Source organism: Kitasatospora sp. NPDC096077, assembly GCF_040303245.1.
In the GTDB taxonomy this organism is placed as follows: domain Bacteria; phylum Actinomycetota; class Actinomycetes; order Streptomycetales; family Streptomycetaceae; genus Kitasatospora.
Map to the genome: position 1 here is coordinate 1 of NZ_JBEOSV010000051.1, position 56,470 is coordinate 56,470.

Sequence of the window (56,470 nt, forward strand, 5' to 3'; positions counted from 1 at the left end):
GCATGTGGGGGGGCCCCAATCCCTCCGCCGAGTGGTCGTCGCCGCGCTGGCCAGGCCGGCGCGGCGACGGAGTGATGAGAGCGATGTGGCGCGTGGCTCCGGCAGGAAACCACCCCTGGCCCGACCGGGGCGACGACGGAGTGACGGGGGCGAGGCGGCGCAGGTAGCCGCGGCCGGGGTGGGTCAGCCGCGTTGGAGGAGGCGGCTGGCGCCGGTGAGGACGGTGGAGGCGAGGAGCCAGCCGACGACGACGAGGCCGGCGGAGATCCACTGGGAGGCCCCGCCGGGGTTCCAGGCGCCCTGGTTGAGGTCGACGATCGGCAGCAGTTTGTCGAGGGTGAAGAGCACCGCGTTCCAGTGCGGGCGCTCGTCGGGCTTGAGCGGTTCCGGCTGGTGGGTGGCGAACCAGATGCTGCCGAGCGCCCAGGCGAGCAGCAGCCACAGGCCGGCCCGGCCGGGGCGGTAGCCGTAACCGACGGTGACGTCCTGGACCTGGCCCCAGAGCCGGGCGGGCAGGGGCAGGGTCTCCTGGCGGCGGCGCTGCTTGGCGTACAGCACCTGCCGGGCGTCGTCGTCGGCGCCGTCGCGGCGCAGGGCGGCGGCGAGCTGTTCGTAGGACTCCGGCTGGAACTCGACCGCGGAGCCCTCCAGCCAGTCGATCCGCTGCTGGACGGTGAACTGGCCGACCGGGCGGAGGTTCTCGTAGACGAAGCCGGTCAGCCGCAGGTGCCGGCCGAGCGGCCAGGCCTCCGGGGTGTCGACCAGGTTGCCGACCCGGGCGCGGGACAGCGAGACCATGCCGGTGGGCCGGATCTTGCAGGTGAAGCGGAGTTCGGGGGTGTGGATGCGGCGCAGGGAGAGCTCGTCGTCGCCCTCCAGGTGGAATTCGCCGGAGATCAGGCAGGCGGCCTCGAAGCGGGCGTCGGAGAGCCGCACCTGGCCGTGGGCGCGGAAGGGGGTGCTGGGGGCGTCGGGCGGGGGGCTCTGGCCGTAGCCGGAGCCGTAGTAGCTGCGGGAGCCGTACCAGCCGACGTCGGCGGAGCTGGTCAGGTAGAGGGTGTGGCCGACGTTGAGCCGGACCGCGTTGAGGCAGACCCGGTTCTGCGGGTCGGCGTGCAGTTGGGCGCCGCGGAGCGAGAGCCGGCCGCCTATCCGGGCCGTGCGGACGCTCAACTCGCCGTGCGTCTCCAGGCGTTCGGCCTCGAAGTCCTGGTGGACGGTCATCCCGTCGGCGGACACCGCGCGGCCGAAGCGGTCGCCGCCGATGACGGCCAGGTTGAGCAGCAGGTCGGTGCCGATCCTGGCGTCGGTGAGCCGGACACCCTCGGGGATCCGGCAGCGGGCCAGGTGGAGGTCGCCGGTGGTGGCGAGCCGGGAGGCCTCCAGCCGGGGGATCAGGCAGTCGACCATGCGCAGGGTGGTGGCCGAGGCCTCCGAGATGAGGATCTTGTGCTCGAAGCGGCAGCCGCGCAGTTCGACGTAGCGCTCGATGTGGCCGCCGGCCAGGTTGAGCGCCCCGGTGACGGTCACCCCGCTCATCCGCAGCGAGGCGACCCGCCCGGCGGTGGGCTGGGGGCCGGCCAGCAGCAGGTGGGCGAGGACCTCGGCGCTGACCGTCCGCTCCGGCCCCCACGGGACGTCCCCGAAGGGGTCGTCGATGTCGTTCCGGCCACATCGGCGGTCGAAGACCTCCCCCTCCCGGAAGGCCTCCCAGAGCCCCTGTTCGGTGTCGGACCAGCCCGCTGGAGCGCTTTCCGCCATGCTTTTCCCCGTCCCCCCGGTCGTCTCGCCTTTCGTATCACGGACTGAAATGTGGGACCACCCGTTCCGGCCACTCCTTACACTGGGTGGCGTGATCTCTCGAATCGACCTCCGCGGCTCGCTGGACGACCCGCGTGACCTGCTGCCCCGTGCCGAGTTCGACGTGGCGGCCGCCCTGGAGAAGGTGCGGCCGATCGCCGAGGACGTACGCCATCGCGGGGTCGCGGCGCTGATCGAGATCACCGAGCGCTTCGACGGCGTCCGGCTGGAGTCGACCAGGGTCCCGGCCGAGCAGTTCACCGAGGCGCTGGAGACGCTGGACCCGAAGGTGCGGGCCGCGCTGGAGGAGTCGATCCGCCGGGCCCGGACCGTGCACGCGGACCAGCGCCGGACCGGGCACACCACCCAGGTGGTGCCGGGCGGCACGGTCACCCAGCGCTGGGTGCCGGTCGAGCGGGTCGGGCTGTACGTGCCGGGCGGGCTGGCGGTCTACCCGTCCTCCGTGGTGATGAACGTGGTGCCGGCCCAGGAGGCGGGCGTGACGGGCATCGCGGTGACGTCGCCGCCGCAGAAGGCCCCTTTCAACAGTAAGTGGGGCGGCGGCCGGGTCCACCCGACCATCCTGGCGGCCTGCGCGCTGCTCGGCGTGGACGAGGTCTACTCCGTCGGCGGCGCCCAGGCGGTGGCGATGTTCGCCCTCGGCACCGAGGAGTGCGCGCCGGTCAACATGGTCACCGGCCCGGGCAACATCTACGTGGCCGCCGCCAAGCGGCTGTTCGCCGGCCGGATCGGCATCGACTCCGAGGCCGGCCCGACCGAGATCGCCGTCCTCGCCGACGACAGCGCGCTGCCGAGCGACGTGGCCGCCGACCTGATCAGCCAGGCCGAGCACGGCCCGACCTCCGGCTCGGTGCTGGTCACCGACTCCGTGGCGCTGGCCGACGCGGTCGAGGTGGAGCTGATCGCCCAGGTCGGCCGGACCAAGCACAGCGAGCGGGTCGCCGAGGCGCTCGGCGGCCGGCAGTCCGGCATCATCCTGGTCGACGACCTGACCCAGGGCCTCGCCGTGGTCAACGCCTACGCGGCCGAGCACCTGGAGATCCAGACCCGCGACCCGCACGCGGTGGCGGCGAAGGTCGTCAACGCCGGTGCGATCTTCATCGGCCGCTGGACCCCGGTCTCGCTGGGCGACTACGCGGCCGGCTCCAACCACGTGCTGCCGACCGGCGGCTGCGCCTGCCACTCCTCCGGGCTGTCGGTGCAGACCTTCCTGCGCGGCGTCCAGGTCGTCGAGTACGACCGGGAGGCGCTGGCGGACGTCGCCGCGCACGTGGTGAACCTGGCGAACGCCGAGGACCTGCCCGGACACGGCGACGCGATCAAGGCCCGCTTCGACTGGACGGTACCCGGCTCGTGAGCACTCCTGAGAACCGCACTGAGAACCGCGCCACCCGCATCGACGACCTGCCCGTCCGGGACGAGCTGCGCGGCCAGTCCCCGTACGGCGCGCCGCAGCTGGACGTGCCCGTCCAGCTGAACACCAACGAGAACCCGTACCCGCTGCCCGAGGAGCTGGTGGCCCGGATCGCGGAGCGGGTCGCCGAGGCCGCCCGCGGCCTCAACCGCTACCCGGACCGGGACGCCGTCGAACTGCGCGAGGGCCTGGCCGGCTACCTGACCCGCACCACCGGCTTCCCGGTGGGCCGCGCCCAGGTGTGGGCCGCCAACGGCTCCAACGAGGTGCTCCAGCAGCTGCTGCAGACCTTCGGCGGCCCCGGCCGCAGCGCGCTCGGCTTCGAGCCCTCCTACTCGATGCACGCGCTGATCTCCCGGGGCACCGGCACCGCCTGGATCTCCGGCCCGCGGCGCGACGACTTCACCATCGACGTGGACGCCGCGGTCGAGGTCATCGCCGAGCAGCGGCCGAACGTGGTCTTCGTCTGCTCGCCGAACAACCCCACCGGGACGGCCGTCACGGCCGACACCGTGCTGCGGCTGTACGAGGCCGCGCAGGCCGCCCGGCCCAGCCTGGTGGTGGTGGACGAGGCGTACGTCGAGTTCTCGCACCGCGCCTCGCTGCTGCCGCTGATCGAGGGCCGCCCCAACCTGGTGGTCAGCCGCACCATGTCCAAGGCCTTCGGCGCCGCCGGACTGCGGCTGGGCTACCTGGCCGCCGACGCGGCCGTGGTGGACGCCGTCCAGCTGGTGCGCCTGCCGTACCACCTGTCGGCCGTCACCCAGGCCACCGCGCTGGCCTGCCTGGAGCACACCGACACCCTGCTGGGGTACGTCGGACGGCTCAAGGAGGAGCGCGACCGGCTGGTCGACGCGCTGCGCGCGATGGGCCTGGAGGTGACCGACTCGGACGCCAACTTCGTCCAGTTCGGCCGCTTCGCCGACACCCACGCCGTCTGGCAGGCCATCCTCGACCAGGGTGTCCTGGTCCGTGACAACGGCGTCCCCGGGTGGCTGCGCGTCACCGCCGGCACGCCCGCCGAGAACGACGCCTTCCTGGACGCCGTCCGCAGAGTGATCAAGGAGCTGTAACCCCTCATGTCCCGCATCGGACGCGTCGAGCGCACCACCAAGGAGACCTCCGTCCTGGTCGAGATAGACCTCGACGGCACGGGCCGGACCGACATCTCCACCGGCGTCGGCTTCTACGACCACATGCTCGACCAGCTCGGCCGCCACGGTCTGTTCGACCTCACCGTCAAGACCGACGGCGACCTGCACATCGACACCCACCACACCATCGAGGACACCGCCCTCGCGCTCGGCGCCGCCTTCAAGCAGGCGCTCGGCGACAAGGTCGGCATCTACCGCTTCGGCAACTGCACGGTGCCGCTGGACGAGTCGCTCGCCCAGGTCACCGTCGACCTCTCCGGCCGGCCCTACCTGGTGCACACCGAGCCCGAGAACATGGCGCCGATGATCGGCAGCTACGACACCACGATGACCCGGCACATCCTGGAGTCCTTCGTCGCCCAGGCCCAGATCGCGCTGCACGTGCACGTCCCGTACGGCCGCAACGCCCACCACATCGTGGAGTGCCAGTTCAAGGCGCTGGCCCGGGCGCTGCGCTACGCCGCCGAGCACGACCCGCGCGCGGCCGGCATCCTCCCGTCGACCAAGGGCGCGCTGTGAACAAGACCGCGACGATCCTCCTCTTCGTCGGCCTCTTCCTGGCCGGCGGAGTGATCTCCTTCTGGAAGCAGAAGCTGCCGAAGGGCGTCATCCTGGTGCTGGCCATCGGTGCCGTGATGTGCCTGGGCTCCGGCCTCATGCGCCTCTAGACCCGCCGTAGAGAGACTGGACACCTGAACATGGGCAAGAACGTCGTCGTCCTCGACTACGGCTCCGGCAACCTGCGCTCCGCGCAGCGCGCCCTGGAGCGGACCGGGGCGAACGTCACGGTCAGCTCCGACTACGACACCGCGATGGCCGCGGACGGCCTGCTCGTCCCCGGCGTGGGCGCCTTCGAGGCCTGCATGCGCGGGCTGAAGTCCGTCCGCGGGGACTGGATCATCGGCCGCCGGCTCTCCGGGGGCCGCCCGGTCATGGGCATCTGCGTCGGCATGCAGATCCTCTTCGAGAAGGGGGTCGAGCACGGCGTCGAGACCGCCGGCTGCGACGAGTGGCCGGGCACCGTGGAGCCGCTGGACGCCCCGGTCGTCCCGCACATGGGCTGGAACACGGTGGACGTGCCCGAGGGCAGTCGGATGTTCGCCGGCCTGGACCCGCAGACCCGCTTCTACTTCGTGCACTCCTACGGGGTGCGGCACTGGGAGCTGGAGACCCACAGCGCGCGGATCGATCCGCCGCTGGTCACCTGGGCCACGCACGGGCAGCCGTTCGTCGCCGCCATCGAGAACGGCCCGCTGTGGGCCACCCAGTTCCACCCCGAGAAGTCCGGCGACGCCGGCGCCGCCCTGCTGACCAACTGGGTCAACACCCTCTGACCGTCTGAGAGTTGTTTCTGATGAGCCTTGAGCTGCTGCCTGCCGTCGACGTCCGGGACGGCCAGGCCGTCCGCCTGGTCAAGGGTGCCTCCGGCACCGAGACCTCCTTCGGCGAGCCGCTGGCCGCCGCCCTCGCCTGGCAGAACGCCGGCGCCGAGTGGCTGCACCTGGTCGACCTGGACGCCGCCTTCGGGACCGGCAGCAACTACGAGCTGCTGCGCGAGGTCACCGGACAGCTGGACATCAAGGTCGAGCTGTCCGGCGGCATCCGCGACGACGAGTCGCTCGCCCGCGCGCTCGCCACCGGCTGCACCCGGGTCAACCTCGGCACCGCCGCCCTGGAGGCCCCCGAGTGGGTCGCCAAGGCCATCGCCGAGCACGGCGACAAGATCGCCGTCGGCCTGGACGTGGTCGGCACCACCCTGCGCGGCCGCGGCTGGACCCGCGACGGCGGCCAGCTCTTCGACGTGCTGGCCCGGCTGGACGCGGAGGGCTGCGCCCGCTACGTCGTCACCGACGTCAACCGGGACGGCACCCTGACCGGCCCCAACCTGCAGCTGCTGCGCGACGTCTGCGCCGCCACCGACCGCCCGGTGGTCGCCTCCGGCGGCGTCTCCTCGCTGGACGACCTGCGCGCCATCGCCTCGCTGACCGGCGAGGGTGTCGAGGGCGCCATCGTGGGCAAGGCCCTCTACGAGCAGAAGTTCACCCTCGAAGAGGCCCTGGAGGCGGTTTCAGGATGACGGAACGTCAGGTCGTACGCGGTCGGGTCACCGGATTCTCGCACTGGGAGGACGCGATCGGCTCGGCACAGGCGGTCGCCGCCGGTGACCACGTGCACGTGGCGGGCGCCCGCCCGCTGGTGGACGGCGTCCTCCACGGCGAGGGCGACCCCTACGAGCAGACCGTCGCCGCCTTCGGCAACGCGCTGGCGGCACTGGCCGCGTACGGACTGACGGCGGACGACGTGGTCCGCACCCGGATGTTCCTCATTCACGCCCGCGACGTGGACGCGGTGGGCCGCGCCCACCGCGAACTCTTCGACACCGTGAGGCCGGTGGTCACCCTGGTGGTGGTCGACGGGCTGATCGACTCCCGGATGATGGTCGAGGTCGAGATCGACGCGTACCGCACCGGGCTGGCAAAGACCCTGGAAGGCAAGCAGCCGTGACCCTCGCAGTACGTGTCATCCCCTGCCTGGACGTGGACGCCGGGCGGGTGGTCAAGGGCGTCAACTTCCAGAACCTGCGCGACGCCGGCGACCCGGTCGAGATGGCCAAGCTCTACGACGCCGAGGGCGCCGACGAGCTGACCTTCCTCGACATCACCGCCTCCTCCGGCGACCGCGAGACCACCTACGACGTGGTCCGCCGCACCGCCGAGCAGGTGTTCATCCCGCTCACCGTCGGCGGCGGCATCCGGGCCGTCGAGGACGTCGACAAGCTGCTGCGGGCCGGCGCCGACAAGGTCGGCGTCAACACCGCGGCCATCGCCCGGCCGGAGCTGGTCCGGGAGATCGCCCAGCGGTTCGGGCGCCAGGTGCTGGTGCTGTCGGTGGACGCCCGGCGCTGCCCGGACGGCGTGGAGACGGCCTCCGGGTACGAGGTCACCACCCACGGCGGGCGGCAGGGCACCGGCCTGGACGCGGTCGAATGGGCGGGCCGCGCGGCCGAGTTGGGGGCGGGCGAGATCCTGCTCAACTCGATGGACGCGGACGGCACCAAGGACGGCTACGACCTGGAGATGATCCGGGCGGTGCGCAAGGCCGTCTCGGTGCCGGTGATCGCCTCCGGCGGGGCGGGTCGGCTCGCGGACTTCGCGCCGGCCGTCGAGGCGGGCGCGGACGCGGTGCTGGCGGCCAGCGTGTTCCACTTCGGGGACCTGCGGATCGGCGAGGTCAAGAACGCGCTGCGGGAGGCCGGGCACCCGGTGCGGTGAATCCGTCCCGCGAGGAGGGCCCGCCGCTCGATCGAGCGGCGGGCCCTCCTGCTGCATGCTCGGGGGTCCTGTCGGTGTGTTGGTGTTCAGGACTCCCGGGGCTCGCCCTTGATCAGCGCGAAGGGGGCGCCGTTCGGGTCCGCCAGCCAGGCGATCCGGCCGACGTTCGCCACGTCCGCGGCCGGCATCAGCACCGTGCCGCCGGCCGCCGTCGCCTTGGTCACCAGCGCGTCCACGTCGGCGGCGGCGAAGTACGGCGTCCAGGCGGAGGGCTGGTCCTCCTGCATGGTCGGAGCGATGCCGCCGAAGGCGGTCTGCTGCTGGTCGCCGTCGGCGGTCGAGATCACCCGGTAGTTCATGCCCGGGGACGGCTCGAAGTTCTCCACCCGCCAGCCGAACAGGGCGTGGTAGAAGGAGAATCCGCCGTCCTGGTCCGAGGTGTGCAGCTCGGCCCAGACCAGGGTGTCGTCCTCGGAGACGGCGTCCAGCCCGGTGGTGTCGCCGGCCTGCCAGATCGCGAACCGGGCGCCCTGCGGGTCGGCGACCTGGGCGAACCGGCCCTCCCGCATCACGTCCGCGGGCGGGACCAGGACCTTGCCGCCGGCCTTCTCGGCGGCCTGGGCGGTGGCGTCCACGTTCGCGGTGCGGAAGTACGTCGTCCAGGAGGACCGGTCGCCCGGGTCGAGCGGGCCGACCGCGCCGACGGTCTTGCCGTTCAGCTGCAGGAAGCCGTAGCCCATCGCCTCCGGGATCTCCTGGAAGGTCCAGCCGAAGACCTTGCCGTAGAACGCCGCGGTGGCGGGGATGTCCGGGCTGCCCAGGTCGATCCAGCAGGGCGAGCCGAGGGGGAAGTCGGTGGTGATCATGAGGTGGTGCCCCTTTGACGGGAGGTGGTGCCCCTTGACGGAGAGTGACCGGGACGGTTCCGTCGGGCGCGCACACGCCCCTGCCCGGCCCTCTGCGAGTCTGCACCCGGGTGCGGACATCCGCAGCCGGGGCGCGCCGGGGTGCGGCCGGGCGGTGCGTGACCGAGGGTGACCGGGTGGGCGGGGGTGCGGTGGCTGCCTAGGTCCAAGGACCGATGGCCCCGGGCGCCGCCCCGGGATGGAATGGGCGGATGGATCATGAGAAGGCGCACGAAGGGCTGACCCCGGCGGTACGGGCGGCGTACCTGGAGCGGATCGGGGTGGCGGACCCCGGGGCGCCCACCGAGGCGAACCTGGCGCGGCTGCAGTGGGCCCACCTGCGGGCGGTGCCGTTCGAGAACCTGAGCATCCACCTCGGGGAGCCGGTCGTGCTGGACCCGGCGGCCCTGGTGGCGAAGGTGGTGGACCGCCGGCGGGGCGGCTTCTGCTACGAACTCAACGGCGCCTTCGCGGAGTTGCTGCGCTCGCTGGGGTACCGGGTGAGCCTGCTGGCGGCCCGGGTCTTCGACCGGGAGCGGCTCGGCCCGCCCTTCGACCACCTCGCCCTGCGGGTCGACCTGGCGGAACCCTGGCTGGTCGACGTGGGCTTCGGACGGTTCAGCCACCAGCCGCTGCGGCTGGACGAGCGCGGCGAACAGGCCGATCCGCAGGGCGTGTTCACGATCGTCCCGGGCGGCCCGTACTGGGAGCTGGACGTGCTGATGGACGGCGCGCCGCAGTACCGGCTCGACCCGCGCCCGTACCCGCTGGCCGACTTCGGCCCGACCTGCTGGTGGCAGAGCACCTCGCCGCAGTCCCCCTTCGCCAAGGGGGCCACCTGCACCCTGCCCACCGGGGACGGCGGCCGGATCACCCTCAGCGGCCACCGGCTCATCCGCACCGCGCCCGACGGGACCCGCGACGAGCGGCGGCTCACCGACGCGGAGGCGCTGGCGGCGTACCGGGAGCACTTCGGGATCGTGCTCGACCGGCTGCCGGCCCAGCCGACCGTGCCCGCGCAGGCCGGGGAGGCCGTTGCGGTGGTCTGACGGCGCTCTGACGGCGCTCCGACGGCGGGTAGGGTAGCCGGGCGCGCGGCCGTCCGGGGCCGGAACGGCGCAATCGTCCGGGCGGTGCCGCCGCTGTCCTACGCTCTTCCCGAGCGGCTCCGGCCGCACACCAACTCGACTATCCGGCAAGGTGGTTCACCGGTGATGGAGCAGTGCGCCGACGACGGCGAGGTCACCTACCAGCAGGTGACGGTGGTCTCCCTCGCGGCCTGCGCCCCGGTCGGCCCGGCGCGGACCGCGGTCCGGGTCGTCCGCGAGGGCATGACGGTCAAACGGGTCGCGGGCTACTGGGTGCGCTGGGACGAGCGCCGGGCGGGCGAGGAGCTCCGCCACCACGCGCGCTGGGTCCCCGAGGAGGAGTACGTCCGGCCCGGCACCGGCAGCCTGGACGGCACGCTCGCCGTCACGGTGGCCGCCTACTGGTCGGACCCGGACGGCGTCTTCCACGGCCGCCCCGGCACCGAGACCACGGTGACCTTCCGCCCCGGCGGGACGACGCACGAACTGGTGCTGGAGCAGCCCGCCCCGCACCGCCCGTCCGCCCTGTCGGTGCAGCTCACGGACGCCCGCTGGCTGGGCGACGGCGACGGCGGGCCGATCCACTACGGCTTCGCGGGCGCCACCGAGGCGGAGCCGGGCGGCGAGGGCGAGTGGCTGGTCCGTCACCCGGAATACGGGGCCGGCCCGGCCGACCGGCGCTGACGCCCGTCCCCTCGGGCCCCGGGGGCGGGCGGTGCCGCCGATGGAAGGCCGGGAGCCGTCCGCCCGGGCGAATCCGGGCGATCGGGCATCGGTGCGGGAGCGGGTCGCGGGAAGGTCGTTGAGCGCCTCTCGCACCCCACCGGAAGGAACCGGGACCCGTCCATGCGCATCCGCTCTCCGAAACGTGCCCACCTCGCCGCCGCGGCCACGGCGGCCTTGGCCCTCACCCTGGCCGTCCCGCCGGGCGCCGCCCAGGCCGTCGCCCCGTCGTCGATCCCCGCCGGCAATCCGCAGCACTTCATCAATTTCGACTTCGGCCTGCCGGGGAACTTCACCGAGTACGTCTACTCGATCAAGGTCGAGACCGCGGCCGCCACCGACGACATCTACTACGCGCACTACCTGTTCGGGAAGGAGGGCGGCACGGGCTACTACTCCGGGCTGCAACCCCACCCGAACGGCCTGGCGGGCGTGCGGTTCTCCTTCTTCGGCAAGGGCGCGACGCCCCTGGACCCCAGCTGCGCGTCCGGCGCGGACGGCGGGAACGGGGTGACCTGCGGGATCGACGACCTGGCGTACCAGGTCGGCCGCAAGTACACCATCGCGACCCGGAAGACGGTCGACCCCGAGGGAGTGTCGTACACCGGGACGATCAAGGACGACGCGACCGGAACGGTCCGGACGATCGGGGCGTGGCGCGTCCCGGCGGGCTACCCGGGATTCCAGGACACCGCGAACGCGTTCATCGAGAAGTTCTCCGGCATCAAGACCTGCGCGGACATCCCGGCGGTGAAGGTCTCGTACAGCGGCGTCCGGGCCGACGGGAAGCCGGTGGCGTTCAAGCCGATCTCGCACAAGGCCACCGACCAGCCGGGCAGCGGGATCTACACCTGTGGCGACGTGTCGGACTACACCGTCTCCGCGGCGAGCACCCCGGGCGGCTACTCCGTCGTCTCGTCGGGCGCGACCGGGTAGCCCCGCGGGCCCGTCTCCGGCCCCTCCTCGTCCCGAGCCCGAGGAGGGGCCGTCGCCGTGCCTACCGGGCGGGCAGCGGCAGGGCGTGCCGCAGGGCCTCGACGGCGTCCGCGGCGCCGTCGACCGTCAGCGCGGTACGGGCCCCGCGGCCGTACGCGAACAGGACCAGCTCGCCCGGCTCGCCGGTGATCCGCACCGTCGGGGCGCCGGCCGGGCCGACCGTCAGCGACTGCCCGTCCGGGCGGGTCAGCACCAGCCGCACCGGGGAGCGGCGGCCCGCCTCGAAGCGGGCGATCATCGGCAGCCGCCGCCACAGCGCCTCGGCCCGCCCGGGCGGCACCGGCTGCGCCGTCCACTCCTCGCCCGCCCGCGCGACGTCCTCCGCGTGCACGAAGTACTCCACGGTGTTCGCGACCTCGTCCGCCCCGGGCAGCGCGAACAGCGACAGCACCGGCGGCCCGGCCCGGAACAGCCGCACCAACTCCTCGTACGGGCGCTGCGCGTAGCCGTCCTGCACCCGCTTCGTCCACCCGGCCAGCGCCCCGACCCGGATCCCGGGCGCCGCGTCGGCGCGCCGCTCCCGCACCACCAGGTGCGCGGCCAGATCCCGGGTCGTCCACCCGGCACACAGGGTCGGCGCCTCCGGTCCCGCATCGACGAGCAGCTGGGCGAGACGGTGCCGTTCGGCGAGCGCATGGTTCGACATGCCACCAGCCTAGGGCCCGGGGCGGGGGCTCAGGGGCGGAGCGGGGTGGGGAGCTTGGGGGAGCCCTGCTTGTTGCCGGCGGTGAGGGTGCAGGTGTAGTCGCGCCAGCCGTCCTTGTAGTTGGCCAGGGCGGGGCCGAACTCGCGGGGGTAGTAGGACTTGCCGTCGGTCTGGTGGGCCTTGGCGGTGGTCTCGGCGTCCTTGCAGCCGTCGCGCATGGCGACGGCGATGGGGAGTTCGCTGCTGAGGTTGTCCGGGAGCCTGAGGTTGGCGACGACCTCGCCGTCGTGGTCGCCCGTGCAGGGGCGCTGTTCGGCCTTGGTGATGACGGGGCTCAGCTGGGGGTGGTCGAAGCAGGTGCCCACCGGGAAGTAGGCGTACGGGGGTGGGGACTTGGTGGGGGTGGGCGTGGGGGTCGGCGGGGGCGGGGCGGCGGCGGGCTTGGCGGCGTCCTCCGGCCAGAGCACCACGGTGGCCACCACCGCGAGCAGCACGGCCAGGACGGCGGCGACGGTGATCACCAGGCCCCGGGACGGACGGGAGGCGGCGGCTTCGGGCGGCTGCTGCTCGGAGGTCATGGCCATGAGGATGGCCCAGGGCGGCCCCGCGCGGCAGGCGGTTGACGGAAGTGACCCCGAACGGACCCTCCGGCCGGGCTGACACAATGGCCCCATGTCCACCACACCCGCCGCCCCCGGCACCACCTCGCTCGACCCGGCGATCGCCGCCCGCCTCAAGCGCACCGAGGACGGCCTGGTCCCGGCCGTCGCGCAGCAGTACGACACCGGTGAGGTGCTGATGCTGGGCTGGATGGACGACGAGGCGCTGCACCGCACGCTCACCACCGGCCGCTGCACCTACTGGAGCCGCAGCCGCAACGAGTACTGGGTGAAGGGCGACACCTCCGGCCACGTCCAGGCGGTCAAGTCGGTGGCGCTCGACTGCGACGGCGACACCCTGCTGGTGAAGGTCGACCAGAGCGGCGCCGCCTGCCACACCGGCGACCGGACCTGCTTCGACGCAGACGTGCTGTTCCAGACCTCCTGACACCCCGCCCACAACTCCAGAAGGTGCCGCCCCGCATGGACCTCGAAGCCTTCCGCAAGCTCGCCGTCGACACCCGGGTCATCCCCGTCACCCGCAGGCTCCTCGCGGACGGCCTCACCCCGATCGGCCTGTACCGCAGCCTCGCCGAGGAGCGGCCCGGCACCTTCCTGCTGGAGTCCGCCGAGCAGGGCAGCTGGTCGCGCTACTCCTTCGTGGGCGTGCGCAGCGCCGCCGTGCTGACCGCCGGCCCGGACGGCGACGCCCGCTGGCTGGGCACGCCGCCGGTCGGCATCCCGACCGGCGGCGACCCGCTGGAGGTGCTGCGCGCCGCCCTGGAGGCGCTGCACACCCCGCGGCACGCCGACGACGGCCTGCCGCCGCTGACCGGCGGCCTGGTCGGCTACCTCGGGTACGACGTCGTCCGGCGGCTGGAGAAGCTGCCCGACCTCAACCCGGACGACCTCGGCCTGCCCGAGCTGACCATGCTGCTGGCCACCGACCTCGCGGTGCTCGACCACTCCGACGGCACGGTGCTGCTGATCGCCAACGCCGTCAACCACAACGACCTGGCCAGCGGCGTGGACGAGGCCTACGCGGACGCGGTGGCCCGGCTGGACGTGATGGAGGCCGACCTGCTGAAGCCGGTCGACCCGGGCCTGGCGACCTTCACCCCGGCCGGCCCCGGCGAGGTGCACTCGCCGTTCGGCGGGGCGCCGTACCGGGCCGCGGTGGAGGAGGTCAAGGAGCGGATCCGGGCCGGCGAGGCCTTCCAGGTGGTGCCCTCGCAGCGCTTCGAGGCGCCCTGCCCGGCCTCCGCGCTGGACGTCTACCGCGTCCTGCGCACCACCAACCCCAGCCCGTACATGTACCTGTTCCGCTTCCCCGGCCCGGACGGCGGCGCCGAGGGCGGCTTCGACGTGGTCGGCTCCAGCCCGGAGGCGCTGGTCAAGGTCACCGACGGCGAGGCGATGCTGCACCCGATCGCGGGCACCCGGCACCGCGGCGCCACCCCGCACGAGGACGCGGCGCTGGCCGCCGAGCTGCTCGCCGACCCCAAGGAGCGGGCCGAGCACCTGATGCTGGTCGACCTCGGCCGCAACGACCTGGGGCGGGTCTGCGAGCCGGGCAGCGTCGAGGTGGTCGACTTCATGCAGATCGAGCGCTACAGCCACGTGATGCACATCGTCTCGACGGTGACCGGCCGGGTCGCCCCCGGACGGAGCGCCTTCGACGTGCTGACCGCCTGCTTCCCGGCCGGGACGCTCTCCGGCGCGCCCAAGCCCCGGGCGATGCGGATCATCGAGGAGCTGGAGCCCACCCGGCGCGGCCTGTACGGCGGTTGCGTCGGCTACCTGGACTTCGCCGGGGCGTCCGACACCGCGATCGCGATCCGCACCGCGGTGCTGCGCGACGGCACCGCGTACGTGCAGGCGGGCGCCGGCGTGGTCGCCGACTCCGACCCGCACGGCGAGGACACCGAGTGCCGCAACAAGGCGGCCGCCGTGCTGCGGGCCGTCGCCACCGCCAATACGCTGCGGAGGCCGGAACTGTCCTGAGGCGTGAGGAGGCGGCCGGGATGCCCGAGGTGCCGTACGACGAGCTGCGCTGGGAGGTCGTGCTCGCCGCCGCCGTCCAGCTCAGGGACGAACTCGGGGGCCGGGGGCGGGTGTTGTCCCGCGTCCTGGTCGACTTCCCGGCCGCGCACGGGCCGCTCGCCCCGGACCTGGTGGTGGTCGCCGCGGACGCCGTCCGGGACGCCCGGGGCCGGTGCGGCGCCGCGGACGTGGAGGCGGTGCTGGAGGTGTCGCACCCGGGCCGCGACCACGCCTGGGCGCGGGCCTGCGCGGAGAGCGGCGTGCCGCTGTACGTGGTGGTCGACCCGGCGGCCGCCGGCTGCACCGTGCACACCGCGCCGTCCCCGGGCGGGTCGTACCGGGAGGCCGAGCGGGTGCCCTTCGGCAACGACCTGTTCCTGCCGCTGGGCGGGCGCACGGTGGTGCTGCGGACGGACGGGTTCCCCACCCCGGGTACGGCGTAGCGGGTGAGCCGGGGGATAGTGGACGGGTGACCGCTGCAGACGAGACCCCCGTCCCCGCCGCTCCCGCCCCGGCCCCGTCCAGGGCGGGCCGCCGCACCCTCGGCGTGATGCTGCTGCTGACCGTGCTGAGCGCCGTGCTGGTGCTCACGGCGGTGGGACGGGTCTGGGCCGAGGGCCGGGCGGGCACCCTGGACGTGTCCGTGACCGGCGGCAAGATCTCCGAACTGCCCGGCGGGCTGGCCCTGGTGGGCCTGGCCGCGGCCGTCGCGGTGTTCGCGGTGCGCGGCGTCGGCCGGCTCGCGGTCGGCGCGCTGACCCTGCTGGCCGGGCTGGGCGCGGCCGCCGCCGCGGTGGCCGGGTCCTCGGACACCGCCGCCCTGGACTCCGCCGCCTCCGGGAAGCTGGCACTGGCCGGCACCAGCGCCACCGAGGTCTCGCACAGCGCCTGGCCGTGGGTCGCCGTGGTCGGCGGACTGCTGCTGGCCGTGGCCGGGCTGATCACCCTGCGGTACGGCCGCGGCTGGCCGGCCATGGGCAGCCGCTACGAGGCGCCCACCCGCAAGGCCCCGGTGAAGGCCGACACGCCCGGCGACCTGTGGAAGGCCCTGGACCGGGGCGAGGACCCGACCGCGGTCTGAGCGGTCCGGGCCGGGCGGCGGGTGTGACGCGATAGACCCGCCACCCGCTTTGGGCCGCCCGTGTGTGGCCCGGCACAATGGGAACCGACAGACCCGCCGGCGGCCCCGCAGGCCCGGCCGGGCCCCGAGAGCCTAGGAGCACCATCGATGTCAGCAGCAGCGCACGGCCACAACCCCGCCGCCTGGACCGGCGTCGTCATCTCGTTCGTCGGCTTCGGCGTCGCGGGTGTCGCGATGATCCTGCCGTCCCCGCTGCTGGTCTGGGCCGGCCTGGCGATCGTCCTGGTCGGCGGCATCGTCGGCAAGGCCATGTCGATGGCCGGCATGGGCGCGCAGCCCAGCACCAACGTCTACAAGTCGGTCGCGGAGCAGACCGCGGCCCGCAAGGCGGCCATCGAGGCCCGTGAGGCCGTCGCCGCCGCCTGAGGCCGGACCGCCGCGGTCCCCACGACCGCGTAAATCGCACGACCGAACGGCGGGCGCGCCACGCCCGCCGTTTCGTTGCGTCCGGGCCCGGCCCGGGCACAATCGGGGCGTGAACGCCGCCCCCACCGCCTCCGCCCCGCCGACCGTGCTGCGCCGGACGGGGCCGCCGCTGGCCGCGCTGGCGGCGGTGGCGATTCCCGCCGGGTACGTCGCGGTGGTGGACCCGAACGCCCCCGGGCACTACCCCGACTGCCCCTTCCTGGCCGCCACCGGCTGGTGGTGCCCCGGTTGCGGGGGCCTGCGCTGCGTCCACGCGCTGACCCACGGGGACCTCACCGGCGCGCTGCACGACAACGCGCTGGCCGTCCTGCTGTTCGGGGTGCTGGCGGTGCTCTGGCTGCGCTGGGCCTGGGCCGCGCTGACCGGCGGGAGGCCGGTCCGGGTCTCGGTCGGGGGCCGGCGCTGGGCGCTGATCCTCCTGTTGGTGCTGGTGTTCGAAGTGGTGCGCAACCTGCCGGTGGGGGCCGGGCTGGCGCCACCGGTGGTCTGAGACCGGCCCGGCCCGGCCGGGGAGCGCGCCGGGGAATCCCGTGGTGAGCCCGGTGGAGGGCCGGTGAAGCCGCAGCTGGGGGTCGCCGCAGGGAGCGTCCCGTTCCGCGAGACGCGGGCCGGACCGATGCGCTGCGGGCACCCGGGTGCCGATACCATCGAAGAGCCGGCGGGCCCCGCCCGTCCGGCCCGCGCCGGCGACACCACGCGCCGGCGAACCAGCAGAAGTGATGGGGGCTCCTGAGTGAGTGTGCTCGACTCGATCATCGAAGGGGTCCGCGAGGACCTCGCCGAGCGGCAGGCCCGGGTCTCCCTGGACGAGCTCAAGGCGCTCGCGGCCAAGGCCCCGGAGGCCAAGGACGGCGTCGCCGCCCTCAAGGGCGACGGGGTCCGGGTGATCTGCGAGGTGAAGCGCTCCAGCCCGTCCAAGGGCGCGCTGGCCTCGATCGCCGACCCGGCGGCGCTGGCCCGCGACTACGCGGCCGGCGGTGCCGCCGCGATCAGCGTGCTGACCGAGCAGCGCCGCTTCGGCGGGTCGCTCGCCGACCTGGACGCGGTCCGCGCCGAGGTGGACACGCCGCTGCTGCGCAAGGACTTCATCGTCACCGCCTACCAGCTGTGGGAGGCCCGCGCGCACGGCGCCGACCTCGCGCTGCTGATCGTCGCGGCCCTCGACCAGCCGGCCCTGGTGTCGCTGATCGAGCGCGCCGAGTCGATCGGCCTCACCCCGCTGGTCGAGGTGCACGACGAGGACGAGATCAAGCGCGCGGTGGACGCCGGGGCCCGGATCATCGGGGTCAACGCCCGGAACCTGCGGACGCTCGAAGTCGACCGCAACACCTTCGAGAACGTCGCCCACGCCATCCCGGACGGCATCGTCAAGATCGCCGAGTCGGGGGTGCGCGGCCCGCTGGACGTCATCCACTACGCCAACCTGGGCGCCGACGCGGTGCTGGTCGGCGAGTCGCTGGTGACCGGCAAGGACCCGCGGGCGGCCGTCGCCGACCTGGTCGCGGCCGGGGCCCACCCCGCCGTCCGGCACAAGGACTGACGCGACCCCGTGAAGATCGCCTCCCGACTCGCCCCCGGCTGCCGCCCGCGCGGCTGCCGCGCGCCCGCACGCCGGGTGCTGGGCCGTCGGGTGCGGTACGTGATCGGCTGTGAGCCGGGGCAGGTACCGGGGCGGCGATGGCGCGTGACGCGCGGCTGAACCCAGCCGATCAGACGTCACTGTCATCCATCTCCGCAAGGGAAACCACCATGTCCGAGAAGGACTACCTGCCCGGTGCCCAGGTGCCGGACGCCCGCGGCTACTTCGGCGCGTACGGCGGCCGCTTCATCCCCGAGGCGCTGGTCGCCGCGGTCGAGCAGGTCGCCGAGGAGTACGAGAAGGCGAAGGCCGACCCGGCCTTCGCCGCCGAGCTGGACGGGCTGCTGAAGGACTACACCGGTCGGCCGAGCCCGCTGACCGACGTGCACCGCTTCTCCGCCGAGGCGGGCGGCGCGCGGATCCTGCTCAAGCGCGAGGACCTCAACCACACCGGCTCGCACAAGATCAACAACGTGCTGGGCCAGGCCCTGCTCACCAGGCGGATGGGCAAGACCCGGATCATCGCCGAGACCGGCGCCGGCCAGCACGGGGTGGCCACCGCGACCGCCTGCGCCCTGTTCGGCTTCGACTGCACCATCTACATGGGCGAGGTCGACACCGAGCGCCAGGCGCTCAACGTCGCCCGGATGCGGATGCTCGGCGCCGAGGTGGTGGCCGTCAAGTCCGGCTCCCGGACGCTCAAGGACGCCATCAACGAGGCCTTCCGCGACTGGGTCGCCAACGTCGACTCCACCCACTACCTGTTCGGGACGGTCGCCGGGCCGCACCCCTTCCCGATGATGGTCCGCGACTTCCACCGGATCATCGGGGTCGAGGCGCGGCAGCAGGTGCTCGACCGCACCGGGCGGCTGCCCGACGCGGTGGTCGCCTGTGTCGGCGGCGGCTCGAACGCGATGGGGATCTTCCACGAGTTCATCCCGGACGCCGGGGTCCGGCTGATCGGCTGCGAGGCGGCCGGCGAGGGCGCCGACACCCCGCGGCACGCGGCCACCCTGACCAAGGGCGACCCGGGGGTGCTGCACGGCTCCCGGACGTACGTCCTCCAGGACGAGGACGGGCAGACCATCGAGTCGCACTCGATCTCGGCCGGTCTGGACTACCCGGGCGTCGGCCCGGAGCACGCCTGGCTGAAGGACGCCGGACGGGCCGAGTACCGGCCGGTGACCGACGACGCGGCGATGCAGGCGCTGCGGCTGCTGTCGCGCACCGAGGGGATCATCCCGGCGATCGAGAGCGCCCACGCGCTGGCCGGGGCGCTGGACCTGGGCCGGGAGCTCGGGCCGGAGGCCACCATCCTGGTCTCGCTCTCCGGGCGCGGCGACAAGGACATGCACACCGCGGCCCAGTACTTCGGGCTGTACGACGAGCCGGCCGGCGGCGCGGCCGAGGGGGGTAAGTGATCATGGCTTCGAAGCTGAGCACGGTGCTGGCCGCGGCCAGGGCCGAGGACCGGGCGGCGCTGATCGGGTACCTCCCGGCCGGGTTCCCGACCGTCGACGGCGGGATCCGGGCGGTCAACGCGCTGATCGAGGGCGGCTGCGACGTCGTCGAGGTCGGGCTGCCGCACTCCGACCCGGTCCTGGACGGGGCCGTGATCCAGACCGCCGACGACATCGCGCTGCGCGGCGGGGTGCGGATCAAGGACGTGCTGCGCACCGTCCAGGAGGTCGCCACCGCGCACCCCGGGGCGGCGGTGCTGGTGATGACGTACTGGAACCCGGTCGACCGCTACGGGGTCGCCCGCTTCGCGGCGGACCTGGCCGCGGCGGGCGGGGCGGGCTGCATCCTGCCGGACCTGCCGGTGGAGGAGTCCGAGGAGTGGCGCAAGGCGGCGGAGGAGCACGGGCTGGACACCGTGTTCGTGGTCGCCCCGAGCAGCAAGGACGCGCGACTGGCGGAGGTCACGGCGGCCGGCAGCGGCTTCGTGTACGCGGCCGCGGTGATGGGCGTGACCGGGACCCGCTCCGCGGTCGGCTCGCTGGCCGAGGACCTGGTCGCCCGGACCCGGGCCACCACCGACCTGCCGGTCTGCGTCGGCCTCGGGGTCTCCGACGCCGTGCAGGCGGCGGAGGTCGCCCGGTTCGCGGACGGGGTGATCGTGGGATCGGCCTTCGTCAAGCGGATCCTGGAGGCCGGCGAGGACGAGGCGGCGGCGCTGGACGCCGTCCGCGCGCTCGCCGGTGAGCTCGCCGCGGGTGTCCGCAGGAGCTGACCCGTAGTCGAACCGACGGCCCGCCACCCTCCGGGGTGGCGGGCCGTCGTGCTGTCCGGCCCGACGCGCCGGTCGTCCACTTCGCGGCAGCCCCGAACGAGTGAACAGCGAGGGCGACACGCATCAGGCGGGATTGACCGGCGTTGAGAGGAGGGACGAGTGCACGGACCACGTGCACGGGGTGGCCGAGCGAGCGAAGGGGTGAGCCGGTGGCGGGTCTTCATCGGGCCGTGCTGCTGCGGGCGGCAGCGGCCGCGCTGGCCCTGGGGGCCGCCGTCGGCGCCCACACCGAGGTGGGGCAGGCGCTGGCCAAGCGGGGGGCCGAGCGGGCCGAGCGGGAGGCGGTGGCCTGTGCGGAGGCGGCGCGCTGGGACGCGGCCGAGCGGGCCGCCCGGGCGCCGAGGGAGGCGCGGCCGGAGCTGTTCGACCCGGGGCGGCTGCCGGGGTGCCGGTGACGGAGGGGTGTTCGACGGAATCGGACAGAACGTCACTCGTCCGGCGTAATTCCTGAATCCGGAGGAACCGCCCTTCATCCATTACGGTTCATCAGGGAGTGAACGAGTTTCCTGAGGGGGGTTCCCTGATGACCGGCCCGGCGGTGCAGCCCGGTGACCCGGCCGTGCGGCGGCCGGCGCCGGTCTGGAGCGAATGGTTGGGCACCGCCGTGCGGCTCGGCCTGGCGGTGGTCTGGGGGTGGGCCGGACTGGCCAAGATCGCCGACCCGGCGGAGGCCGCCCAGGCGGTCCGGGCCTACGAGATCCTGCCCGAGGGCCTGGTCAAGCCGATCGGCTACGGGCTGCCCTTCCTGGAGCTGGCGCTCGCCCTGCTGCTGGTGATCGGCCTCGGGGTCCGGCTGGTCGCCGGGGTCTCCGCGCTGCTGCTGCTCACCTTCATCGCCGGCATCGCCTCGGCCTGGGCGCGCGGCATCTCGATCGACTGCGGCTGCTTCGGCGGCGGCGGACACGTCGACGCCTCGCAGACCGAGTACCTGCAGGAGATCCTGCGCGACACCGGGTTCCTGCTGCTGGCCGGGTGGCTGCTCGTGCGGCCGCGCACCCGGCTCTCGGCCGACGGCTGGCTGGCCAGCTGACCCGTCCGGCCGTCCCCCACCCCCGCACCCGACGAAGGCCCCCCGACCGTGGATGTCAAGGCAATGAGCGAGAAGAACCGAGAAGGCAAGCGCACCGCCCGTGAGCGGATGCTGGACCAGCGGGCGGCCGAGGAGGCCTCCTCGCGGCGCAGGAAGAAGCTGATCGTCGGCGGGGCCGTGCTCGCGGTGATCGCCGCCGCGGTGGTCGCCGGCGTGGTGGTGCAGAACCAGCGCTCCAAGCCGGAGACCCCGACGGCCGTCCCGGCCGGGACGATCGGCGACAAGAACCTGGTGGTCCCGGTGGGCGCGAGCAACGCGCCGTCGGTGCTCACGGTGTACGAGGACCCGCGCTGCCCGGCCTGCGGCATCTTCGAGCGGGAGTTCTCCTCCACCATCGACCAGCTGGAGGACCAGGGCAAGATCTACACCAACGCCCACGTGGTGTCCTTCATCGACCGGGCACTGCCGGGCAAGGGCTCCAAGAACGGGGCGAACGCGCTGGCCTGCGCCCAGGACGCCGGGCACTTCCGGGACTTCCACGACGTGCTGTACCGCAACCAGCCGGACGAGACCAACGACGCCTTCGGCAACAAGGCGGTGCTGCTGAACCTGGCGAAGCAGGTGAACGGGCTGGACACGCCGGAGTTCCAGGCCTGCGTCAACGACAACAAGTACGGCGGCTGGGTCTCCGCGGTGCAGCAGGACTTCGACAAGTCCAGCTACAAGTCGACGCCGACGGTGCTGCTCAACGGCACGCCGATCTACCCGAAGAACGGCGACGAGGAGATCACCCCGGCCAACCTGGTGAAGTGGGTGGACGCCGCCAACCAGGGCAAGCAGCTGGGCACGCCGGGGACCAACGGGCAGAGCCCGGCGCCCACGGCGGCCGCTTCGGAGGCGAACAACCCCTCACCGGCCGCCGGCTGAACCGCCCCGCGCCGCCGCCCCCTTCCACCCGGGAGGGGGCGGCGGTGTCCGTTGTTCGGTATCTGTGACCCCGGGGGTGTCGGATGGGGGCGTCCGACCCTGTAGCGTCGGAACCGCCATGGATATCGCCTACATTCCCAGCCCGTCGCGGGGCGTCCTCTACCTCGGACCGATCCCGCTGCGCGCCTACGCCTTCTGCATCATCCTCGGTGTCGTCGTGGCCGTCTGGCTCGGCAGCAAGCGCTGGGTCGCCCGGGGCGGTGCCAAGCACACCGTCGGCGACATCGCCGTCTGGGCCGTGCCCTTCGGCCTGGTCGGCGGCCGGCTGTACCACGTGATCACCGACCACCAGCTGTACTTCGGCGAGGGGAAGAACCCCTGGAACGCCTTCAAGATCTGGGAGGGCGGCCTCGGGATCTGGGGGGCGATCGCGCTGGGCGCGGTCGGCGCCTGGATCGGCGCCCGCCGCCGGGGCGTGCCGCTGCCCGCCTACGCCGACGCCATCGCGCCGGGCATCGCGCTCGCCCAGGCGATGGGCCGCTGGGGCAACTACTTCAACCAGGAGCTGTACGGGCGGCCGACCACGCTGCCCTGGGGCCTGGAGATCCACAAGACGCTGCCCGGCGGTGAGGTGGTGACCGGCGTCTACCACCCGACCTTCCTGTACGAGTCGCTGTGGTGCGTGGGTGTGGCGCTGCTGGTGATGTGGGCGGACCGCCGCTGGAAGCTGGGCCACGGCCGGGCCTTCGCGGTGTACGTGGCCGCGTACACGGTGGGCCGGTTCTGGATCGAGTACCTGCGGATCGACGAGGCCCACCACTACCTGGGCCTGCGGCTGAACGACTGGACGTCGATCGTGGTGTTCCTCGCCGCGGTGGCGTACTTCGTGATCGTCGGGAAGCGCAAGCCGGGCCGCGAGGATCCGGCGAGCATCGACCCGGCGGCGCACGAGGGTGCCGAGGGCGTCCCGGGCGCCGAGGAGAAGCCGGCGGGCGGGAAGGCGGCCGAGAAGACGACCGAGAAGGCGGGCGCGAAGGCGGCCGAGAAGGCGCGCGAGACGGTGGACGGGGACAAGCCGTCTCAGCTGCTGGACGTCGAGGCGGAGGAGAAGGCGGCCGGGAAGCCCGCCGCCACCGCCGCCGGCGGCGCCGAGAAGACCGGCAAGGACGCCGCGAACCCGATCTGAGCAGGCACTTCCACTGACTGAGGCTGCCCTTCGCGAGAGCTGCGAAGGGCAGCCTCAGCATCGTTCGGGAAGCCTTACTTTGCTGGAAATGCCCAGGTCAGAAGGGCTACGGTCAGGGCGACGAAGAAAGACGGAGGGGAAGAACCGTGACTGCCAGCACCCTGGAAGCCGAGCCCGCCCAGCACCCGCGGATACCCGCCGCCGACCACCACCGGGACGTCAACGGCGGCTGGCTGCGGCCCGCGGTGTTCGGCGCGGTGGACGGCCTGGTGTCCAACTTCGCGCTGATGACCGGTGTGGTCGGCGGCGCGGCGTCCCACGGCACGGTGATCCTCACCGGGCTGGCGGGTCTGGCGGCCGGCGCCTGCTCGATGGCGGCGGGGGAGTACACCTCGGTGGCCTCGCAGCGGGAGCTGGTGCAGGCCGAGATCGAGGCCGAGCGGCTGGAGCTGAGCCGCAACCCGCACGGCGAGCTGGCCGAGCTGGCGCAGCTGTACGTCTCGCGCGGGGTGGAGCCGGAGCTGGCCCACGAGGTGGCCCGGCAGCTGTCCCGGGACCCGGAGCTGGCGCTGGAGATCCACGCCCGGGAGGAGCTGGGCGTCGACCCCCACGACCTGCCCTCGCCGCTGGTCGCGGCGGCCTCCTCGTTCCTGTGCTTCGCGCTCGGTGCGCTGCTGCCGCTGCTGCCGTACCTGCTGGGGGCGACCACGCTGCTGCCCGCGATGCTGCTGGCGGGCCTCGGCCTGTTCGGCTGCGGCGCGGTGGTGGCCCGGGTGACGGCGCGCAGCTGGTGGTTCAGCGGGGTGCGGCAGCTGGTGCTGGGCGGCGCGGCGGCCGGAGTGACGTACCTGCTCGGCTGGCTGATCGGCGGGCACGTCGGTTGACCGTCGTCGACCGTATGACGGTCGACCGCACTGCATGACTATGCCGGGCAACGCGTGACGTTCCGCACATGGACGTCGCGGGTTGCCCGGCATCGTCTCATCATCCGGGCCTCTGGACCGCTGATTCGCATCCGTCGACCCCGGTCCCGGGATGGATTCCCAGGCGTCCATGATCAGGGTGTGTGGCGTTCCGGTTTCGCCCCTGTTTCAGGCGGGGGACGGTTGGGCACAATCGTCGGGACGTGCACTGTGGCACGTCCTCTCTCCCAGCCTCCTGACCTGCGTGTCCGTCCGCCATGTGGACGGGATATTCCGCTTCTCGGGATCCTGGGCATCATGGAACTTGCACCGCACCACCCGCATCAGGGCCAGCGTCGTCCCTACTTGCACCAACTTGCCGAAAGACGACGACGGGAGAGCCGATGCTGTCTGCATCCATGCACTCCGCCAACGAGCCCCAGGCCGGCGCCGCCCGCCAGCCGTACTCGCTCGTGCCGGATGCGCGACCTGCTGCTCAGGGCCTGTACGACCCGCGGAACGAGCACGATGCCTGCGGCGTCGGTTTCGTCGCCACGCTGACCGGCGTCGCCGACCACACGATCGTCGAGCAGGCGCTGAACGTCCTGCGCAACCTGGAGCACCGCGGCGCCACCGGCGCCGAGCCGGACTCCGGTGACGGCGCGGGCATCCTCACCCAGGTCCCGGACGCCTTCCTGCGCGGACAGGTCGACTTCGAGCTCCCGGCGGCCGGCCGCTACGCGGTGGGCATCGCCTTCCTGCCCGACGAGGACGCCGCCGCCGCGGCCGCCGTCGAGCGGATCGAGACGATCGCCGCCGAGGAGGGCCTGACCGTCCTCGGCTGGCGCGACGTCCCGGTCACCCCGGACCTGCTGGGCGCCACCGCCCGCAGCGTGATGCCGCGCTTCCGCCAGCTCTTCCTGGCGGACGGGGCGAAGGCCGGGATCGAACTGGACCGGATCGGCTTCGTCGTCCGCAAGCGGGCCGAGCGCGAGGTCGGGGTCTACTTCCCGTCGCTGTCCGCCCGCACCATCGTCTACAAGGGCATGCTGACCACCGGCCAGCTGGAGCCCTTCTTCCCCGACCTGTCGGACCGCAGCTACGCGTCCGCGATCGGCCTGGTGCACTCGCGGTTCTCCACCAACACCTTCCCGAGCTGGCCGCTCGCCCACCCGTACCGCTTCGTCGCCCACAACGGCGAGATCAACACGGTCAAGGGCAACCGCAACTGGATGCGGGCCCGGGAGTCCCAGCTCGCGACGGACCTGATTCCGGGCGACCTGTCGCGGATCTTCCCGATCTGCACGCCGGACCACTCCGACTCGGCGTCGTTCGACGAGGTCCTGGAGCTGCTCCACCTCGGCGGGCGCTCGCTGCCGCACTCGGTGCTGATGATGATCCCGGAGGCCTGGGAGAACCACGCCACCATGGACCCGGCCCGCCGGGCGTTCTACCAGTACCACTCCAACCTGATGGAGCCCTGGGACGGCCCGGCCTGCGTCACCTTCACCGACGGCACCCAGATCGGCGCCGTGCTCGACCGCAACGGCCTGCGCCCGGCCCGCTACTGGGTCACCGAGGACGGCCTGGTCGTGCTCTCCTCCGAGGTCGGCGTGCTCGACATCGAGCAGGAGAAGGTCGTCCGCAAGGGCCGGCTGCAGCCCGGTCGGATGTTCCTGGTCGACACCGTCGAGGGCCGGATCGTCGCGGACGAGGAGATCAAGTCCGCCCTGGCCGCCGAGCACCCGTACGGGGAGTGGGTCGGCGCCGGGCAGATCCAGCTCGCCAAGCTGCCCGAGCGCGAGCACATCGCCCACACCCACGCCTCCGTCACCCGCCGCCAGCAGACCTTCGGCTACACCGAGGAGGAGCTGCGGGTCATCCTCGCGCCGATGGCCAAGACCGGCGCCGAGGCGCTCGGCTCGATGGGCACCGACTCGCCGATCGCGGCGCTGAGCGAGAAGCCGCGGCTGCTGTTCGACTACTTCGTGCAGCTCTTCGCGCAGGTCACCAACCCGCCGCTGGACGCCATCCGCGAGGAGCTCGTCACCTCGCTGCTGTCCAACCTCGGCCCCGAGGGCAACCTGCTGGCCGCCGAGTCCGCCTCCTGCCGCTCGGTCGGGATCACCTTCCCGGTGATCGACAACGACGAGCTGGCCAAGCTGGTCCACGTCAACGCCGACGGCGACCAGCCCGGGCTGAAGGCCGTCACGCTGTCCGGCCTCTACAAGGTCGCCGCCGGCGGCGAGGGACTGGCCGCGCGGCTGGCGGCGGTCGCCGCCGAGGCCGACGCGGCGATCGCCGACGGCGCCCGGATCATCGTGCTGTCCGACCGGCACTCCGACGCCGAGCACGCGCCGATCCCCTCGCTGCTGCTCACCTCGGCCATCCACCACCACCTGATCCGCACCAAGCAGCGCACCCAGGTGTCGCTGCTGGTCGAGGCCGGCGACGTGCGCGAGGTGCACCACGTCGCGCTGCTGATCGGCTACGGCGCCGGCGCCGTCAACCCGTACCTGGCGATGGAGTCGGTCGAGGACCTGGTCGCCCAAGGGGTGTTCATCCAGGGCGTCGAGGCCGAGAAGGCGATCAAGAACCTGATCAAGGCGCTCGGCAAGGGCGTGCTCAAGGTGATGTCCAAGATGGGCATCTCGACCGTCGCCTCCTACCGCGGCGCCCAGGTCTTCGAGGCGATCGGGCTCTCCCAGGACCTGGTCGACGCCTACTTCGCCGGGACCACCACCAAGCTCGGCGGGATCGGGCTGGCGGAGGTCGCCAAGGAGACCGCCGCCCGGCACGCCAAGGCCTACCCGGCCTCCGGCATCCCGGCCGCGCACCGCGCGCTGGAGATCGGCGGCGAGTACCAGTGGCGCCGCGAGGGCGAGCCGCACCTGTTCGACCCGGACACCGTCTTCCGGCTGCAGCACTCCACCCGCAACCGCCGGTACGACATCTTCAAGCAGTACACCGACCGGGTGAACGAGCAGTCCGAGCGGCTGATGACGTTGCGCGGCCTGTTCCAGCTGGACGGGCTCGACCGGGAGCCGATCCCGGTCGAGGAGGTCGAGCCGGTCTCCGAGATCGTCAAGCGCTTCTCGACGGGCGCCATGTCCTACGGCTCCATCTCGATGGAGGCGCACGAGACCCTGGCCATCGCGATGAACCGCCTCGGCGGCAAGTCCAACACCGGTGAGGGCGGCGAGGACCCGGAGCGGCTGTACGACCCCGAGCGGCGCTCGGCGATCAAGCAGGTCGCCTCCGGCCGGTTCGGCGTCACCTCCGAGTACCTGGTCAACGCCGACGACATCCAGATCAAGATGGCCCAGGGAGCCAAGCCCGGCGAGGGCGGCCAACTGCCCGGCCACAAGGTGTACCCGTGGGTCGCCCGGACCCGGCACTCCACCCCGGGCGTCGGCCTGATCTCGCCGCCGCCGCACCACGACATCTACTCGATCGAGGACCTCGCCCAGCTCATCCACGACCTCAAGAACGCCAACCCGGCCGCCCGCATCCACGTGAAGCTGGTCTCCGAGGTGGGCGTGGGGACGGTCGCCGCGGGCGTCTCCAAGGCGCACGCCGACGTGGTGCTGGTGTCGGGGCACGACGGCGGCACCGGCGCCTCGCCGCTCACCTCGCTCAAGCACGCCGGCGGACCCTGGGAGCTGGGGCTCGCCGAGACCCAGCAGACCCTGCTGCTCAACGGGCTGCGCGACCGCATCGTGGTGCAGACCGACGGCCAGCTGAAGACCGGCCGCGACGTGGTGATCGCCGCGCTGCTCGGCGCCGAGGAGTTCGGCTTCGCGACGGCCCCGCTGGTGGTCTCCGGCTGCATCATGATGCGGGTCTGCCACCTGGACACCTGCCCGGTCGGCGTCGCCACCCAGAACCCGGTGCTGCGCGAGCGCTTCTCCGGCAAGCCCGAATTCGTGGTCAACTTCTTCGAGTTCATCGCCGAGGAGGTCCGGGAGATCCTGGCCTCGCTGGGCTTCCGCTCGATCGAGGAGGCCGTCGGCCGCGCCGAGCACATCGACGCCCGGGCCGCGATCGACCACTGGAAGGCCGTCGGGCTCGACCTGGCCCCGCTGTTCCACGTGCCCGAACTGCCCGAGGGCGCCGCCCGGCACCGCACCACCGAGCAGGACCACGCGCTGGACAAGGCCCTGGACAACCAGCTGATCGCGCTGGCCGAGGACGCCCTGGAGCGCGGCGAGTCGGTGCGCATCCAGCTGCCGATCCGCAACGTCAACCGCACCGTCGGCACCATGCTCGGCCACCGGGTGACCAAGCGGTACCGCGGCGAGGGCCTGCCCGAGGGCACCATCGACGTCACCTTCACCGGCTCGGCCGGCCAGTCCTTCGGCGCCTTCGTGCCCAAGGGCGTCACCCTGCGGCTGGAGGGCGACGCCAACGACTACGTCGGCAAGGGGCTCTCCGGCGGCGTGCTCGTGGTCCGCCCGGCCCGTGAGGCGGCGGCGATCGGCAACGACGCCCAGAACCACGTGATCGCCGGCAACACCATCGGCTACGGCGCCACCGCGGGCCGGATCCACCTGCGCGGCAAGGCCGGTGAGCGCTTCGCCGTCCGCAACTCCGGCGCCACCCTGGTCGTCGAGGGCGTCGGCGACCACGCCCTGGAGTACATGACCGGCGGCCGGGTCGTCGTCCTCGGCGAGACCGGACGCAACCTCGCGGCCGGCATGTCCGGCGGCATCGGGTACGTCCTGGACCTGCGCCCCGCCAACGTCAACGACGGCATGGTGGGCATCGAGGCCCCCAGCGCCGCCGACCGCGACTGGCTGCGCGAGACCGTGCAGCAGCACTACGAGGAGACCGGCTCCACCGTCGCCGCCGAACTCCTCGCCGACTGGGGCAGCGGGGTCTCCCGCTTCTCCAAGATCATGCCGACCGACTACAAGGCAGTGCTCGCCGCCAAGGACGCCGCTGAGCGCGATGGCCTCTCCGAGGCCGAGACCACTCGCAAGATGATGGAGGCGGCTAATGGCTGACCCCAAGGGCTTCCTGACCACGCCCAAGCAGCTGGCGGAGCGCCGACCGGTCGACGTCCGGATCAAGGACTGGAACGAGGTCTACGTCGAGCGCAGCCTGCTGCCGATCATCACCCAGCAGGCCGGCCGCTGCATGGACTGCGGCATCCCGTTCTGCCACAACGGCTGCCCGCTCGGGAACCTCATCCCCGAGTGGAACGACCTCGCCTACCGCGAGGACTTCACCGGCGCCATCGAGCGGCTGCACGCCACCAACAACTTCCCGGAGTTCACCGGGCGGCTGTGCCCCGCTCCCTGCGAGTCGGCCTGCGTGCTCGGCATCAACCAGGACGCGGTGACCATCAAGAACGTCGAGGTCACCATCATCGACAAGGCCTGGGACCGCGGCGGGGTCACCCCGCAGGTCCCGGAGCGGCTCTCCGGCAAGACCGTCGCCGTGATCGGCTCCGGCCCGGCCGGCCTGGCCGCCGCCCAGCAGCTCACCCGGGCCGGGCACACCGTGGTGGTGTACGAGCGCGCCGACCGGATCGGCGGACTGCTGCGCTACGGCATCCCCGAGTTCAAGATGGAGAAGCGCCACATCAACCGCCGGATCGAGCAGATGCGGGCGGAGGGCACCCGGTTCCGCACCGGCGTGCACGTCGGCGAGGACCTCACCGGCCAGGACCTGCGGTCGCGCTTCGACGCCGTCGTCGTCGCGGCCGGCGCCACCACCGCCCGCGACCTGCCGGTGCCCGGGCGCGAGCTCAAGGGCGTCCACCAGGCCATGGAGTACCTGCCGCTGGCCAACAAGGTGCAGGAGGGCGACCTGGTCGACTCCCCGATCAGCGCCCGGGGCAAGCACGTGGTGGTGATCGGCGGCGGCGACACCGGCGCGGACTGCGTCGGCACCGCCCACCGCCAGGGCGCCCTGTCCGTCACCCAGCTGGAGATCATGCCGCGACCCGGCGAGGAGCGGCCCGGCAACCAGCCCTGGCCCACCATGCCGATGACCTACAAGGTCACCTCCGCGCACGAGGAGGGCGGCGAGCGGATCTACTCCGTGAACACCACCCACTTCACCGGCGACGAGGACGGCAACGTCCAGGAACTCCACCTGGTCGAGGTCGAGTTCAAGGACGGCCGGTTCGAGCCCGTCCCCGGCACCGAGCGGACCCTGCCGGCCCAGCTGGTCACCCTGGCCATGGGCTTCACCGGGACGGACGTGCGGAACGGGCTGGTCGAGCAGCTGGGAGTGGACCTCGACGCGCGCGGTAACATTGGCCGCGACGGCCGGTTCGCCACCAATGTCGATGGCGTGTACGTCTGCGGAGACGCCGGCCGAGGCCAGTCGCTGATCGTCTGGGCCATCGCGGAAGGCCGTTCGGCCGCCGCCGCGGTGGACAAGTACCTGGGCGGCAAGACCCCGCTTCCCGCCCCGATCCGGCCCACGGACCGCCCACTGGTGGTCTGACGGCCCCGGACGGTCCCCGACCGGCCCACCCCGAACCCCCGGCGCCGCATCGCCGGGAGCTCAACCCGCTGCCCCCGCCAGCGTCGCCGGGCCAACGCGGTCTCCTGGCGCCTGCCCTCTTCCCCGACCAGTTGGAGGGCGGGCGCCGTCGCGTTCCCCGGGGCCTTTCGACGGCGGTGTCGGGTGGCCCCGACGGGGTTCCCGACAGCGGTCCCGACGGGGTTCCCAGGCGGTTCTCACCCGCCGTCCCGGCCGCCTTCCGCGTCCCCGTCACGGGCGCTCTCACCAGGCTCTTACCGGCGCCCCCGGCTGCGGTTCCGTCCGTGCACCGGGAGCCCACTCCCAGCGTTCTCCCAGGCTTCGCCGGACGAACGGAATGCCCGCCGGCACGGGCTGTTGTTCGTCGGTGCCAGGTGAAAGACTGCCGCCGACGGCCGGGGGGCTGCGCGAGTGCGGAGGGTGACTTCGATGGGCACGACTCAGGCAGGCGGGGGCGCCACCGTACGGCGTCTGCTGCTCGGCAGCCAGCTGCGCAAGCTCCGCGAGGCCAGAGGCGTCAGCCGGGAGGAGGCCGGGTACTCGATCCGCGCCTCCGAGTCCAAGATCAGCCGGATGGAACTCGGCCGGGTCGGCTTCAAGGAGCGCGACGTCGCCGACCTGCTGACCCTGTACGGCGTGGACGCCGAGTACGAACGGGCCAATGTGCTCGGGCTGGTCCGGGAGGCCAACGCCACCTCCTGGTGGCACGACTACGGCGACGTGCTGCCGCCCTGGTTCCAGAACTACCTCGGACTGGAGGAGGCCGCCGCCGAGATCCGCAGCTACGAGGTCCAGTTCGTCCACGGGCTGCTGCAGACCGCCGACTACGCCCGCGCGGTGATCGCCGCCGGCGGCCACTGCGAGCAGGAGGAGGAGATCGAGCGCCGGGTCGAGGTGCGGCGCAAGCGCCAGGACCTGCTCACCGCCGACCACCCGCCCCACCTGCTCGCCGTCCTCGACGAGGCCGCGCTGCGCCGCCCCTGGGGCGGGCCCGGACTGATGCGCGGCCAGCTGGACACGCTGCTCGAACTCTCCGAACTGCCCAATGTGCGGCTGCAGGTGCGGCCGCTGGGCGGCGCCGCGCTGAGCGCCGAGAGCGGCGCGTTCAGCGTGCTGGCCTTCTCCGAGGCCGAACTCGCCGACGTGGTCTACCTGGAGCAGTTCACCACCGCGCTGTACGTGGACAAGCCGGCCGAGGTCGCCTCGTACCGGCAGGCGATGGACGGGCTGGCCGCCGAGAGCCTCGGCCCGGACGAGACCCGAGGTCTTCTGCACTCCGTACGCCAAGAGCTTTGACACATCAGTACGATGAGGTCCCATCAGGTCGGGCACGAGAGGGATCAGATGTCGTACTTCTCCGAGTTGGCGCTGCAGTACATCGACGGCGAATGGTGCGGCGGCGGCGGCTCCTGGGACATCGTCGACGTCGACCCCTACACCGGTGACAAACTGGCCACCATCACGGTGGCCACCGTCGCGGAGGTCGACCGGGCCTACCGCGCCGCCGAGCGCGCCCAGCGCTCCTGGGCCGTGACCAACCCGTACCGGCGCCGACTGGTCTTCGAGCGCGCGCTGCGGCTGGTCGAGGAGCGCGAGGGCGAGATCGTCGAGGCGATCATGGTCGAGCTGGGCGGCACCGCGCTCAAGGCGGGCTTCGAACTGGGCCTGGTCAAAGACATGTTGCGGGAGTGCCTGCACCTGTCGGTCGCCTCCGAGGGGCGGCTGCTGCCCTCCACCGCGCCGGGCAAGGAGAACCGCCTGTACCGGGTGCCGGTCGGCGTGGTCGGCGTGATCAGCCCGTTCAACTTCCCGCTGTTCCTCGCCCTGAAGGCGGTCGCCCCGGCGCTCGCGCTCGGCAACGGCGTGGTGCTCAAGCCGCACCAGGAGACCCCGATCGTCGGCGGCAGCCTGATCGCCAAGCTCTTCGAGGACGCCGGCCTGCCGCCCGGCCTGCTGAACGTGGTGATCACCGACATCGCCGAGATCGGCGACAGCTTCCTGGAGCACCCGGTGCCCAAGGTGATCTCCTTCACCGGCTCCGACCAGGTCGGCCGGCACGTCGGCACCGTCGCCGCCGCGCACTTCAAGCGGTCCGTGCTGGAGCTCGGCGGCAACAGCGCGCTGATCGTACTCGACGACGCCGACGTCGACTACGCCGTGGACGCGGCGGTGTTCAGCCGCTTCGTCCACCAGGGCCAGGTCTGCATGGCGGCCAACCGGATCCTGGTCGACCGCGCCGTGCTCGCCGAGTTCTCCGCGAAGTTCGTCGCCAAGGTCGCCTCGCTGACCGTCGGCGACCCCAGGGACCCGGCCACCCACGTCGGCCCGCTGATCAACTCCGTCCAGGCCGACGCCATCAACGCCCAGGTCGACCAGGCGATCGCCGGCGGCGCCACCGCCCTGCTGCGCGGCACCACCACGGGCAGCCTGATGGCGCCCACCGTGCTCACCGACCTGGCCGAGGACGCGCCCATCCTGCAGCGCGAACTCTTCGGCCCGGTCGCCCTGTTGGTGCCCTTCGACGGTGAGGAGGAGGCCGTCCGACTGGCCAACGCCTCGCCGTTCGGGCTCAGCGGCGCGGTGCACACCGCGGACCTGGAGCGCGGGGTGCGGGTCGCCCAGCGGATCGAGACCGGCATGATCCACGTCAACGGCGGGACCATCGCGGACGAGCCCGGGGTGCCGTTCGGCGGCGAGAAGAACTCCGGGGTCGGACGGCTCAACGGGGAGTCCACGGTGGACGCCTTCACCACGGTGAAGTGGATCTCGGTGCAGCACGGGCGGGCGCCGTTCCCGTTCTAGGCCCCGTTCAGGGCCTGCTGCGTCACGCGGCGCGGGCCTCCCGGCGGTAGCCGCCGGGAGGCCCGGCCGAACTCCCGCTTGAACGCCCCATCTCGAACGGCACGATCCGCGTCAGCTCGCCCAGATAACCTGGAGCGAACACCCCTCGGCTACCGCGATTTGTCGACTGATGACAGACTATCGGCGCCTTGGGGAGCGTTGCCGCGTCGCGCAGCAGGAAGCCGGACCTGCCGGTTGTCGGTGGGCGTGTGCATGTTGATCGCCATTGCCGAAAAGGGGGTGAACGATCACGAGGCGGGCTTACAAGTTCCTGTTGCGTCCGACAGTGCGGCAGGAGGTGGCGTTGACGGCGATGCTGGCTGATCACTGCTCGCTCTACAACGGGGCGTTGCAGGAACGCCGCGACGCCTTCCGGCACCCGTCGAGGACATCGATCAAGTACGGTGACCAGTCCGCGCAGCTCAAGGAGATCCGCGGGTTCGACCCGGAACGACAGGGGCGCTGGTCGTTCAGCTCGCAGCAGGCGACGCTGCGACGCCTGGACAAGGCGTTTCAGGCGTTCTTCCGCCGGGTCAAGTTCGGTGAGAAGCCCGGTTATCCACGGTTTCGTGGTGTGGGCTGGTTCGACACGGTGGAGTTCCCGAAGGACGGCGATGGCTGCCGATGGGACTCCACCCCGCACGAGGCCGTCACCCGCGTCCGGCTGCAAGGCGTCGGGCACATCCGGGTACACCGGCACCGGGCCGTGCGCGGTCGGATCAAGACGATCTCGGTCAAGCGCGAGGGACGGCAGTGGTACGTCGTCCTGGCCTGCGATGACGTTTCCGCCGAGCCGCTGCCCGCCACGGGCGCGGTCTGCGGTATCGACGTGGGCGTGGTCCACTACCTCACCACCCACACCGGTGAGCACCTGCCCAACCCGCGCCACGGCAAGCGCAACGCCGAAGCCCTGGCCGACGCGCAGCGCGCCCTCAAGACCTTCCCGAGGGTGCGCCGGGACAAGCGGACGACGAAGCACCGCCGGGCGGTGGCCAAGGTCGCCAAGCTGCACCGCAAGGTCGCCCGGCAGCGCCTCGACCACGCACACAAGACCGCCCTGGCCCTGGTCCGCGACTACGACCGGATAGCGCACGAGCGGTTGAATATCGCGGGCATGGTCCGCGCTCCCAGGCCCAAGCCCGACCCCGAGCGGCCGGGCGGCTTCCTGCCGAACGGCGCCGCGGCCAAGGCCGGGCTGAACAAGAGCATCCTGGACGCGGGTTGGGGGTGTTTCCTGGGTATCCTCGCGAACAAGGCTGAGAGCGCCGGTCGTGTCGTGATCCCCGTGGACGCCCGCAACAGTTCCCGCACCTGCCCCCGCACAACGTGCGGGCACGTGTCGGGAGACAACCGTCCCAACCAGGCAACCTTCCAGTGCGTCAAATGCGGGCACACCGAGAACGCTGACCGCGTGGGCGCATTGAACGTCGCTATCAGGGCCGGGCTGGTCCTTCCCGACGTGGCATAGCCACCGACAGGAGAAGCCCCCCGGATTCATCCGGGGGGAGGAGTCACGATGCTGACCAGGGTGCCGCCGGGCTTGACGGGAACACCCCCGCCCGCACCGCCACGTCCACCGGGTTCACCCCGGCGGCCTTCACCCGCACCAGCACCTCGCCGCTCAGCGGCTCCGGCCGCTCCACCTCGGCCACCCGCAGCACCTCGGGGCCGCCGAACTCCTGCTGCACGATCGCGCGCATCGCTCTCTCCCTCACCCGGTTCAACACCGGCCCCCGGTGGGGCCGTTCTCGATGTGCTCAACAGTAGGGAGATCGGGAGAGCGGATGAATATCCTCAAGTCTTGGCCGGATGTCCGATCGTCTCGCCGGACGAGCGGATCAGGCGGGGTAGCGGACCAGGCCGTCGGTGGCGAGCTCGAAGTCGAAGGGGGCCGGGATCGGCACGCGGTCGCCGAACTTGCCGTGCCACTGCTGGTGGTAGCCGCTGTCGGAGGGCTCGGAGTAGAGGGTGATGTCGCCCTCGCGCGGGTCGATCAGGAGGTAGAGCGGGATGCCCATCAGCGGGTAGTCGCGGACCTTGCCGACCAGGTCGTTCTCGGGGTTCGAGGGCGAGACGATCTCCACCGCGATCGCGGCTTGATCGGCCGGGGTCTGGTTCCCGGCAGACTCCAAGGGGATGTAGGTGAGATCGGGATTGCGCAGTTTGCCCACGTTCGGCGAGGCCAGATCCGTGTTCTCGCTCGGCATCATGTCGGCAGGCTCGTGAGCCTCGAACTGCCTGCGGATCAGCAGGAGGTTGCGCTGATGGATCGCGGACGGTCCGGCCATCATGATGATCTCGTCGCCGGAGATCTCGATCTTCCATCCGGCCGGAGGCGTCAGGCTCTGCGCGTACTCGAGCAGCCGGGCGTGGCGGTCGGGGATCTGGAACTCGCTCATGGCTCCATTCTTCCACCGGGAACGGCACGAAGGCCGTCTGCGCGAGGGCAGACGGCCTTCGTGGAAAGGTGCGACTAGAACACCGGCTGGCCGGCGCGGACCAGGCGCCAGGAGTTGGTGAAGAAGTCGGCGGGGTCGATGACGCCCTTGGCCTTGACCCAGGCGATCATGGTGTTGCGGATCTCGTCCGAGTTCGCCCAGACCGCCTTGGCGGAGGCGACGTGCGGGAAGTTGCCGCCGCCGTTGGCGCGGTAGTTGTTGACCGCGAGGACGAACTGGGCGTTCGGGTCGATCGGCTTGCCCTGGAAGCCGAGGTTGACGATCCGGCTGCCCTTGGGCTGCGAGATGTCGATGTCGTAGCTCAGGCCGTAGACCGAGTCGTAGTTGTAGTCCGGGGTGTCCTCGGCGTTGGTCAGGGTGTCCTTGTTGACCGCGGCGCCGACCGCGAGCTGGTTGTAGTACTTAGCCGAGAACTCCAGGTAGTCCTTGAGCTGGGCGCCCGTCAGGAGGCGGGCCTCCAGGGTGTTCTCGTAGATGTACAGGCCGGCCGCGTCGCGCAGCTTGACCTGGCCGGACGGGATCAGCGCGGTGCGGTTGAACGGGGCGGCCTGGGCCAGGACCGGGAGGTTGGCGTACTGCCCGCCCGCCAGCGCGGCCTTGACGGCGTCGGCCTGGACCTTGCCGATCAGGTCGATGATCGGGGTGGCCTTGAACCGGGCGTCGGCGATGGACAGTTCGATCTTGCTGTTGCCGATGTTCTGGTTGACGTACTCGACGACCTTCTTGTGCTGGCCGAGGATGGCGTCGCTGATCTCCGGGTTCTCCGGCACGGTGTTGGAGTTCAGCACCCGGGAGGAGACCGAGGCGACCGTCCAGCGGCCGTCGGTGAACTCGACCTCGAAGTCGAAGCAGCTCAGCCGCTGGCCCCAGCACAGCGGCTCGGAGAGCACCACGGTCCTGCCGGTCTTCTTGTTGACGATCAGGCGCTGGGCGACCTCTTTGTGGGTGTGGCCCACCAGCACCGCGTCGATGTCCGGGACGGTCGCGGCCATCTCGCCGGAGGCGTCCTCGGGCCAGGGCAGCTGGTCGCCGTAGGTGGTGGCCTCGTCGATGCCGGAGTGGGCGGAGACCACGATGACGTCCGCGCCGGCCGCCTTCATCCGGGGCACGTACTTGGCGGCGGTCTCCACGATGCCCGGGAAGATCATCTGGCCGGCCACGTTGGCCTTGTCCCAGATCGCGATGCCGGGGTTGGTGAGGCCGAGGATGCCGACCTTGATCGGGGTGTCCTCGTCCAGCCACACCTCCTTGATCACGTACGGCTTGAAGGCCGGCTTCTCGTTCTTCGCGTGCAGCGCGTTGGCGCCGAGCAGCGGGAACTCCAGCTGGTCCTCGAAGGCCTTCACGGTCGGGATGCCGTAGTTGAACTCGTGGTTGCCGAGGGCGGCCGCGTCGTAGCCCATGAGGTTCATGGCGACGGCCATCGGGTGGTCCGGCACGTTGTCGCCGTCGGTGGCGATCGGCTCGATCCGGGCGTAGTAGTAGGTCAGCTGGGTGCCCTGGATGATGTCACCGGAGTCGATGAGCAGGCAGCGGTCCCAGCCCTTCTCCTCGCGGACCTGGTTGGCCAGGGTGGAGACCTTGGCGAGGCCGACCGCGTTGTGCGCCTTGTCGACGTACTCGGCGTCGGTGAAGTAGTCCCAGTTGAGGACCCGGCCGTGCAGGTCGGTGGTGCCCATGACGGTGAAGGCCTGGCGGTGGGGCTTGCGCTTGTGGCCCTTGGCGGCCGCCGTGTCCGGCTCGGCGGCCGCGGCGGCTGGGGCGGCGGCGACGACGGCTCCGCCGGCCAGGGCGGCGCCTGCGGCGGTGGCGGCGGACCGGGTGACGAAGTCACGGCGGTTCAGCGACATGGACGACTCTCCCGAGTGGGGAACGACGGCGGATGGGCCGTCAACTTGTGTACGTGTGGGGTCCGTAGCGCGTCCGCTGCTGCGGTGACGCGCGTAGAAGGACGCGCGTAGAAGTGTGCCGTGCGGCCGGGGCGCTGAATAGTCCTCCGACGTTTCCAACAGGTGAGATCTTGGCGACTCGTTCGTGACCGGGATGGGGGGAGGAAGGGGTGGTAAGGGGCGGGAGGGCCGAAATCCGGCCACCCCGCCCCCGATCCCGTCACGCCGGATTCGACGCCCGGTCCAGCCCGGCGGACAGCAGCTTCACCTCACGGCCCAACCCGCCCGCCGGGTCCGGTGCGTCCGGGCCCGCCCAGGGCAGCCAGGTGCGGGCCCGCAGATAGCCGTCCACCGCGACCGGCAGGCCGTGCCCGACCACCGGGTCGGCCGCCGGACCGGGCCCCGCCTCGCGCAGCGACGCCAACAGGGCGTCCACCCCGGCGGAGGCCGGCAGCGGAACGGTGTCCAGGTACGCGGCCAGCGCCTCCAGTTCGGGGAACGGCGCGGGCGGTGGAGGCGGCGGCGGGGGCGGAGGCGGAGGCGGCGGGGGAGGCGGTGGCGGCGGGCCGGGCGTCAGCAGCGCGCCGACGCCGTACAGCCCCGCCACCACCGCCGGCCACCAGACCCCGCCCAGCCCGGCGAAGTGCAGCCCCAACCCGATCGCGCCGCCCCCGCAACCGACCAGGTTCCGGGCCGACCCCAGGTAGTCGACCACCTGCCGGCCGTACCCGTCACTGGTAACCACGGATCTCCTCGAACACCCCGTCCAGCGAGCCGCCGCCGTCGAACAGCTTGCCGCCGCTGAGGTCCGCGATCCCCTGCAACTGGGCCACCGCGGCCTCGCCGAACTTGATCGGGAACACCGGGATCGACTGCTCCGCGGCCGGCAGCCCGTCGTGGAAGCGCTTGAAGTCCGCGTCGGTCGCGCCCTCGTTGCTCTCCCCGTCCGTCATCAGCACGATCGAGGTGAAGCGGTCGTCCCCCGCCGCCTTCTGCTGGCCCTCGACCACCCGGTACGCCTGCTCCAGCGAGTCGTACAGCGCGGTGCCGCCCTCGGCCTTCAACGACTGGACGTCGCCGTTGATCGAGGCCAGCTCCGCCGCCGGCCCCGGAGTGGCCCCCGAGGCCGGCACGACGTGCGTCCTCGTCCACTTCACCTGGGAGGCGAAGGAGATCAGCGTCACCTCCTCGCGGTCCCGGAACCGGCTCACCCCGCGGGTGTCGTCCGCGCCGGTCAGCCGGCCCAGCGCCGTCTTCAGCGAGTCCAGCCGCTGCCCGTCCATCGAGCCCGAGGTGTCCAGCACGTACACCGTCCGGGACGGCCGGCGCAGCTCGTTCTGGTACGCGGCCAGCAGGCCGTCCGCGACCGCCTTGGTGCCCGGGAACGGCAGCTCCCGGCGGCGGTCGGACGGCAGCCCCGCGGCCGGAGAGGCGCCGGCCGTCACCGGACGGCGCAGCGTCAGCTCGGAGATGCGTTTCTGCACGTCCGGCTTCAGCAGGTAACCGGTCAGCCGCTGGAAGGAGTCGCGCTCGCCCTGCTGCGCCGAGGACAGCAGCGACAGCGGGTAGTCCGCCGAGACCACGCCGTCCACCGGGCGCACCACGGTCAGCCGCTGCTCCGCCGGCAGCGTCCGGTTCAGCGACAGCAGCACCGACTCGTAGTTCACCAGGGCGCCGACCTTGCCCGGCTCCGCCCGGCCGTAGGCCTGGGCCAGCCAGCCGGAGGAGCCGGAGGTCAGCTTCTGGCCGGTGAAGAACTGCTTCAGCTGCGGCGCCGCCTTCCGCACGTCCGCCTCGGTCAGCGCCGCCCCCGCACCGGAGAACGCCGAGGCCACCGCGACCAGCGCGGAGAAACCGGAGTTGGAGCGGGTCGGGTCGGACATCCCGTAGGACAGCTTCCCGGCCGCGGCCGCGTCGCCGACCTGCGCCCAGGTCACCTTCGAACCGTCGCCCCAGCCGAGGTCGCCCAGGACCGAGGAACGCACCCCGACGGCCACCGGGGAGACCATCACCGGGGTCTCCGACAGCACCTTGGACCGGCCGGCCGGATCGAGCCGCAGGTACTGGTTGGACGGGAACCAGGTCGCGTCGTACTTGCCGTCCGCGCGGCCGGTGGAGACGGTGTCCGCGCCGTCCAGGGTGCCGGTGAAGGCGAGCTGCACCGTCACCCCGGTCGCCTTCCGGGCCTCGTCCAGGACCGGCTGGATGTCCTGCAGCTCACTGCCGGCCAGCACCCGCAGCACCCCCGGCTTCGGGGTGTCGGCGATCGGGTCGGACGGGTTCGGGTGCGGGGCCGGGCCGGACGAGGAGGTGCAGGCGGTGGCCGCGGCGAGCACCGCCGCCAACACGGCCGCGACCGCGGACGCGGCCCGACCGCGGTGCTTGGTACGGAGGTTCACTTCGGGTTCCCCTTGGCCGCGGCGGTCAGTTTGAGCAGGTTGTCCAGGGACGGCACGGTCGCCTGCTTCACCTGCGCCGCGTTCAGGTCCTGGGCGAAGACCGGCTGCTTGACGTTCCTCACCTGCTCGGCGAAGGCGTCGGCGCGGGCCTGCGGGCGGAAGCCGTACCGCACCTCCAGGCCGCGCAGCTTCTCGTCGTTCTGCAGCAGCCCGGCCAGCTTCCGGCCGTTGTCGGTGCGGGCGATGATGGTGTGGTCGGAGTACGCGGTGGTGTCCGGGTACATCACCACCATGTCCCCGGTCGGCTGGCCCTGCAGCGCCATCGCGGCGACCTGCGACTCGTAGCCGAAGATCAGCGGATTGCCGACACCCGCCTGGAAGTCCCGGAACGGCTCGTCGCTGCTGCTCTTCTGGCCGCCCTGCAGCGCCGTCGCCCGGTACAGCACCGTGTGGGCCCGGTCGACGCCGGCATCGTCCGAGACCACCGAGTGGCTGTTCAGGATGTACGACAGCAGCGCGACGTACAGGGCGCCCGAGGAGGAGCTCTCCGGGTCGGTGGTGGTCACGAACAGCGGACCGGCCAGCTCGCCGTGGCCCTGGGCGCCCGTCAGGTCCTGCCACTTCCTGGCCGCCGTCAGGTCGTCGACGTAGGTGTCCATCTTGAACGTCCAGACGCCCGAACCCCCGTCCCTCGCCGCCAGGTTGTTCTTCGCGAGGATGTCCGCCACGTCCGCGTGGGTGACGATCACCAGCGGGGAGTAGAACGGCACCAGCGGTGAGTCCTGCTGCCCCCACTTGCGCTGGATCTCACGGGCCGGCGCGGTGCTCGCCGGGAACGCGAAGTCCAGGTCGCGCTGGCTCTTCGCCTGCTCGCTCATCGTCCAGGAGCCGGTGGAGTCGACGTGCACGTCCAGGCCCTGTTTCGTCAACTCCTTCCTCACCTCGGGGTCTTCGAAGAAGGCCCGCTTCTCCGAACCGATCAGCCCGGTGACCTTGACCGTCTTGTCCGGCCCCGGATCCGGGATCAGGGCGTACGTCACCCCGCCCAGCAGGGCCAGGGCCGCGAGCACCCCCAGAGCGCGTCTCATCGCGAGCGCCTCCCCCTCGTCGCTGCGTCACCCCCGGGTGCGACACCCGGGGGTGACGAGCGTCCCGCCGGGCGGGGAGCACGGACGGAAGCGGTGGTGAACCGGGGGTGAACACCGTTTCACGGAATCGCATCGGCCGGAGCCCCGGCACGGGGAACCGGGCGGCCGTCGCACACCGGTCCGAGAGCGTGTCAGATTGTTCAACTCGCCTTCCCGGAACGGTCATCCCGCAGTCCGGACCCACGTCGTGGTTACGCGCCGGTAATGCCTACGCTCAGCAGTATGCGCCGAGCAAAAATCGTCTGCACCCTAGGGCCGGCCACCGACTCGTACGACCAGATCAAATCGCTGGTCGACGCCGGGATGGACGTCGCCCGATTCAACCTCAGCCACGGCACCCACGCCGAACACGAGGAACGCTACCGTCGGGTCCGCAAGGCCGCCGACGAGACCGGCCGGAGCGTCGGCGTCCTCGCCGACCTCCAAGGCCCGAAGATCCGCCTCGACACCTTCGCCCACGGGCCCGTACTCCTCGAACGCGGCGACGAGTTCACGATCTCCACCGACAACGGCGTCGTGGGGGACAAGGACATCTGCGGCACCACCTACGCCGGCCTGGCCGGCGACGTCAGCCGCGGCGAACGCATCCTGGTCGACGACGGGCGGGTGACCCTGGAGGTCGTCGCCGTCGACGGACCACGGGTGCGGTGCCTCGTCATCGAGGGCGGGCTGGTCTCCGACCACAAGGGCCTCAACCTCCCCGGCGTCGCCGTCTCCGTCCCCGCGCTCAGCGACAAGGACGTCGCCGACCTGCGGTGGGCGCTGCGCGCCGGGGCCGACCTGATCGCACTCTCCTTCGTCCGCACCGGGCGCGACATCGACGACGTGCACCGGGTGATGGCCGAGGAAGGGCGGTACGTCCCGGTCATCGCCAAGATCGAGAAGCCGCAGGCGGTCGAGAACCTGGAATCCATCGTGGACGCCTTCGACGGCATCATGGTGGCCCGCGGGGACCTGGGCGTGGAGATGCCCCTCGAACAGGTCCCGCTCGTCCAGAAGCGCGCCATCAAACTGGCCAGGCGCAACGCCAAGCCGGTCATCGTGGCGACCCAGATGCTCGACTCGATGATCAACGCCTCCCGGCCGACCCGCGCCGAGGCCTCGGACGTCGCCAACGCCGTGCTGGACGGGACCGACGCCGTGATGCTCTCCGGGGAGACCTCGGTGGGCAAGTTCCCGGTCGAGACGGTCAAGACCATGGGCCGGATCATCGAGGCCGCCGAGAACGACATCCTGGCCGCCGGACTGCCCCCGCTCACCACCGGCAACAAGCCGCGGACCCAGGGCGGCGCCGTCGCCCGCGCGGCCGCCGAGATCGGCGACTTCCTGCACGCCAAGTACCTGATCGCCTTCACCCAGTCCGGCGACACCGCGCGCCGGTTGACCCGCTACCGCTCGCCCATCCCGGTGCTCGCCTTCACCTACGAACCCGCCGTGCGCAGCCAACTCGCCCTCACCTGGGGCGTGGAGACCTTCCTCGGACCGTTCGCCCCGACCACCGACCAGATGGTCGAACAGGTCGACGCGGCCCTGCTCTCGCTCGGCCGCTGCCAGAAGGGCGACATCGTCGTCATCACCGCCGGCTCCCCGCCCGGCCTGGCCGGCTCCACCAACCTCGTCCGCGTCCACCACGTGGGGACGCTGGACGACTGACGTTGTCCGGCGGCGCGGTCCTTCCGGGCGGAAGGGCCGCGCCGCCGTCAGTACTTGGGGCCGATGTGGGCGTCCATCAGGGCGACGGAGTCCTTGCGGGCGACGGAGATGTTGAAGCCGCCGTTGGAACGGGAGGCGGGCTTCCATTGGACGCCGACGGCGTCGAGGGTGGCGGTGAAGAGGCCGATGATGTCGGCTGAGGTGTTGGTGAAGAAGTAGCGCGGGTACTCGTAGCGCTTCGTGACGCCGTCGACCGTGCGGGTGGCCCAGTTGGTGATGCGGCAGCCGTCGGAGTGGATCAGGCCGCGCAGGAACTCCCAGGGGTGGGCGTCGACGATCTCCTGCTGCCAGGGCTCCAGGGCTATCACGCGCTCGTGCTTCCTGCCGGGGCCGTGTTGCGGAAAGTGGCAGGTCAGGTGCATGGAGTGGAGCTTGACGTTGTGACAGCCAGGTCGCTGAAGTCGATAGGTGTTGTTCTTCGGAAACACCTGGCGCATGGCCTGCTCGATGGTATCCATGACCCCCGGCCATTTGTCGTCGCAGGTGATGAACAAGCTCTGCGTTCGGCACAGCTTCGAGTGAGTGATGTGGCCGTCGCCCAGGTATGCGCCGAGCAGGTAGGCGTAGGCCGGGCGGTTGACTTCGTCCGCGTAGCAGCGGAAGCAGGTGGTCGTGCGCTCAGGGGTGGGGAAGTCTCCGTGCTTGGTGCGGTCCTGGTACTTCCACCACGAGACGGTGCCGACGGGGACCCCGAGCTGAAGGGAGACGTCTCGGTTGCGGGCGCCCTGGCGAAGGAGCAGGACGGCTTCTTCTCGAATGGATCGAACTGCCATACGGATGATCGTCGGCAGCCTGCGCCGAGCGTGCAGGCGGACGGGATTGTTTTCACCCGAACTGACGAAGATCGCCAACGGTTAGGCTGACCTAAGTGACTTTGGAATCGAAGGAAAAGTGCCCCGGGTGGGATTCGAACCCACGCTGGCGCCGGTTTGAGCGGCGTGTCTCTTCCGCTGGACTACCGAGGCATCCGCAGATTCGAAGGTTGCCCCCCGACCCTGCTGAGTTCAAACATACCGTGTCTAGGTACCCTCGTGCATGCAGTACCCCGCCGGAACTAGGAGCCCCGTGAGCACCGCCGACGAGCAGGCACAGCCGCTTGAGACCGAATCGCCCCAGATCACCCGGATCGTGATCGCCGAGGACGAGGCGTTGATCCGCCTCGACCTGAAGGAGATGCTGGAGGAGGAGGGGTACATCGTCGTCGGTGAAGCGGGGGACGGGGCGACGGCGGTGCGGCTCGTGGAGGAGCTGAAGCCGGATCTGGCGATCTTCGACGTGAAGATGCCGGTGCTGGACGGGCTGTCGGCCGCGGAGCAGATCCACGACAAGCACCTGGCGCCGGTGCTGATGCTGACCGCGTTCTCGCAGCGGGAGCTGGTGGACCGGGCCCGTGACGCGGGCGCGATGGCGTACATCGTGAAGCCGTTCTCCAAGTCGGACCTGGTGCCGGCGATCGAGATGGCGGTGTCGCGGTACACCGAGATGCGGGAGCTGGAGAAGGAGATCGGGGATCTCACCCAGCGGCTGGAGACCCGGAAGCTGGTGGACCGCGCCAAGGGTGTGCTGCAGACCAAGTTCGGGCTGAACGAGCCGGCCGCGTTCCGGTGGATCCAGAAGACCTCGATGGACCGGCGGATGACGATGGCGGCGGTGGCCGAGGCGGTCATCGAGGAGGGCGAGGCCCAGGACCGCAAGAAGGCGGACGAGGCCGACAAGCCGGAGTAGGACAGAAGCGAAGGGCCCGGCGGACGCTGTCCGCCGGGCCCTTCGCGCGTACGGCGTCAGTCCTCGCCGAGGTAGGCCTTGCGGACGGACTCGTCGTGGAGGAGGTCGGCGCCGGTGCCGGAGAGGACGATCCGACCGGTCTCCATCACGTAGCCGTGGTCGGAGAGGGAGAGGGCGGCCTGGGCGTTCTGCTCGACGAGCAGGATGGTGGTGCCGGAGGTCTTGAGTTCGACGATGGTGGACATGATCTTCTGCATCATCAGCGGGGAGAGGCCCATCGAGGGCTCGTCCAGCATCAGCAGTTGGGGCCGGGACATCAGGGCCCGGCCCATGGCGAGCATCTGCTGTTCGCCGCCGGAGAGGGTGCCGGCGGCCTGGCGGCGGCGTTCGCCGAGGATCGGGAAGAGGGTGTAGGCCCGTTCGACGTCCTCGGTGATGCCGGGGGTGTCGGAGCGCAGGAAGGCGCCGAGGAGCAGGTTCTCCTCGATGGTCATCCGGGGGAAGATGTGCCGGCCTTCGGGGGAGTGGGCGAGGCCGAGGGCGACGATCTTGTGGGCGGGGACGGTCGAGAGGTCCTGGCCGGCGAAGGTGATCCGGCCGGCGGTGGGCCGCAGGAGGCCGGAGAGGGTGCGCAGGGTGGTGGTCTTGCCGGCGCCGTTGGTGCCGATCAGGGTGGTGACCTCGCCCTGGTTCACGGTGAAGCTGATGCCCTTGACGGCCTCGATCTTGCCGTAGGCGACGCGGAGGTCCTGGACTTCGAGAAGTGCGGTCACTGGTCGGACTCCGTAACGGCCGGGGTGGTGCCTTCGAGCGGGGCGCTTTCGAGCGGGGCGCCGAGGTAGGCGGTGATGACGCGGTCGTCGTTCTGGACGGTCTCGCGGTCGCCCTCGACGATCTTCTCGCCCTGGACCAGGACGGCGGTGCGGTCGCAGAGGTTGAAGATGAACCGCATGTCGTGCTCGATGACGAGGACGGAGACGCCCCGGTCGCGGATGGCGAAGACGAGTTCCTCGGCGGCCCGGGTCTCCTGGGGGTTCATGCCGGCGGTGGGTTCGTCGAGCAGCAGCAGTCCGGGGTCGGAGGCGAGGGCGCGGGCGATCTCCAGCTTGCGCTGTTCGCCGTAGGGGAGGTTGCGGGCGAGGTGGTCGGCCTTCTCGGCGAGGCCGGTGAAGGCGAGGAGTTCCATGGCCTTCTCGCGGCTCTCGGCCTCGGCCCGGTGGTAGCGGGGGCCGCGGAGGATGGCGGTGAAGATGCCTTCCTTGGTGCGGCTGTGCCGGCCGACCAGGACGTTCTCCAGGACGGTCATGTTGGAGAACAGCCGGATGTTCTGGAAGGTGCGGGCGATGCCGGCCTGGGTGACCAGGTGGGGCTTGGGCGGCAGGACGGTGCCGCGGTAGCGGACGCTGCCCTCGGTGGGGACGTACAGGCCGGTGAGGCAGTTGAAGAAGGTGGTCTTGCCGGCGCCGTTGGGGCCGATCAGGCCGATGATCTCGCCTTCGCCGACGGTGAGGGAGACGTTGTTGACGGCGGTGAGGCCGCCGAAGCGCATGGTGACGCCGGTGACGTCGAGCAGGGGGCTCGCTGCGGTGGTCATCGGGGTGGTCACGCCCCTGCCTTGGTGAGTGCGGTGGTGTCGTCGCCGGTGGGCTGGGACGGGATCTCGGCCTCGTGGAACTCCAGCTGCCGGCGCCGGTTGGGGATGAGCCCCTCGGGGCGGACCCGCATCAGGATGATCAGGACGGCGCCGAAGGCGAGCAGCTGGTAGTCGGCGAGGAACTCCAGCTTCTTGGGGATCAGGAACAGCAGGGTGGCGCCGGCCAGCGGGCCGCTGATGGTGCCCATGCCGCCGAGGATGACGGCGGCGAGCAGGAACGCGGAGTTGGGTGGCAGGGCGTCGGCGAAGGTGTACTGGTCGGGGGTGACGGTGTAGCTGACGTGGGCCTGGACGGTGCCGGCCAGGCCGGCCAGGCAGGCGCCGAGGGCGAAGGCGAGCAGCTTGAGCCGGAAGCCGTTGATGCCCATGGCCTCGGCGGCGGTCTCGTCCTCGCGGATGGCGACCCAGGCGCGGCCGATCCGGGAGTTGCCGACCCGGGCGAAGACCAGTACGACGACGGCGGTGACCAGCAGCATCAGCAGGTAGTAGTTGGAGAAGCGGCCGAGTTCGATGCCGCCGACGGTGTGGGTCTTGCCGAGGTCGAAGCCGAGGATCTCCAGGTCGGGGATCCGCGGGATGCCGTTGGAGCCGTTGGTGACGTTGGGTCCGGTGGTGCCGTTGAGGCTCTGCATGGTGATGCGGAAGATCTCGCCGAAGCCGAGGGTGACGATGGCGAGGTAGTCGCCGCGCAGCCGCAGGGTGGGGGCGCCGATCAGGACGCCGAAGACCATGGAGGCGGCGGCGCCGGTGAGCATCGCGGCCCAGAACGGGAACTGGACGTGGATGGGTGAGGCGGGGGAGCCGGAGACCAGGGCGGCGGCGTAGGCGCCGACGCCGAGGAAGGCGACGTACCCGAGGTCGAGCAGGCCGGCCAGGCCGACCACGATGTTGAGGCCGAGGGCGACGGTGGCGAAGATCAGGATGTTGGTGGCGACCGAGGTGTACTGGTCGCTGCCCTGGGTGAACGGGAAGCTCGCGGCGGCGGCGAAGGCGGCGCCGGTGGTGACCGGGCGGTACTTGACGGTCAGTGCGCGCAGCCGGCCGAGCAGGCCGGAGGTGGCGATCGCGGCGACTGCGGGGCCGACCAGCAGCAGGTAGCCGATGAAGAGTTCGCCGTACTCGGTGTCGATGCCGAAGGTGATCGCGAACAGGCCGAGCCCGAAGGCCAGCACGATCAGCAGCACCTCGGCCCAGGACGGGAGTTCGCGCGGTGCGGGCAGCGGGCGGTCGATCTTCCCCAGCCGCAGGCCGCTGTTGGCGAGGTGGCCGAGCTGGAGCAGCAGGACGGCGCCGGTGGCGATGGCGAGGGCGCCGGACAGGGCGGTCATCACCGGGGCGACGGGCTGGTCGCCGGGGATGGCGTGGGCGCCGAACCAGCCGAGCGGGGCGGCGGGCACCAGCAGGAAGAGCCGCTTGTCGAGGATCCGCAGCGGTACCGCGGTGCGCCGGTCCAGGGGGAGGCCGAGGGCGCCGAGGACGCCGAGCAGGCCGCCGGCGGCGAGCACCCAGCCGCCGGGGTCGAGGTTGGCGAGGCCGCCGAGTTCGACCGCGATGGCGGTGACCGCGTAGACGGCGACGGCGAGGCCGCCGGTGGCGGCGTACAGTACCGCGTTGTTGCTGCGGGCGGGGGCGGCCCAGCGCAGGCCGGGGGTGCCGTGGGTGGCGAGCAGCAGGACGAGGGTGAGGACGCCGGCGGCGACGGCGAGCCACTGGAGGCCGGCCGGGGAGCCGTAGTAGGTGAGGTCGCCGGGGAAGTCGCTGGTCCAGGTCCAGGACATGGCGGCGGAGGCGGCGGTGAGGAGGGCGCCGAGGCCGGTGAGGGCGGTGGCGGCGGGGCGGGGCAGCGGGATGACCGGGGTGGTCTCGGTTCCGGTGGTCATGGTGGTCACGCCCTGTCCGCGACGCGCTCGCCGAGCAGGCCCTGGGGCCGGACGAGGAGCACGAGGATGAGGAGTACGAAGGCCCACACGTCCTTCCAGGCGCCGCCTCCGAAGAGGTGCATGCCGGGCAGGTGCTGGATGTAGGCGGTGGCGAGGGTTTCGGCGAGGCCGAGGGCGAGGCCGCCGAGCATGGCTCCGTAGATGTTGCCGATGCCGCCGAGGACGGCGGCGGTGAAGGCCTTGAGGCCGAGGATGAAGCCCATCCGGAAGTCGACCTGGCCGGTGCGCAGTCCGTAGGCGATGGCGGCGACGGCGGCGAACGCGGCGCCGATGGCGAAGGCCAGGACGATGATGCGGTCGGTGTCGATGCCCATCAGCTTGGCGGTGTCCGGGTCCTGGCTGGTGGCCTGCATGGCGCGGCCGGAGCGGGTGCGGGTGACGAACCAGCCGAGGGCGAGCATGCAGAGCGGGGCGGCGATGATCAGGAAGAGGTCGCTGCGCTGGATGCTGACGGAGCCGAGGTTGAACGGGTCGCCGGGGATCTTGGGGAAGACCCGGGCCTTCTTGGCGTCCGGGTAGAAGGAGAACACCAGTTGCTGGAGGAAGATGGAGAGCCCGATCGCGGTGATCAGCGGGGCGAGCCGGGGGGCGTTGCGCAGCGGCCGGTAGGCGAAGCGCTCGGCGGCGACGGCGGTGAGGGTGGAGACCAGGATGCCGGCGACCAGCATGAGGGGTAGGGCCAGCCACAGGGTGGTGCCGCCGGGGAGGGCGAGGTAGGCGGTCAGGGCGCCGAAGCCGCCGACCATGACGATCTCGCCGTGGGCGAAGTTGATGAGCTGGACGATGCCGTAGACCATCGTGTAGCCGATCGCGACGAGGCCGTAGAGGGCGCCGAGGATCAGGCCGTTGGCCAGCTGCTGCGGTAGGTCGTGCACCGCTGGGCCTCCGTAGTGCGTTCTGGGGTGTCCGCGTGGGTGGTGGGTGTGGGGGCGCGCGGGGGCACTCGTGGTGCCCCCGCGCGGTGGTGCGGGTGTGTGCGGGGTGTTGGGCGGGCGTCAGCCGTTGAAGGTGCCGGACTTCTCCACGGTCCACTTGCCGTCCTTGACGGTGTAGACGGTGAGCTGCTTGTTGGTGGTGTCGCCGTATTCGTCGAAGGAGACCTTGCCGGTGACGCCGTCGAAGGAGACCTTCTGCACCGCGTCGCGGACGGCGGCGCGGACGTCGCCGCCGGGGAGCTTGCCGTTGTTGGCCTGGACGACGTTCTTGACGGCCTCGATGATGGCCCAGGCGCTGTCGTAGGAGTAGCCGCCGTAGCTCTCGTAGGCCTCCTTGTAGCCGCCCTTGGCGTAGTCGGAGATGAACTTCTTGGCGGTGTCGAGGGATTCGACGGGGAGTCCGACGGCGGTGGCGAAGTCGCCCTGGCCCTTGGGGTTGAGCTTGATGTAGTCGGTGCTCTGGAGGCCGTCGCCGCCCATCAGCGGGATGTTGACGCCGGCGTCCTTGAGCTGGAGGGAGAGCGGGCCGCCCGCGGGGTACTCGCCGCCGTAGTAGACGGCGTCGGCGCCGGAGGCCTTGACCTTGGTGACGATGGCGGAGAAGTCGCGGTCGTCGGGGTTGACGTGCTCCTGGCCCGCCAGGGTGCCGCCGAGCTTGGTGAACTCGCCCTTGAAGGTGGAGGCGAGGCCGGCGCCGTAGGTCTTCTGGTCGTCGATCAGGAAGACCTTGGTCTTCTTGGCCTCGTTGTAGAGGAACTGGGCGGCGAACGGGCCCTGGATGGCGTCGGTGGTGGCGGTGCGGAAGTAGGACTTGAACGGGCGCTTCTTGTCGCCGGTGGCCCACTTCTCGCCCTGGCTGAGGGCGACGCCGGTGTTGGCGGGGGAGATCTCGACCAGGTTCTTGTCGTCGAAGATCTGCTGCATCGACTGCGCCACACTGGAGTTGAGCGGGCCGACGACGCCGAGGACCTTGCTGTCGGCGACCAGCTGGGTGGCGTTCTGCTGGCCGGGGGCGGGCTTGCCGGTGTCGTCGAGGGGCTTGACCTCGAACTTGATGCCGGGGACCTCGTTGGTGGCGTTGGCGTTCTTGACGGCGAGGTCCACGGAGTTGCGGATGCCGAGGCCGAGGGTGGAGAGGTCGCCGCTGAGCGGGGCGTCGACGCCGATCACGACGGTGGTGGTGCCGCTGTCCTTGCCGCCGGCGTTGTCGCCGGACTTCCCGCCGCGGGAGCCGCAGGCGCTGAGGCTGAGGGCGCCGATCACGGCAATGCTCACGACAACAGCTGAACGATGACGCACGAGGGTCCCCTTCGGTTCAGGAGGCGCCCGCGCCTGAGTGGCGGGAGCCGGGATGCGCGGAGGGCCGGGCCCAATCCGGATGGCGCGGTGACTGGCCGTGACTCTAGATGTCGTTGGGCTACTCGGGCAGTGGTGCGAGCAGGCTGTGATTCTCTTGTTATGAGCACACGTATTAATTGTCTCAGCATGTGGTCGATTTGAGTCGACCGCGCCCGAAGTGCCGGGCGTTTACCGGCTGGTGGCGGGATGTAAGGCCCAGAAATGCGGGTTGCAGCTGGCACGGTCGATAGTCGGACGGTGGCGTCCGGTGTGCTGCTTTCGGCCGTACACGTCCGCATTGCGGACAGGGAGGGCGCGACGAAGGGGCTCCGGGGTGCCCTGGGGCCCCGGAACCGCCGCTGGTGGGGATTTCGCGCTTGTTACGCAGGGTTACGAATGCGGGGGCGGGTCGGGCGCGCCGTCGGGTGCGCCGCCGGGCGCACTGTCGGGCGTGCCGTCGGGTGTGCCGTCGGGCGGTGCCCGGGCATGCCGACGCCCCCTCGTCCAGACCAACGCCTGCCCACGGTGGCGGAAGGTCAAACAAGGGGGCGCGAAAGGGAATTGATGTCTACCGGCGTGAACGGGCTTTGCCCGGAGGGCCGTTACAGGTCGCGCAGCATGCAGGTCAGTCGGCAGCTGGTGATCCGCTTGCCGGTGTCGTCGGTGATCGCGATCTCGTAGGTGGCGGCGGTGCGGCCCTTGAACACCGCCGTCGCGACCCCGGTGACCAGGCCGGAGGTGGCCGAACGGTGGTGGGTGGCGTTGAGGTCCACGCCGACCGCGTAGCGGCCCGGGCCGGCGTGCAGCATCGCGCCGATCGAGCCGATCGTCTCGGCCAGCGCCGCCGACGCCCCGCCGTGCAGCAGCCCGTACGGCTGCTGGTTGCCCTCCACCGGCATGGTGCCGACCACGCGGTCGCCGGAGGCCTCGACGATCCGGATGCCGAGCTTGTCGCCGAGGTGGCCGCCGGAGAAGGTCTCCGGGCTCACCCCGAGCTTGGCGAAGTGGTCCAGCACGTCCTGCGGGACCTTCAGCACGGCGGCGCCGTCGGTGCCGGTGCCGGTGCCGGCGGTGCTGTTGGAGGTGTCGGGGGCCGCGTCGGTCATCGGGGGAACTCCTGCCGCTCGGGTGTCTCGTGGTGGTGCGGTCTGGTCGTGCTGCCTGGCTGTTGCCCGGTGGTGCTGCCTGTGATCGTACGACCGTCCTACTCGCTGGTAGCAGGCCCGGCCGGACCGGCGCGGCGCCCCTTTTGTCGGTGCCGGGCCATAGGATCGGGGGCCGGTAGTGGAATCGGCAGGAACGGACGTTGACGTGGCTACGCAGAGTACGGACAAGGGCGCGACGGGTGGCGGCGGGGCCGGCCCGCGGCCCCGGCTGATGCTGCTCGACGGGCACTCGATGGCCTACCGGGCCTTCTACGCCCTGCCCGTGGAGAACTTCAACACCTCCACCGGCCAGCCCACCAACGCGGTCTACGGCTTCGCCTCGATGCTGGCCAACACCGTCCGGGACGAACAGCCCACCCACCTCGCCGTCGCCTTCGACCTCTCCCGGCAGACCTTCCGCTCCGCCGAGTTCCCCGACTACAAGGCCAACCGGGCCAAGACGCCGGACGAGTTCAAGAGCCAGATCGGCCTGATCGGCGAACTGCTCGACGCCATGAACATCCCGAGGATGACGGTCGAGGGCTTCGAGGCCGACGACATCATCGCGACCCTCGCCACCGCCGCCGAGGCGGCCGGCTACGACGTCGACATCGTCACCGGCGACCGCGACTCGCTCCAGCTGGTCACCGACCACGTCACGGTCCTCTACCCCACCAAGGGCGTCTCCGAGCTCACCCGCTTCACCCCCGAGAAGGTCACCGAGAAGTACGGCGTCACCCCGCGCCAGTACCCCGACCTCGCGGCCCTGCGCGGCGACCCGTCCGACAACCTGCCCGGCATCCCCGGCGTCGGCGAGAAGACGGCCGCCAAGTGGGTCAACCAGTTCGGCTCCTTCGACGAACTCGTCTCCCGCGCCGACGAGGTGAAGGGCAAGATCGGCGAGAAGCTGCGCGACAACCTCGACTCGGTCAAGCGCAACCGGGTGCTCACCGAGCTGGTCCGCGACGTCGAACTCCCGCTCGGCGTCGAGGACCTGGCCCGCCAGGCCTTCGACAAGGGCGCCGTCGGCACCCTGATGGAGTCGCTGGAGTTCCGCAACGCCAACTTCCGCGACCGGGTCTTCGGCATCGACCCCACGGGCGCGGAGGCCGCCGAGGCCGAGCTCGCCCCCGGCGTCGAGGTCGACGGCGAACTGCTCACCGACCCGGGCACGTTGGCCGCCTGGCTGCGCGAGCACGCCTCCGACGGCAAGACACCGGTCGCGCTGGCCGCCGTCTACCGGTGGGCCCTCGGCAGCGGCGAGGTCACCGAAGTCGCCCTCGCCGCCGGGGAGACGGCCGCCTGGTTCGACCCGGCGCTGCTCGCCGAGGAGGACGAGCAGGCCTTCGCCGGCTGGCTCGCCGACCCGGCCGCCCCCAAGGCCCTGCACATCGCCAAGCAGGTGATGCGCGCCTTCGCCGAGCGCGGCTGGACCATCGACGGCGTCGTCGCCGACACCGCGCTCGCCGCCTACCTGGAGAAGCCCGGCCGCCGCACCTTCACCCTGGAGGTACTCGCCGAGGAGTACCTGGCCCGCTCGCTCACCCCCGCCCCGGCGTCCGAGAGCGGCCAACTCGCCTTCGACGCCCCGGAGGAGGACCCGACGGCGCACGCCCAGGCGCTGATGCTCCAGGCCCGGGCCGTGCTCGACCTCGCCGCGCTCTCCGACACCCGCCTCGCCGAGGTCGGCGCCGCCGGGCTGATGCACGACATGGAACTGCCCATCGCCGCGCTGCTGGCCCGGATGGAGCGCTACGGCATCGCCGCCGACAGCGACTGGCTCACCCGGCTCGAAGCCCAGTTCGCCGCCGAGATCCAGCGCTGCGTCGAGGAGGCCCACGCCGCCGCCGGGCACGAGTTCAACCTCGGCTCGCCCAAGCAGCTGCAGGAGATCCTGTTCGGCGAACTCGCCCTCCCCAAGACCAAGAAGATCAAGACCGGCTACACCACGGACGCCGACGCCCTGACCTGGCTGGCCACCCAGACCGACAACGAACTGCCGGTCATCCTGCTGCGCCACCGCGACCAGGCCAAGCTGCGCACCACCGTCGAGGGCCTGCTCAAGACGGTCTCGCCGCAGGGCCGGATCCACACCACCTTCAACCAGATGGTCGCCGCCACCGGCCGGCTCTCCTCGCAGGACCCGAACCTGCAGAACATCCCGGTCCGGACGGAGGAGGGCCGCGCGATCCGCCGCGCCTTCGTGGTCGGGTCCGGCTACGAGTCGCTGCTCACCGCCGACTACTCGCAGATCGAACTGCGGATCATGGCCCACCTGTCCGAGGACGAGGCCCTGATCGAGGCCTTCGCCTCCGGCGAGGACCTGCACACCACCGTCGCCTCCCAGGTCTTCGAGGTCCCCGGGGCCGCCGTGGACGCCGAGATGCGGCGCAAGATCAAGGCGATGTCCTACGGCCTGGCGTACGGGCTCTCCGCGTACGGGCTCTCGCAGCAGCTCAACATCAAGCCCGGCGAGGCCCAGGGCCTGATGGACACCTACTTCGAGCGCTTCGGCGGCGTGCGCGACTACCTGCACCGGGTCGTCGAGGAGGCGCGGGCGACGGGTTACACCGAGACCCTGCTCGGCCGCCGCCGCTACCTGCCCGACCTCAACAGCGACAACCGCCAGCGCCGCGAGATGGCCGAGCGGATGGCCCTGAACGCCCCGATCCAGGGCTCGGCCGCCGACATCGTCAAGATCGCCATGCTGCGGGTGGACGACGCGCTGCGCGCCGCCGGGCTCGCCTCCCGGATGCTGCTCCAGGTGCACGACGAAATCGTGCTGGAGCTGGCCCCGGGCGAGCGCGAGCCGGTCGAGGCGATCGTCCGCGAGCAGATGGCCGGCGCCTACCCGCTGCGCGCGCCGCTGGACGTCTCGGTGGGCGTCGGCGCCAACTGGGAGGCCGCCGCGCACTGACGGCCGGACAGGGGCGCTGGACGCGTCTCGCCGGCGTGCGCGCCCCGGCGACGCGGCCGTCCCGATGGCGGGCCCGGACACCTTGGGTGTCCGGGCCCGTTCCGTTCTGCCCGATTGCGGATGATCACCGCAATGTGGCCGAAATATTCAAGCTTCCCGAACACGTCCAAGCGAGACATCTCGGCCCCATTGTTCGACCCCGGTCGACGTTCGAGATCGGCCATCTTGGCGGTTCGAACCGCCTCCACCGGTGATCAGCTGACCAGCGCCGTTCCCGGGCCGGTGGTTCGGGTCACGGTTCGGCCTGGCTGGAATCGACCCTCCGGCGTCCGAACGGCGTGCTAAAAAATCTCCTACAGCCGCTCCTGCGTGCGGAATTTGTTGAAACCCGGTCGGGGGAGCGGGAAGGATGAATTCATGATGGAGGTAAAAATGGAGCAAGACTTCGACCTCGACGTCCGTGTGGCTGTTGCTCCGAAGGTGGCCGCCACTCCGGACGGTTTCGCCAGCATCGGCACCACCTGCTGGTCCTGTGCCGACTCCTGCAACTGCCCGATCACGGTGGGCTTCCCCACCATCTGCTGATCGCCCGTCGGCGTCGACGCCGAATCGGGGAGGCTCCCGGCGCTGTTCTGTGCCGGGAGCCTTCGGGGAAAGCCGGGAGTTTTCCGGGAAGTCCTCGGCGATCGGATCCGGCGCACTTTTGGTGCGCAATTCGGGAACATTGCCGGGAATTGGTGATGTGAATCTGGGGGAATTCGCGGTGGCGGTGCTGGAACTCGACGTGCGGACCACGGAGGTGGCCCGGGCGGTGGCCGACCGGCTGGCGGCCTTCGCCGGTGCGGCGGGCTCGTCCGAGCAGCCGGCCTGGCCCGATCCGCTCAAGGACGAGGCGAGCCTGGCCGACGGCTACCCGGGGATGGCACTGGCGCTGCTGCACGCCGGAAAGGCGCTGGACGAGCCGGGACCGATCGGCGCGGCGCAGGCCCTGCTCCGCCGTTCCGCGCAGGCCACCGCCGTCCGGCCGCTGTCCGAGGCGGGTCTCTACAACGGCACCGCGGGCTTCGCGAGCGTTCTGCTGGAGTTCGCGGCCCACGACCGCCGCTACCTGCCGTCGCTGCGCCGGGTCGCCGACAGCTTCGGCGAGCAGATCGCGGCCCGTGAGCTGCCCGAGCCCGGCGAGGGCCTGCCGCTCTCCGCCTTCGACGTCATCTCGGGTGCGGCCGGCCAGCTGGCCGCGGCCGTGCGGCTCTGCACGGCCCTGGAGGCCGCGCCGGACGACCCGATCCGCACCGCGGCCGAGCGGCTGACCGCGTACCTGCTGCGGGTGAGCGCGCCGGACGACCGGCAGCGGCCCGGCTGGTTCACGCCGCCGGACTACTACGGCGCCTACCCCGGCTACGACGAGCAGGCCCCGCACGGGATGTACAACCTGGGCTTCGCGCACGGCCTGCCGGGCATCGTGTCGGCGCTGTGCGTCGCGGCCGCCGCCGGGATCGGCGGGTCGGGCCCGAGCGAGGCGATCGCGCGGGGCACGACCTGGCTGGTCGAGAACCGGCTCGCCGACGACGTGCCCGGCGCCGCCTGGCCGAACCTGCTCAAGGCCGAGGAGGGGACCGGGCTGCCGCTCGCCCCGACCGGACGGCGGTCCGCCCGGGCCGCCTGGTGCTTCGGTGCCCCGGGCATCGGCATCGCCCTGCTGAACGCGGCCGGGGTGCTCGGTG

General features: G+C 71.7%; 52 protein-coding genes, 1 tRNA gene and 1 pseudogene (1 of these 54 cut by a window edge). 36 read left to right on the top strand and 18 right to left on the bottom strand.

What is annotated here, in order from left to right:
• Positions 1-183 precede the first annotated feature (183 nt).
• Entirely contained in the window at positions 184-1,761 is a 1,578-nt protein-coding gene (locus ABTZ03_RS31695) for an oxidoreductase (RefSeq protein WP_350516574.1), read from the bottom strand.
• 91 nt (positions 1,762-1,852) lie between these two features.
• Here ABTZ03_RS31695 and hisD point away from each other — a divergent pair, with 91 nt between their 5' ends.
• From hisD to hisF, 8 genes are read left to right on the top strand one after another with little or no spacing between them, the layout of a single operon-like run.
• The gene (gene hisD / locus ABTZ03_RS31700; protein ID WP_350516575.1) at positions 1,853-3,178 is read left to right on the top strand and encodes a histidinol dehydrogenase; all 1,326 of its coding nucleotides are present in this window, start codon (positions 1,853-1,855) and stop codon (positions 3,176-3,178) included.
• Positions 3,175-4,308 (top strand): histidinol-phosphate transaminase, encoded by a 1,134-nt coding sequence (locus ABTZ03_RS31705; protein ID WP_350516576.1) that lies wholly within the window; start codon positions 3,175-3,177, stop codon positions 4,306-4,308. Before hisD ends, ABTZ03_RS31705 begins: the two co-directional genes overlap by 4 nt.
• A 6-nt stretch (positions 4,309-4,314) precedes the next feature.
• Positions 4,315-4,908: an imidazoleglycerol-phosphate dehydratase HisB gene (gene hisB, locus ABTZ03_RS31710; RefSeq protein WP_350516577.1), complete on the top strand. Its 594-nt coding sequence runs from the start codon at positions 4,315-4,317 to the stop codon at positions 4,906-4,908.
• Positions 4,905-5,057, top strand: coding sequence for a CG2302 family histidine operon protein (locus ABTZ03_RS31715; RefSeq protein ID WP_188302392.1), 153 nt, complete (start codon positions 4,905-4,907; stop codon positions 5,055-5,057). Before hisB ends, ABTZ03_RS31715 begins: the two co-directional genes overlap by 4 nt.
• Before the next feature lie 30 nt (positions 5,058-5,087).
• Entirely contained in the window at positions 5,088-5,723 is a 636-nt protein-coding gene (hisH, locus tag ABTZ03_RS31720) for an imidazole glycerol phosphate synthase subunit HisH (protein WP_350516578.1), read from the top strand.
• A gap of 20 nt (positions 5,724-5,743) precedes the next feature.
• Positions 5,744-6,466, top strand: a complete 723-nt coding sequence (priA, locus tag ABTZ03_RS31725; RefSeq protein ID WP_400927958.1) for a bifunctional 1-(5-phosphoribosyl)-5-((5-phosphoribosylamino)methylideneamino)imidazole-4-carboxamide isomerase/phosphoribosylanthranilate isomerase PriA — start codon at positions 5,744-5,746, stop codon at positions 6,464-6,466.
• Positions 6,463-6,894 (top strand): Rid family hydrolase, encoded by a 432-nt coding sequence (locus tag ABTZ03_RS31730; RefSeq protein WP_350516579.1) that lies wholly within the window; start codon positions 6,463-6,465, stop codon positions 6,892-6,894. The genes priA and ABTZ03_RS31730 overlap by 4 nt, the downstream gene beginning before the upstream one ends.
• Positions 6,891-7,661: an imidazole glycerol phosphate synthase subunit HisF gene (hisF, locus tag ABTZ03_RS31735; protein WP_350516580.1), complete on the top strand. Its 771-nt coding sequence runs from the start codon at positions 6,891-6,893 to the stop codon at positions 7,659-7,661. The genes ABTZ03_RS31730 and hisF overlap by 4 nt, the downstream gene beginning before the upstream one ends.
• An 86-nt stretch (positions 7,662-7,747) precedes the next feature.
• Here hisF and ABTZ03_RS31740 read toward each other — a convergent pair whose 3' ends face one another.
• Complete coding sequence (locus tag ABTZ03_RS31740; RefSeq protein WP_350516581.1) at positions 7,748-8,527, bottom strand: VOC family protein; 780 nt, start codon at positions 8,525-8,527, stop codon at positions 7,748-7,750.
• 251 nt (positions 8,528-8,778) lie between these two features.
• On the opposite strand from ABTZ03_RS31740, the gene ABTZ03_RS31745 reads away from it, so the two are divergent.
• The 3 genes from ABTZ03_RS31745 (at position 8,779) to ABTZ03_RS31755 (ending at position 11,313) form a co-directional block, all read left to right on the top strand.
• Positions 8,779-9,615, top strand: coding sequence for an arylamine N-acetyltransferase family protein (locus tag ABTZ03_RS31745; RefSeq protein ID WP_350516582.1), 837 nt, complete (start codon positions 8,779-8,781; stop codon positions 9,613-9,615).
• A 162-nt stretch (positions 9,616-9,777) separates the two neighbouring features.
• Complete coding sequence (locus tag ABTZ03_RS31750) at positions 9,778-10,338, top strand: hypothetical protein (protein ID WP_350516583.1); 561 nt, start codon at positions 9,778-9,780, stop codon at positions 10,336-10,338.
• A 162-nt stretch (positions 10,339-10,500) separates the two neighbouring features.
• Complete coding sequence (locus ABTZ03_RS31755) at positions 10,501-11,313, top strand: DUF3472 domain-containing protein (protein WP_350516584.1); 813 nt, start codon at positions 10,501-10,503, stop codon at positions 11,311-11,313.
• 61 nt (positions 11,314-11,374) lie between these two features.
• Here ABTZ03_RS31755 and ABTZ03_RS31760 read toward each other — a convergent pair whose 3' ends face one another.
• On the bottom strand, positions 11,375-12,019 hold the full coding sequence (locus ABTZ03_RS31760; protein ID WP_350516585.1) for a TIGR03085 family metal-binding protein: 645 nt from the start codon (positions 12,017-12,019) through the stop codon (positions 11,375-11,377).
• A gap of 29 nt (positions 12,020-12,048) precedes the next feature.
• Positions 12,049-12,597: a hypothetical protein gene (locus ABTZ03_RS31765; RefSeq protein WP_350516586.1), complete on the bottom strand. Its 549-nt coding sequence runs from the start codon at positions 12,595-12,597 to the stop codon at positions 12,049-12,051.
• Between the two features lie 94 nt (positions 12,598-12,691).
• Here ABTZ03_RS31765 and hisI point away from each other — a divergent pair, with 94 nt between their 5' ends.
• From hisI to ABTZ03_RS31860, 20 genes are all read left to right on the top strand, one after another.
• Positions 12,692-13,066, top strand: a complete 375-nt coding sequence (gene hisI / locus ABTZ03_RS31770) for a phosphoribosyl-AMP cyclohydrolase (RefSeq protein ID WP_350516587.1) — start codon at positions 12,692-12,694, stop codon at positions 13,064-13,066.
• A gap of 35 nt (positions 13,067-13,101) precedes the next feature.
• A complete protein-coding gene (locus ABTZ03_RS31775; RefSeq protein ID WP_350516588.1) occupies positions 13,102-14,622 on the top strand; it encodes an anthranilate synthase component I in 1,521 nt (506 codons plus the stop codon).
• A 20-nt stretch (positions 14,623-14,642) separates the two neighbouring features.
• Positions 14,643-15,104 carry a Uma2 family endonuclease gene (locus tag ABTZ03_RS31780; protein WP_350516589.1) on the top strand — a complete coding sequence of 154 codons (462 nt, stop codon included), beginning with the start codon at positions 14,643-14,645 and terminating at the stop codon, positions 15,102-15,104.
• Positions 15,105-15,130: 26 nt separating this feature from the next.
• Positions 15,131-15,742 carry a TIGR02234 family membrane protein gene (locus ABTZ03_RS31785; protein ID WP_350516590.1) on the top strand — a complete coding sequence of 204 codons (612 nt, stop codon included), beginning with the start codon at positions 15,131-15,133 and terminating at the stop codon, positions 15,740-15,742.
• A 147-nt stretch (positions 15,743-15,889) separates the two neighbouring features.
• Complete coding sequence (locus ABTZ03_RS31790; protein WP_350516591.1) at positions 15,890-16,168, top strand: HGxxPAAW family protein; 279 nt, start codon at positions 15,890-15,892, stop codon at positions 16,166-16,168.
• Between the two features lie 109 nt (positions 16,169-16,277).
• Positions 16,278-16,718 carry a DUF2752 domain-containing protein gene (locus ABTZ03_RS31795; RefSeq protein ID WP_350516592.1) on the top strand — a complete coding sequence of 147 codons (441 nt, stop codon included), beginning with the start codon at positions 16,278-16,280 and terminating at the stop codon, positions 16,716-16,718.
• Between the two features lie 243 nt (positions 16,719-16,961).
• Positions 16,962-17,768 (top strand): indole-3-glycerol phosphate synthase TrpC, encoded by an 807-nt coding sequence (gene trpC, locus ABTZ03_RS31800; protein WP_350516593.1) that lies wholly within the window; start codon positions 16,962-16,964, stop codon positions 17,766-17,768.
• 75 nt (positions 17,769-17,843) lie between these two features.
• A complete protein-coding gene (locus ABTZ03_RS44315; protein ID WP_502894650.1) occupies positions 17,844-17,927 on the top strand; it encodes a hypothetical protein in 84 nt (27 codons plus the stop codon).
• 50 nt (positions 17,928-17,977) lie between these two features.
• On the top strand, positions 17,978-19,228 hold the full coding sequence (trpB, locus tag ABTZ03_RS31805; RefSeq protein ID WP_350516594.1) for a tryptophan synthase subunit beta: 1,251 nt from the start codon (positions 17,978-17,980) through the stop codon (positions 19,226-19,228).
• A 2-nt stretch (positions 19,229-19,230) separates the two neighbouring features.
• Positions 19,231-20,040 carry a tryptophan synthase subunit alpha gene (trpA, locus tag ABTZ03_RS31810; RefSeq protein WP_350516595.1) on the top strand — a complete coding sequence of 270 codons (810 nt, stop codon included), beginning with the start codon at positions 19,231-19,233 and terminating at the stop codon, positions 20,038-20,040.
• A 209-nt stretch (positions 20,041-20,249) separates the two neighbouring features.
• Entirely contained in the window at positions 20,250-20,495 is a 246-nt protein-coding gene (locus ABTZ03_RS31815; RefSeq protein WP_350516596.1) for a hypothetical protein, read from the top strand.
• Between the two features lie 128 nt (positions 20,496-20,623).
• A complete protein-coding gene (locus ABTZ03_RS31820) occupies positions 20,624-21,130 on the top strand; it encodes a MauE/DoxX family redox-associated membrane protein (protein ID WP_350516597.1) in 507 nt (168 codons plus the stop codon).
• A 63-nt stretch (positions 21,131-21,193) separates the two neighbouring features.
• Positions 21,194-22,057 carry a DsbA family protein gene (locus ABTZ03_RS31825; protein WP_350516598.1) on the top strand — a complete coding sequence of 288 codons (864 nt, stop codon included), beginning with the start codon at positions 21,194-21,196 and terminating at the stop codon, positions 22,055-22,057.
• A gap of 118 nt (positions 22,058-22,175) precedes the next feature.
• Positions 22,176-23,243: a prolipoprotein diacylglyceryl transferase gene (gene lgt, locus ABTZ03_RS31830; protein ID WP_350516599.1), complete on the top strand. Its 1,068-nt coding sequence runs from the start codon at positions 22,176-22,178 to the stop codon at positions 23,241-23,243.
• Between the two features lie 161 nt (positions 23,244-23,404).
• Positions 23,405-24,127: a VIT1/CCC1 transporter family protein gene (locus ABTZ03_RS31835; RefSeq protein WP_350516623.1), complete on the top strand. Its 723-nt coding sequence runs from the start codon at positions 23,405-23,407 to the stop codon at positions 24,125-24,127.
• Between the two features lie 437 nt (positions 24,128-24,564).
• The gene (gltB, locus tag ABTZ03_RS31840; protein WP_502894651.1) at positions 24,565-29,151 is read left to right on the top strand and encodes a glutamate synthase large subunit; all 4,587 of its coding nucleotides are present in this window, start codon (positions 24,565-24,567) and stop codon (positions 29,149-29,151) included.
• On the top strand, positions 29,144-30,604 hold the full coding sequence (locus ABTZ03_RS31845) for a glutamate synthase subunit beta (RefSeq protein ID WP_350516601.1): 1,461 nt from the start codon (positions 29,144-29,146) through the stop codon (positions 30,602-30,604). Before gltB ends, ABTZ03_RS31845 begins: the two co-directional genes overlap by 8 nt.
• Before the next feature lie 468 nt (positions 30,605-31,072).
• A complete protein-coding gene (locus ABTZ03_RS31850) occupies positions 31,073-31,939 on the top strand; it encodes a Sco1979 family transcriptional regulator (protein WP_350516602.1) in 867 nt (288 codons plus the stop codon).
• A gap of 48 nt (positions 31,940-31,987) precedes the next feature.
• Complete coding sequence (locus ABTZ03_RS31855) at positions 31,988-33,445, top strand: aldehyde dehydrogenase family protein (RefSeq protein ID WP_350516603.1); 1,458 nt, start codon at positions 31,988-31,990, stop codon at positions 33,443-33,445.
• A gap of 286 nt (positions 33,446-33,731) precedes the next feature.
• Positions 33,732-34,952 (top strand): RNA-guided endonuclease InsQ/TnpB family protein, encoded by a 1,221-nt coding sequence (locus tag ABTZ03_RS31860; protein ID WP_350516624.1) that lies wholly within the window; start codon positions 33,732-33,734, stop codon positions 34,950-34,952.
• An 82-nt stretch (positions 34,953-35,034) separates the two neighbouring features.
• On the opposite strand, the pseudogene ABTZ03_RS31865 reads toward ABTZ03_RS31860, so the two are convergent.
• The 6 genes and pseudogenes from ABTZ03_RS31865 to ABTZ03_RS31890 form a co-directional block, all read right to left on the bottom strand.
• Positions 35,035-35,184 (bottom strand): annotated as a pseudogene (locus tag ABTZ03_RS31865) (NADP-dependent oxidoreductase); the annotation flags it as partial.
• Positions 35,185-35,322: 138 nt separating this feature from the next.
• Positions 35,323-35,883: a Uma2 family endonuclease gene (locus ABTZ03_RS31870; RefSeq protein WP_350516604.1), complete on the bottom strand. Its 561-nt coding sequence runs from the start codon at positions 35,881-35,883 to the stop codon at positions 35,323-35,325.
• 74 nt (positions 35,884-35,957) lie between these two features.
• Positions 35,958-37,793, bottom strand: coding sequence for a bifunctional metallophosphatase/5'-nucleotidase (locus tag ABTZ03_RS31875; protein WP_350516605.1), 1,836 nt, complete (start codon positions 37,791-37,793; stop codon positions 35,958-35,960).
• A gap of 259 nt (positions 37,794-38,052) precedes the next feature.
• Positions 38,053-38,577: a hypothetical protein gene (locus ABTZ03_RS31880; protein ID WP_350516606.1), complete on the bottom strand. Its 525-nt coding sequence runs from the start codon at positions 38,575-38,577 to the stop codon at positions 38,053-38,055.
• Positions 38,564-40,231, bottom strand: coding sequence for a VWA domain-containing protein (locus tag ABTZ03_RS31885; RefSeq protein ID WP_350516607.1), 1,668 nt, complete (start codon positions 40,229-40,231; stop codon positions 38,564-38,566). Before ABTZ03_RS31885 ends, ABTZ03_RS31880 begins: the two co-directional genes overlap by 14 nt.
• Positions 40,228-41,319 (bottom strand): substrate-binding domain-containing protein, encoded by a 1,092-nt coding sequence (locus ABTZ03_RS31890; protein WP_350516608.1) that lies wholly within the window; start codon positions 41,317-41,319, stop codon positions 40,228-40,230. Before ABTZ03_RS31890 ends, ABTZ03_RS31885 begins: the two co-directional genes overlap by 4 nt.
• A gap of 282 nt (positions 41,320-41,601) precedes the next feature.
• Between ABTZ03_RS31890 and pyk the strand changes: the two genes are divergently transcribed.
• A complete protein-coding gene (pyk, locus tag ABTZ03_RS31895; protein ID WP_350516609.1) occupies positions 41,602-43,032 on the top strand; it encodes a pyruvate kinase in 1,431 nt (476 codons plus the stop codon).
• Between the two features lie 47 nt (positions 43,033-43,079).
• Here pyk and ABTZ03_RS31900 read toward each other — a convergent pair whose 3' ends face one another.
• Positions 43,080-43,865, bottom strand: coding sequence for a helix-turn-helix domain-containing protein (locus tag ABTZ03_RS31900; RefSeq protein ID WP_350516625.1), 786 nt, complete (start codon positions 43,863-43,865; stop codon positions 43,080-43,082).
• 119 nt (positions 43,866-43,984) lie between these two features.
• Positions 43,985-44,057 (bottom strand) — tRNA-Leu (locus ABTZ03_RS31905).
• 100 nt (positions 44,058-44,157) lie between these two features.
• Here ABTZ03_RS31905 and ABTZ03_RS31910 point away from each other — a divergent pair.
• Complete coding sequence (locus ABTZ03_RS31910; RefSeq protein ID WP_350516610.1) at positions 44,158-44,817, top strand: ANTAR domain-containing response regulator; 660 nt, start codon at positions 44,158-44,160, stop codon at positions 44,815-44,817.
• A gap of 56 nt (positions 44,818-44,873) precedes the next feature.
• Here ABTZ03_RS31910 and ABTZ03_RS31915 read toward each other — a convergent pair whose 3' ends face one another.
• The 6 genes from ABTZ03_RS31915 to ABTZ03_RS31940 form a co-directional block, all read right to left on the bottom strand.
• Positions 44,874-45,590, bottom strand: coding sequence for an ABC transporter ATP-binding protein (locus ABTZ03_RS31915; RefSeq protein ID WP_350516611.1), 717 nt, complete (start codon positions 45,588-45,590; stop codon positions 44,874-44,876).
• Positions 45,587-46,411 carry an ABC transporter ATP-binding protein gene (locus ABTZ03_RS31920; protein WP_350516626.1) on the bottom strand — a complete coding sequence of 275 codons (825 nt, stop codon included), beginning with the start codon at positions 46,409-46,411 and terminating at the stop codon, positions 45,587-45,589. Before ABTZ03_RS31920 ends, ABTZ03_RS31915 begins: the two co-directional genes overlap by 4 nt.
• Before the next feature lie 8 nt (positions 46,412-46,419).
• On the bottom strand, positions 46,420-48,351 hold the full coding sequence (locus ABTZ03_RS31925) for a branched-chain amino acid ABC transporter permease (RefSeq protein ID WP_502894649.1): 1,932 nt from the start codon (positions 48,349-48,351) through the stop codon (positions 46,420-46,422).
• Positions 48,352-48,356: 5 nt separating this feature from the next.
• Positions 48,357-49,286, bottom strand: a complete 930-nt coding sequence (locus tag ABTZ03_RS31930; protein WP_350516612.1) for a branched-chain amino acid ABC transporter permease — start codon at positions 49,284-49,286, stop codon at positions 48,357-48,359.
• Between the two features lie 120 nt (positions 49,287-49,406).
• Positions 49,407-50,645: a branched-chain amino acid ABC transporter substrate-binding protein gene (locus tag ABTZ03_RS31935; protein WP_350516613.1), complete on the bottom strand. Its 1,239-nt coding sequence runs from the start codon at positions 50,643-50,645 to the stop codon at positions 49,407-49,409.
• Between the two features lie 641 nt (positions 50,646-51,286).
• The gene (locus tag ABTZ03_RS31940; protein WP_350516614.1) at positions 51,287-51,790 is read right to left on the bottom strand and encodes a PaaI family thioesterase; all 504 of its coding nucleotides are present in this window, start codon (positions 51,788-51,790) and stop codon (positions 51,287-51,289) included.
• Positions 51,791-52,061: 271 nt separating this feature from the next.
• Between ABTZ03_RS31940 and polA the strand changes: the two genes are divergently transcribed.
• The 3 genes from polA to ABTZ03_RS31955 all read left to right on the top strand — a co-directional run.
• Positions 52,062-54,746, top strand: coding sequence for a DNA polymerase I (polA, locus tag ABTZ03_RS31945; protein ID WP_350516628.1), 2,685 nt, complete (start codon positions 52,062-52,064; stop codon positions 54,744-54,746).
• A 432-nt stretch (positions 54,747-55,178) separates the two neighbouring features.
• Positions 55,179-55,331: an FDLD family class I lanthipeptide gene (locus ABTZ03_RS31950; protein ID WP_350516615.1), complete on the top strand. Its 153-nt coding sequence runs from the start codon at positions 55,179-55,181 to the stop codon at positions 55,329-55,331.
• Positions 55,332-55,488: 157 nt separating this feature from the next.
• Positions 55,489-56,470, top strand: partial view of a lanthionine synthetase C family protein gene (locus ABTZ03_RS31955; protein WP_350516616.1) — the 5' portion only. Its footprint extends 368 nt past the window's final position; the window shows 982 of its 1,350 coding nt (coding positions 1-982); it begins with the start codon at positions 55,489-55,491; its stop codon lies beyond the right edge, outside the window.

Excerpts from the sequence above, each read along its gene's own strand:
- ABTZ03_RS31695 (WP_350516574.1), bottom strand. The coding sequence starts at position 1,761 with ATGGCGGAAAGCGCTCCAGCGGGCTGGTCCGACACCGAACAGGGGCTC.
- hisB (WP_350516577.1), top strand. The coding sequence starts at position 4,315 with ATGTCCCGCATCGGACGCGTCGAGCGCACCACCAAGGAGACCTCCGTC.
- hisH (WP_350516578.1), top strand. The coding sequence starts at position 5,088 with ATGGGCAAGAACGTCGTCGTCCTCGACTACGGCTCCGGCAACCTGCGC.
- priA (WP_400927958.1), top strand. The coding sequence starts at position 5,744 with ATGAGCCTTGAGCTGCTGCCTGCCGTCGACGTCCGGGACGGCCAGGCC.
- ABTZ03_RS31730 (WP_350516579.1), top strand. The coding sequence starts at position 6,463 with ATGACGGAACGTCAGGTCGTACGCGGTCGGGTCACCGGATTCTCGCAC.
- ABTZ03_RS31740 (WP_350516581.1), bottom strand. The coding sequence starts at position 8,527 with ATGATCACCACCGACTTCCCCCTCGGCTCGCCCTGCTGGATCGACCTG.
- ABTZ03_RS31745 (WP_350516582.1), top strand. The coding sequence starts at position 8,779 with ATGGATCATGAGAAGGCGCACGAAGGGCTGACCCCGGCGGTACGGGCG.
- ABTZ03_RS31755 (WP_350516584.1), top strand. The coding sequence starts at position 10,501 with ATGCGCATCCGCTCTCCGAAACGTGCCCACCTCGCCGCCGCGGCCACG.
- ABTZ03_RS31760 (WP_350516585.1), bottom strand. The coding sequence starts at position 12,019 with ATGTCGAACCATGCGCTCGCCGAACGGCACCGTCTCGCCCAGCTGCTC.
- ABTZ03_RS31765 (WP_350516586.1), bottom strand. The coding sequence starts at position 12,597 with ATGACCTCCGAGCAGCAGCCGCCCGAAGCCGCCGCCTCCCGTCCGTCC.
- hisI (WP_350516587.1), top strand. The coding sequence starts at position 12,692 with ATGTCCACCACACCCGCCGCCCCCGGCACCACCTCGCTCGACCCGGCG.
- ABTZ03_RS31775 (WP_350516588.1), top strand. The coding sequence starts at position 13,102 with ATGGACCTCGAAGCCTTCCGCAAGCTCGCCGTCGACACCCGGGTCATC.
- ABTZ03_RS31780 (WP_350516589.1), top strand. The coding sequence starts at position 14,643 with ATGCCCGAGGTGCCGTACGACGAGCTGCGCTGGGAGGTCGTGCTCGCC.
- ABTZ03_RS31790 (WP_350516591.1), top strand. The coding sequence starts at position 15,890 with ATGTCAGCAGCAGCGCACGGCCACAACCCCGCCGCCTGGACCGGCGTC.
- trpB (WP_350516594.1), top strand. The coding sequence starts at position 17,978 with ATGTCCGAGAAGGACTACCTGCCCGGTGCCCAGGTGCCGGACGCCCGC.
- trpA (WP_350516595.1), top strand. The coding sequence starts at position 19,231 with ATGGCTTCGAAGCTGAGCACGGTGCTGGCCGCGGCCAGGGCCGAGGAC.
- ABTZ03_RS31820 (WP_350516597.1), top strand. The coding sequence starts at position 20,624 with ATGACCGGCCCGGCGGTGCAGCCCGGTGACCCGGCCGTGCGGCGGCCG.
- ABTZ03_RS31825 (WP_350516598.1), top strand. The coding sequence starts at position 21,194 with ATGAGCGAGAAGAACCGAGAAGGCAAGCGCACCGCCCGTGAGCGGATG.
- lgt (WP_350516599.1), top strand. The coding sequence starts at position 22,176 with ATGGATATCGCCTACATTCCCAGCCCGTCGCGGGGCGTCCTCTACCTC.
- gltB (WP_502894651.1), top strand. The coding sequence starts at position 24,565 with ATGCACTCCGCCAACGAGCCCCAGGCCGGCGCCGCCCGCCAGCCGTAC.
- ABTZ03_RS31845 (WP_350516601.1), top strand. The coding sequence starts at position 29,144 with ATGGCTGACCCCAAGGGCTTCCTGACCACGCCCAAGCAGCTGGCGGAG.
- ABTZ03_RS31850 (WP_350516602.1), top strand. The coding sequence starts at position 31,073 with ATGGGCACGACTCAGGCAGGCGGGGGCGCCACCGTACGGCGTCTGCTG.
- ABTZ03_RS31855 (WP_350516603.1), top strand. The coding sequence starts at position 31,988 with ATGTCGTACTTCTCCGAGTTGGCGCTGCAGTACATCGACGGCGAATGG.
- ABTZ03_RS31870 (WP_350516604.1), bottom strand. The coding sequence starts at position 35,883 with ATGAGCGAGTTCCAGATCCCCGACCGCCACGCCCGGCTGCTCGAGTAC.
- ABTZ03_RS31875 (WP_350516605.1), bottom strand. The coding sequence starts at position 37,793 with ATGTCGCTGAACCGCCGTGACTTCGTCACCCGGTCCGCCGCCACCGCC.
- ABTZ03_RS31890 (WP_350516608.1), bottom strand. The coding sequence starts at position 41,319 with ATGAGACGCGCTCTGGGGGTGCTCGCGGCCCTGGCCCTGCTGGGCGGG.
- pyk (WP_350516609.1), top strand. The coding sequence starts at position 41,602 with ATGCGCCGAGCAAAAATCGTCTGCACCCTAGGGCCGGCCACCGACTCG.
- ABTZ03_RS31900 (WP_350516625.1), bottom strand. The coding sequence starts at position 43,865 with ATGGCAGTTCGATCCATTCGAGAAGAAGCCGTCCTGCTCCTTCGCCAG.
- ABTZ03_RS31920 (WP_350516626.1), bottom strand. The coding sequence starts at position 46,411 with ATGACCACCGCAGCGAGCCCCCTGCTCGACGTCACCGGCGTCACCATG.
- ABTZ03_RS31925 (WP_502894649.1), bottom strand. The coding sequence starts at position 48,351 with ATGACCACCGGAACCGAGACCACCCCGGTCATCCCGCTGCCCCGCCCC.
- ABTZ03_RS31940 (WP_350516614.1), bottom strand. The coding sequence starts at position 51,790 with ATGACCGACGCGGCCCCCGACACCTCCAACAGCACCGCCGGCACCGGC.
- polA (WP_350516628.1), top strand. The coding sequence starts at position 52,062 with ATGCTGCTCGACGGGCACTCGATGGCCTACCGGGCCTTCTACGCCCTG.
- ABTZ03_RS31950 (WP_350516615.1), top strand. The coding sequence starts at position 55,179 with ATGGAGCAAGACTTCGACCTCGACGTCCGTGTGGCTGTTGCTCCGAAG.